Consider the following 57671-nt stretch of genomic DNA (forward strand, 5'->3'; position numbering starts at 1 on the left):
TTCGGAAAAACGTTAAAAATTGAACGAGGAGTGGTAAAAGTGGCGAACGAACAAAATGCTTCCAAGAAAACTTTGCCCGCCCAGCACCAGAACAGGCAGCCCGGCACAGAAACGGAAATGAACCCGCAGCCGGAAAATGTGAAAGACAACTACAAAGGAAGCGGCAAACTGGATGGAAAAGTTGCGCTCATTACCGGCGGGGATTCCGGCATCGGCAAATCTGTCGCCATTTATTTTGCAAAAGAGGGCGCGCATGTCGCCATTTGCTATCTGAATGAAAATGAGGATGCAAAGCAAACAAAAGAACTGGTGGAAAAAGAGGGGCGCCAATGCCTGATCATCCCGGGCGATATCGGGGAGGAACAGCATTGCCGGGACGCAGTGGAAAAAGTGGCCGGCACATTCGGCCGGCTTGATATCCTGGTGAACAATGCGGCCGAACAGCACCCGCAAAAAAGCATTCTGGATATTTCGGAAGAACAGCTTGTGAAAACATTCCGGACCAATATTTTTTCGCAATTTTTCATGGTGAAAGCCGCACTGCCGCATTTAAAGGAAGGCAGCTCCATTATTAACACGACTTCGATTACGGCCTATCAAGGCAGCCCGCAGCTGCTTGATTATTCTGCGACAAAGGGCGCCATTGCAGCATTCATACGCTCTTTGTCACAGGCGCTCGTATCAAAAGGCATCCGCGTGAACGGCGTGGCCCCGGGGCCGATCTGGACGCCGCTAATCCCGTCAACCTTTACGGCAGACCAGGTTGAAAAATTCGGTTCCGACGTCCCGATGAAACGCCCCGGTCAACCGTCCGAACTGGCACCTGCCTATGTCTATCTTGCGTCCGACGACTCAAGCTATGTGACCGGGCAAGTCATTCACGTAAACGGCGGCACCGTGATCAACGGCTGACGCGCACACCGGAAAGGCACATTCCTTTCCGGTTTTCTTTTTGCTTAAAAAAGGCGCGCACGATACCGGCGTACATTTCCCCGGACCAAAGTTTCTTGATGCAAAACAGTGAACATTTTTACGGGCTAAAATCTCTAGCTCCGGACCCTTTTCTTTCTGCTTATAAAGGTATGAAAACCCCTCCCCTTGTCAAAAACAAATAAGGAAATGATGCTCGGGAAGGAGGGCCGCAAATGGACGGACAGTTCAGATTAAAAATCATGGAATGCCAGTCCCGCGCTTTTTTAACCGGTTCAATCGAGAAGCTGAATGAAGAATGGGTATTTTTTGATGATATATCTGATGAGGCATCGATGCTCGAGGAATTTGTAGGCAAAAAAATCGAAATCTTCCATTCCGGGCGTTGGAAAAAAGGCGTATTAACAGAAGATGAAACCATCATATCGGACGGAGAAATGCTTCTTCTTGAAGAAAAAGCAAGCTTGCGGATTCCGAAGCCGGTCAATTTTTCGCTTGAGATGCTCTTCGGAGAGTGGGAGGACGGCCTGTTTCACCGCTTCGTCTCTTTCTTAAACGGGGCAGGCTTTTCTATTTATGATTGCATCTATTGTCATAACGTATTGTCCTTCCTCGTCAACCGGGAGAAAAAAGAAGGCGTGAATTTCATGCTGTTTGATAACGGGGAGGCTATTTTATCCGTCCACCACCATTTCCGGCTGGGCAAACAAGCGGACGAGTGGTTCGAGTGCACATGGAGTGACGGAAGGCGGATGCTTTTGAAAAAAATGTAAAAAGGAAGGCAAGCCGGCCCTTGCCTCCCTTCTCCATTTCTATCCTGAAAAACTACACCGGCACCGCATAGGCATCAATAAAAAGGATGCCATCCCATCGGCAGGCGCAGCCCAAGATACAGGACGGCGGCGAAAAAGATGATCAGCAAAACCCAGAGAATTCCGGTACTTTTTCTTTTAGAAAGCCGCAGCGTAATCATTTCCATCATCCCGATCACGAGAATCCCGCCAAGCAGTTTAAGGCCGTACAGGGCAGGATCGAGGCGCTGGTTATGGAAAAAGAGCAGCGCACCTGTGACGATGACGAGTATGTAAAACAGCCTTAAAACCATCTGGACCGTTTTAAATGCCTTTTCTTTTCCTGCGCGATGGAGGAACAAGGCCAAAATAAACAAAAGGATCGCAATGACCCATGTTGTGACATGCGCATCTGTCCGGGTTAACATCGTTCGATCTTCTCCTTTGCTTCTTTATCTGTCTTATACCCATCTTACTTTATTTGATGGTGTTTCGCAAAGTTCCCACCTTTTCAACCGTAATTTCAACCTCATCACCCGGATTCAAGAAACGCGGCGGATGAAACCCGTTGCCGACGCCGGCTGGGGTGCCCGTTGCAATGATATCCCCGGGTAAAAGCGTCATCCCTTTCGACAATTCGGATATAATCTCCTCAACCGGGAAAATGAAGCGGGATGTATTGGACTGTTGGCGGACTTCCCCGTTTACTTTTGTCACGATATCAAGCGCATTCGGATTTTCGATTTCGGAACGATCGACAATCCACGGACCAACCGGGCAGGATCCGTCCAGACTTTTCCCGATAAAATATTGCTTATGCTTCCGTTGAAGATCCCTCGCTGTGATATCGTTTAAAATGGTATACCCGAACACATGGGAAAGGGCATTTTCTTTTGCAATCTGCTTCCCTTCCTTCCCGATCACGACGGCCAACTCCCCTTCGTAATCCAACTCGCGGGTAACCGTCCGGTGTGAATCAACCGGTGCTTCATGTGCATTGACAGTTGTTGTCGCTTTTGTAAACACGATAATATGTTCAGGAATATCTTCCGCGCTCCCCATTTCAATCGCATGTTCCCGGTAATTTTTGCCGACACACAGCATGTTTCTCACCGGATTCGGAATCGGGGGAAGGCAGGAAACCTCGTGAAGCGGAACGAGCGCGCCTTCAAGGGTTGCTTCCGGTTTTTTCAATGCTTCCCGGACACGGCCGGTAAACACCTCGCCCGCCCGGATGCCTTCAAGCAAAGATGGCGGAAAACCATTATCCAAAGCCCGTAAATTTAAAATCGTTGTTTCATTATAAAGCACACCGTATTGGACCTGGTCTTGCCAAACAAAGCTCATGAATTTCATCGTATACACCTCATTCTTTTTTGTCATTTCGATAACTGAGTCGCCGCCAGCCCCATTCAAGCGGCCCGTAGCGGAAGCGGTGCAGCCAAATGTCGGAAACCAGCACTTGCATAAGAAAAAGCAAAACAACAAGCAATACCCCGCTTGAGACAGACAGCTTTCCGTAAAGCCCGAGACCGTAGGCGTAAAAGATCAAAGAGGCTAAACCAGACTGGCTGATGTAATTGGAAAGCGACATCCTCCCGGCCATTGCAACCGGCCTGAGAAAATCCGCCAGCCGGTGCTTCACACAGAGCTCAATGAGTGCAACATAAGCACCGCTTAAGATGACGCCGCCGATCGTCTCCCGGATGTACAGAAAAGGCAGGATGGGGGCGACAATAACCGGCAACAGTTTGCAAAACAGGCCAAAAGCAAAGCAGCAACAAAAAAACAGCAGCCATTTTTTTGCCGGAATCCTCCTCTTTGTAAGCCAGCCTTCCCTGCAAACGCCCGCTCCCGCCATTATCAGCGGAAAAACAGACAGAAAAGCATGCCATGTGCCGGAAGGGCCGTATACCGCATACCAATCCAGCCACCTTCTTTTCGTAATGTCGATAAAGCTCCCGTTTGCATACACCTGCAATGAAGCGGTGGCATTGCGCCAGTCGGTATACAAAAGTGAAGCGTCCGGCGACCGGATGGCCATCACCATCAGGTAAAAGCTTATGAGTAAATGCGGGATAAAAAAGAGCGCAGCCCCGCCAAACATCAAAACTTTTCCTCCCAGTTTCAGAAAAGGCAAAAGCATCATGCCAAAGACTGCATAAGCCGCTAAAATGTCCCCCGGCCAGATGAGCCATGCATGGGCAAGGCCGAGAACGAGCAAAACGGAAAGGCGCCGGAAAAGAAACTGATAAACCTCGACCCCTGCCCTTTCCGCCCGCTGTTTTTGCACCATCAGCCCATATCCGAAAAGAAACGCAAAAATGGGATAAAAACTGGACTGGAAAAATACCTCAATCCATGTCACGATTGCCCGATCCTCCGCTTTGAACCAGTCATACGGATTTATATAAAGATAAGGGGACAGAAAAGAAAGCATATTGACCATCAGAATGCCAAAAAGGGAAAATCCCCTCAGTATGTCAATTGCAGGATTCCGCCGTTTTTCACGGATTGGCGCCCATTCAGCCATTGCAACGCTCCTTTTTTGTTTTTGCCTGTTAGGCGGATAAATCACCCTTTTTTCGGTTGCTTCATACAATAAAATATGAAAAAGCCAATTGCCACTGACCAAGGAAGGATGTGCGCGCCATGCCCGGTTTTGTCGGCGCCGTCCAAATTATCAGCATCGGATCAAGCGGCGTCTTTAATGTCGGTGACGTATTCCTAATTCAGCCGGTTGCCAGTTCCAAAACGTTTGCCGGGGCGGGATCTTTTAATACCGGTGAAAACCTGTCCATTACAAACTACCAGTCCAATACCAACACGTATGATTTTGATGCCATTGACCAGGGAAACTATTTTAATTTGTAACGGGTGAAAACAGATGAATTTTTACGTGCAACAAAGCATCCACATCCGCATGATCAAGATCGGCGGCATTACCAATTCTTCCGTCTTCCAAATTGGCACGTCCGGCATCATCAAGCCGGCAGCTTATTTGTATAATACCGGAAATTTTTCCGAACCGGCTCCTACTGCCGCTGCAGACCAGCCTTACAATCCGAATGTTACAGTTCCCATGCAGTCCGGCGCTGCCGCTTCAAGTTCAAGATAGAAAGCACTGGCCCGGTTTTCCCGGCGTTGTGCCTGAACATGACCGGCATGTTCTTTCCGGCTTATGCGCCATTTCGGGCTTGAAGCACCACTTTGTTTCGGGCGTCATTCTAAAAGCCGCGGCCTTGATACATTCCTGGCTGCAGGATGCGCGGACCCGGTTTTCCCGGCGTCGTGTTTGAAGCCGGCATGTTCTTTCCGGACAGATGTAGGGTAGATCGCGTGTGCTGAAACCGGCATGTTCTTTCTTGACACATTTAGACGGCAGCGACTTCTGGTATGTACACGTGTACGGAACCTGCACGTCTTTCCGGAGCCTGCGCCAGGTTCAGCATTGACACTGCACGCCGATTTTTGCTTTAAGTTCAAGGCTGATTGTTTCGTTCCGATCCAAGCCGGCGGTCACTGCCGGGCTTTAAGCCAGAAGGGGGTTTTTGAATGCCAGACCTTTTTGCCGAATTCCGGCAGCTTTACCAATACTTTCAGCACCATGAAGCGAAGTTGGCGAAAATGGAAAAGACGCTTGCCTCCCTCATGGAGGAGATTGAGCAGCTGAAAGCAAGGCCGCCTGTCCGGGTTGACCGGATCGAATATGCATTTGACCAGCTGAAAATCGAAACACTGGATGGCACCTTGAATATCGGCATTAATCCGTCTGACCTGTCCAGTATAGAGGATGCAGCCATCCCCCAAACGCAGGGCATCCCCCATGCCAACAATGAACACCGTGCTGCTTTAAAACAGGCGCTTGCCGAAAAACTGATGGAATATTTGGAAAAAGAACTCCCAACAACGATCACCGACAATGAGCGGCAATTCAAAGTCCGCCTAAATCAAGAATATCATAATTTTATAAAAAATGACTTAAAAAACCAACTTCCGCAGCGCATTGATTATTATATCAACCAGCTCAATCCAACCGGGCCCGTTGAAGGCGAATGGTTTGACAAATTGCTTGGGCAAATCAAGGCGGATATGGCGCATGCCGTACAAGTTTTTATTTCCCATTTGCCGCCGCAAATGAACGGAGGTGCCAGCGATGGAACTGAACGTCACAAACCGTGAAATCTGTGTCGATTATGTCCAAATTATCGGGATTTCGAGTGCCTCGGTTTTCCTCATTGGCGATACGGAAACGATTCAGCAGGGAGCGGCCTTTGATACGCCGCCGGAATCCCTGATTATCAGCCCGTACGTGCCGTTTGTACCGAGGGGATAACAGGATGCAAAGAAACTCCTTTGTGGATACGCTCCGGGTCAAAACCGTCATATTTGGTTCGAACGTTATTGTTGGAGACTCCGAGCGGATCCAGATGTCTGCCACCGTCCTTGCGATCCAGCGCCAGCAGGAATTGTACTACGGATTTGAAGCGCCGTTTCAAACTTTTCCCATTTTCAGCCTGGCCGTTCCGATTCCGCCAGTAACAGAACAAATCCGGTTTCAAGTTTACCAAGAAAATCCGGTCATAAAAGTTTCGAATGTAGATATCATTGGGATGTCGACTTCAACCGTCATGCAAATCGGGAGCACTAAATCAATCGCCCTTGAATCAAGGGTCCACCATACCCGTCAGCTAGACCCGAATATTCTGAAGCTTGGCGGCCGTGTTCCCCCGCGCACCGTTGCCGTCAGCCAGGAAAGCAATGTTATGCCAGATTAATCCGGAAAGCAGGTGATCAAAATGCCGGCCATTGTAGGCCCCTTACAAATCTATAATGTTGGAAGCGGCATTGTCCATTTTGGAGACACGGCTGTCATCTCACCGAAAACAAGTTCGAAAACATCTACCGGCTCCGGTTCTCTTTCCACTTCCGCATTTGTCATTACAAACAACGCGCTCAGTGCAAACAATACGGCTAACGGCAGTGTTGTCGATCAGCCATCTGCAGGAAACCATTAGAAAGGCAAAGAGGGCAGGCAAATTTTCCGCTACCTCGCTGCCTTCAAAATGGAAAGATAAATTTTTTATGTGTTGCTATAGCTATGGCAAGAATGGGCTCCCTTAAAGGGGGCCCATTTATGATTGGATTTGGAGAAGATGCCCACCATCAAAGAAATACAAGTATTGCGCTTTTACCTTTTTCTTTAAAATGGTTTCCAGCGCCCTTGAATAAAGGGCCAGCTGGACTTCATAACGTTTGCGTAGGACAGGCTCTGCTTCTTCAAATCCGCCTTTAAACCTGCCGTGGATATTGTCTGTCTTAAAATCGAGCAATACGAGGCCGTCTTTTTCCTCTGCCACGCAATCAAATATGCCCTGAATAAGAACACGTTCTTCCGCAAGGGATGCATCCCGGTAAATTTCTGCTGCGGGAACGGACAAACTGAACGGCATTTCCCTCATCACTCGGCCTGCTGCCAGGATACGGCGGCCGATATCCGTTTCAAAAAAGCGGACAAGCTGTTCAGCCGCAATGGCATCCGCCTGTTCTTCCGTGAGCAGCTCCTGTTTCACCATCTCTTCAACCAGCGCCTCAACGGAAGCATAAGTCGGCGGCGCATCAAACGGAATATGCTGCATTACCATATGCATCGCTGTCCCGCGTTCAGCCGGCGTAATCGATTTTTCCTGCATAAAACGGGGACGGTCAAAGATATGTTTTTCCGCATTCGGAATAAACCGGGTGCCATTCGTTTCGTCATGCTCTTCATGCATCCGTTTCAATTCAGATACCGATTGTTTGGCACGCCGGAATGTTGCCGGCTCATTGCTGTACCGGAAGCTTAAGCGCCCGAAAACCTGTGCTTTATAAGCGGATTCCGCCGCAACCGGGAGGCCGGCTTTCACTTGATGCTGCCAGTCCGCTTCCCCAACTTGTTCCGGTTCCTGGATATCGGCAAACTGTTCTTTCGGCAAAACGGCGATCTGCCATTTGGACGGGTCATCCAGCACCACCCGGCCGTCACTCCCGAAAAGCACGGTTCCGTCCGCATGCCTGCTGAGCGAAGGAATGATCCAGTCCAAATAAGTGCCGGCCGCTGCGCGCACATGGTCTGGCAACAGCCAGCCTTCCTGTCGCTTCGTTTTCCCCCATTTTTCCAGGCGCTTGCCAAGATTTTTCACCGTTCCGACCAAATATAGTTTTTCTTTTGCCCTTGTGAGCGCGACATACAAGACGCGCATTTCTTCAGCCAGCATTTCCAGCTTTTTCTTTCTTTTAAAAGCAAGCTGCGGCAAAGACGGGTATGTGATCCGTTTTTCCGGATGAATATACTTTGCGGCGAACCCGAAATCTTTATCAAGAAGAAACGCCTGGTTGATATCGCGCATATTAAATTTCCTGTTGAGACCGGCCACGAACACGACCGGGAACTCGAGCCCTTTGCTTGCATGGATGGTCATCAGGCGGACGACATCTTCCTGTTCGCTCAATGCTCTCGCTGTTCCGAGGTCATCCCCGCGCTCCTGCATGCGTTCGATAAAGCGCAAAAACCGGAACAGCCCCCTGAAAGATGTTTCTTCATATTGCCGCGCCCGGTCATACAAAGCCCGCAAATTGGCCTGCCGCTGCTTTCCTCCGGGCAGTCCGCCGGCAAAGTCATAAAACTGCGTGTCCCGGTACAGCTGCCAAATGAGGGAGGACAAATCCCCCTGCCTTGCAACAGACCGCCACACCGACAATTTTTCCATGAATCTGGACACTTTCTCATGCGCTTCTTCTTCCTCAGGATCCGGCCGGTCTGCTATAAATTTTTTCACCGCTTCATAATACGGACCCCGCTTTTCATGGATGCGGATAAGGGCAAGCGCTTCTTCATCGAGCCCGACAATCGGAGAACGGAGCACGACTGCAAGCGGAATGTCCTGATACGGGTTGTCAATTACCTTTAATAAAGAAAGCATGATGGATACTTCCGTCGCGTCAAAATATCCAGTTGAAAGTTCGGTGTACAACGGGATGCCCGCCTGTTTCAATTCTTCCATTATGGTCGGCGCCCATGCCATGGAACGCATCAGGATAACGATATCTTTGTACCGGATCGGGCGGAATGTGCCGGTCTTCGGATTGTAAACCTGTTCTTCGTCGATCAGTTTTTTTATTTCACGGGCAAGGTAACGGGCTTCAAGCTGGGATTGTTCCAGTTCGGCCCGGTTCAGCGTTTCTTCATCCGAAATGTCTTCTTCAATCGCTTCATCGGCCTGGTCAATCAATGCCACTTTGACCGGATGATCCCTTTCCGGATAAGAGGCGCCTGCCACAAGTGCAGCCTGGCTGTCATATGCCATCTCGCCCACCTTTGGGCCCATGATTTGTTTAAAAATAAAATTCGTACCGTCGAGAATTTCTTTGCGGCTGCGGAAGTTTTTCGACAAGTCGATTCTGAGACCTGTATCCCGGCCTTCCGGATCAAAATCCCGGTACTTTTTTAAAAACAGGTTCGGTTCAGCAAGCCGGAACCGGTAGATGCTTTGTTTCACGTCTCCAACCATAAACCGGTTGCCGTCAAATCCCGCCCCTTTTGCCACAAGGTTCATAATCGTTTCCTGTACCATGTTGACATCCTGAAATTCATCAATCAGCACTTCTTTAAATTGCTGCTGGTAAGCTTTGGCCACTTCTGACGGGGTGAGGCTGCCATCTTCATTTTTTTCAGCAAGAATGTCCAGGCAAAAATGCTCCAAGTCCGAAAAATCAACGATCCCTTTTTCCGCTTTTACCGCGCCATAAGCCTCTGCAAATTTTTTGACGAGCGTTCTAAGTTCCGCAATCACCGGCCGCATTTCCTGCATGTCTTTCAGGAACGATGCCGGCTTCCTTGAGAAAAAGTCTTTTTTTAAACCTTCAAGTGTTTTCTTTGCAGATTTCCGCAAATCATCGGCTGCTTTGACGAGTTCCGCTTCATATGCATCCCCTTTGCACGTTTTGGCGCGTGTAAACTGCCATGCATTCATTTCTTCATAAAGCCCCTGCCAGGGACCGTGAATTGCCGCAAGCAATCTGTCTGTAATCTTCATGTCATTGAGATAATTTTCCACCCTCGGCGCAGGCCCGCCCGGCTCTAAGGCGAGTCCATACGCTTCCTCCAGCATGTCTTTTGCAGCCTGCAGCTGGAGGTGAATATCAGCTTTCACCGCTGCCATAAACGGCAGGCTGTCCACCTCTTCCACATCCCCGGCATCATACAGCTCGACCATTTTATCGAGCCATGCAGACGGATCCGGGTGGGAACGGGAAAAATCGTAAAGCTTCCGGATCAGATGCTGGAGCTCGTCATCACTGCGGTCGTTTGAGAATGTATCGACTGTGCGGTAAAACAGGTCATTTCCCGCTTTCGCATACTCCGTTTCAAAGAGGTCATCCAGCACTTCATCGCGCAGAAGTTCGGCTTCTGTATCATCGGCGATCCTGAATCCAGGGTCGATGTCAATCAAGTAATAATATTTTCGGATCACTTCAAGGCAGAAGGCGTGCAGCGTGGAAATCGGCGCTTTATTCAGCAGGCTCAGCTGTTTCCGCAAATGATGCGAATCCGGGCGGCTGCTGATCGCCTCCTCGATCGCCTTACCGATGCGGTGGCGCATTTCCGCAGCCGCAGCATTGGTAAAGGTGACAATAAGCAGCTCATCAATATCGAGCGGATCGTGTTCATCCAATATTTTTTGGATAATCCTTTCCACGAGCACGGTTGTTTTTCCTGACCCGGCAGCCGCCGCGACAAGAATGTCCTGCCCTTTTGCCATGACGGCTTTCCATTGGTCATCCGTCCAGACGGCATTCGTCGGTTTATCCGGAATGTCTGTTTTCATCTGTGCTGCGCTCCTTTCTCATTTTGGCGAGGATTTCTTCCGGTTTTTCCGAGTGAATAAGGCGGTAATTGTTTTCTTCCATTGACTGGTCAAACTGACAGACCGAACGGAACGGACAGAATGTGCACGCCGCCTGTTTGTTTATTTTATATGGCGCGATATCCGTTGTACCGGACAAGATCGCATTACCAGCCTCTGTGTAAATATTGCGCACATAGCTGCGGATCGCTTCAAAGTCTTCTTTGCTTGCCACTTCGGACCGGGCCGTTAATTGGCCGTCCTTTTTCAAACCTGCCGACACAATCGCACTGTTGCCGGATTCAAGCGACCGGTCCATCAATGTGATCACTTCCGGGCTGTCCAGCAATAGTCCTCGCATCCGGAAGTCTTTTAAAATTTCTTCTTCAATTTCTTCAGCCGACAACATTTTTTCCGCCGAAATCAGCGGGTCATGAAGATGGAAATACAAAACGCCTGCCGGAATCGTTTCTTCCCCTGTCAGCTGTTTCGAATACGTCATAATGAGATCCAGATAGGTGAGCATTTGCAAATCAAGGCCGTAATACACATTTGTCAAATCGAGCTTGTGCGCACTTGATTTGTAATCGATGATCCTGACGTACACACCGTTTTCACTTTCCGCCTTGTCGACGCGGTCAATCCGGCCCTGCAGCTCCATTTTCGCCCCGTTTTTCAATGTAAACGAAAGCGGTGGGAGCTCTTTTTTCGGCCCGAAAGCGAGTTCCATCGCGACCGGTTCAAAGCCGCTCCGTTTCGCATGGACGCTTAAAATATATGAAGCCCTTCCGACAACCTGTTCCAGTTTCCTTTTAATATATTGGTAGCGTTTTGAACTGAGCAGGATTTGATGCTGCAATTTCGGGGCAAGATCGTCCACAGCCGCTTTTGCGAGCTCCATGCTTTGCTGTTTTGTGATCTCTGACCACGGAATGCCTTCGCGCTGCAGGGTGTCGGAAATCCATTTCAATGCACCATGAAAAAGATCCCCGATATTCGGCGCATCAAGGCGGAACACATCCCGCTCCCGCAGCCTCAGCCCGTATGTCGAAAAATGGGAAAACGGGCAGGTGAAAAACTGCTCCATTCTCGATACGCTGGCAAGGATATGGTCGCCGTACAGTTCCCGGCTCGTTTTTTCGGAGAGCTTCCGGGCTTTGTTTTGGTAAAACAAACTGGAAAAAGCATGGGCCGCCCGATTTTTCCATTCCGGGTGCTCCATATAAAAGTTATACGTATCCCACCAGAAGTCGGCCATCGGATACCCTCTTTTTTTCAACTGCAGCTGCGAAGTGACAAAAGCAATGTCAGCCGCCGGATGGGAGATGTATGCAGCTTGCTGCTTCTCTTCCAGTTCCGCCGGGTCATTCACCCATAATCCGCCGCCGCGTGCCGGGAACATGTCCTCTATCCGGTTGATGAACGGGGACGGCAGCAATGCTTTCCCTTCTTCATCGGCAAGCGGAAAAGATAGTACCAGTTTTTCAGAAGGTGTCGTCAATGCCCGGTAAAAGATAAATTCTTCGTCGAGCAGGCGCCTTTTGCTGCCGGGCATAATTTCAAGCCCGGTAAGTCTTAAATATTCACGCTCTTCATCATTTAAAACGCCATCTTCGGAAATTTTCGCCGGCATGACCCCGTCATTGACCCCAATGATAAACGCCAGTTTGACATCAGACAGCCGGGACTGCTCCAGATTCGCCACGAGCACCTGGTCCAAAGCCGGAGGAACGATCGAAAATTTTAATGACTCAAGCCCGGTTTCCATAATGGCAGAGAATTTCCCAACATCAGCAGGTTCATCGCCAAGGATTTCAACATACTGATCCAAAACGCCCATGACTTCATCCCATGCCTGGTCGTGTTCCCTGGCAGCGACAAGATCCCCCGCTTCTTCCTTTTCAAGCCGGAGCGCTTCCAGTTTTTCCGGAATCTCCAATTCTTCGAGATAAAGATACAACGCTTCACAAAGCGCTTTTCCAGTGCGGGCGCGCTTCAAACGCCGCGACAGGCGCAAAATCGGCGCCGTGACGAGAAGCCTGAGTTCATTCAGTTCCTGTTCGATTTTTCTTTCCTCATCCGTTTGTGGCAGGTTTTCTAGTTCGAGGCCGCGGATCCGCCGGTATTCCCATCTTTTTCTACTCGTCCACCGTTCCCCCTGGATGCCGTAAGCCAGACAATAGTTTTCAAGCCGGTCCATTTTTTCACGCAGCATACGGGTATCTCCAGGCGGAAACAGCAATTCTGTTTTGATGGCACGGAAAACCGGTTCATAACGCCAGTTGCCGCGGATGATTTCCAAAGTCGAACGGATCAGTTCAATGAGCGGATGGTTCAGCATCGGCCGTTTTCTGTCGATAAAATACGGCACATCATAATCGTAAAAAACCGTTTCGATTAAATCCTGATAGGCCTCCCCGTTGCGAACAAGGAGAGCAATGTCACGATAGCGGCAGCTGCCTTCCATAACCGCTTCACGGATGGAACGGGCAACGCCTTCGATTTCTGCCCGCCGGTTGTTCGCCTGCCAGATTTCGATGCTGCTTTCCCCCGGAAAAGAAGGAAACGGGAGTTCTTCAAACCGGGACTGCAAAAAGCGCAAACTTTCATGCCGGAAACGGACCGGTTCATACAGCGCCACGTCTTCTTCCGTTTCAATTTGAAAGGCGCGCGCCAGTTCATAAATATGGGCATAGGCTTCTCCCGGCATCCGGAACAAGTATAAATCATCCGGCTGCATCCCGCGGAAAGCCCGGTCCGTTGTGAGCGCAACCGTCACGCGGCGACATTTTTTCAGGAGTTCCCCGATCACCAAGTATTCCTGCGGGTTAAAAGTATGGAAGCCGTCTATATAAATTTCCGCATCGTCCAGATAGCGGGATTTTTCAATGGCAGAAGCAAGCAGCCTTAAGTAATCTTCCGAATCAATGTATTTGCCTTCCAGCTTTTGTTCATATGCCTGATATACGCATTCCAAATCGTGCAGCTTGTCGGAAAGCACTCTTTCCCCGTCCGCTTCCTCGATTGACGCACGTTTTTCCTGAAGCTGTGCAGGTGAAACGCAAAATCGTTTGAATTCAGTCAGAATGCGTTCGACATTGTCAATAAAGCCGGTCTTATCCGCCGCCCGCGTGAAAACCGACAGTTCTTCTTTTTGGTCTTCCAAAATTTTCCGAATGAGCATATTTAACCCGCTGCTCGATACATGGGTACGGCTGATCCCGCCGACTTCCTGCAATATTTTCCAGGCAAGGCGCGTAAAACTGTACACCTGGGCGCGGATCATCCCGCCCAGTTCAGGGTCATGCGCAAGCCGTGTTTCCGATAAAAAAGTCATTTGCTCCGGAACAAGGTAAATGAGCGGTGCCCCGCCCGGATCGCCAAGCAGTTTCTGCCTGATTTCACGGTGGATGAAAGCTGTCTTTCCTGTCCCGGGGCGCCCGGTAATAAATCGAAGGGACAATTGGTTCACTTCCTTTTGATGAGCTCAGTGGCTCCATATCCGGAAACATGCCGGACAAGGAACATTTGTTCTTTTATTGTAACGGATATTTTTCTATGAATCAAGCTTTTTGCCAAAAAATATGCTTCCTGTTTTTTCTGCCGGGGGATGCCCGCTTCAGAGTCAAAGATTGCCTTTTCCTGCCCACAGAAAAGTCCTTCCCATTTGATCCGAAGGCTGCCTTTTCCCGCCCCCGGAAAAGTCCTTCCCACCAATCCGGATGCCCTCCCCATCCGGACGGGCCACGCAACCGCCATTGGAGCGCTCTCCCTGCTTCCGGCCGGTCGTATCATTTTTTCACATGCAAAAAAAAGCACTGCCTGTTCCGGGAAACGTCCCGCAAAATGCAGTGCTTTTACACCTCTTAATCCCCGTTAAACAAATTAAACAAGCCTTTTGCCATGCTGCCTTCATCCTTCGAACCACCGGCTGCCGGCATTGCAGCAAATACGCGGCTGGCCAGGCGGCTGAACGGCAGCGACTGCACCCAGACCGATCCCGGCCCGCGTAAAGTGGCAAAGAACAGGCCCTCTCCCCCAAACAGGGCTGTTTTGATCCCTTTGACAAATTCAATGTCATAATCGATCGTCCGTGACATGGCGACAAGGCAGCCTGTATCCACCTTTAATGTTTCGCCGGGTGCGAGCTCGCGTTTCTGGATCGTGCCGCCTGCATGAATAAAGGCAAGGCCGTCTCCCTCAAGCTTCTGCATAATAAATCCTTCCCCGCCGAAAAACCCTGTTCCAAGTTTCCGCTGAAATTCAACACCAACTGAAACCCCTTTTGCCGCTGCCAAAAATGCATCTTTCTGGCAAATGATTTTTCCCCCTTGTTCACTTAAATCCATCGGTACAATTTTGCCCGGATAAGGCGCTGCAAACGCTACGTGCTTTTTATCACGGCCTTCGTTCGTAAAGGCGGTCATAAAAAGACTTTCACCGGTGATCAGCCGTTTTCCTGCGGAGAACAGTTTTCCCATAATGCCGCCTTGGCTGCCCGATCCGTCGCCAAAAATCGTTTCCATCCGGATGCCGTCTTCCATCATCATCAAGCTGCCGGCCTCAGCGATGACGGTCTCCTGCGGGTCGAGTTCTACTTCAACAAACTGCATGTCGTCCCCGACCAGTTTAAAATCAATATCGTGGTTGTTCATTTCCCTACCTCCTCAAAATGCACTCCCCCCTGTATACGGACTTGCAGTTCGCAATGTTTCATTTTTATTTCCCGGGCAGGCGTTCGTTTTATTGGACGAAAAGGCAGGGGCCCCCTCCCTGCCAAGCTTAAATCCAATACAGCCCGCTGTCTTCCATCGCTCTGTACCCCTGCTGTTTCATGAATTGCATGCGGGAGCGCCGGATATTGAGTTCATAAGCAACCTGCAAAGCAGCTGCTTTATGGTACTGGTTAATAAACGAACCGTAGCTGATTGGCAATACGAGTGATTGATTGTTTGAAAAAATCACTTCAGTTTTTTTGCCTTCTGGGGTGTGGTCTTTAATATGCCCGGAGATCAGCCAAATACAGTCCGGCTGGCTGGGCGATTTTGTTGGAAAAATTATGGTAGCTGTATGAGGATCAACGAGGATCGGCGGCTTGTGCCGAACATGAATCAAGCTTTTTGTCGCATTTTTTCTTCCTTCGTAATCGCTTCCAAAGTATTGACAGCTTTTTTTCACGATACTCAGGGGAAGTTCCGGCACAAATCGTTCCCGATCCACTTCCAGTATTTTTGTCCCTTTTTCTCCTCCCTCCTGGCAAGGAATCAGCGCAATCGTATTTGGATGAATGTCCAATTCTCCATGTTGCATAAAGTATTCCCCCATTCTATTTTTCTCATAATTCACTTTCTATTATAGTACAAATTTCCTACATTTCTAGTCGTTTTTCTAAAAATATGCATTTTTTTCCTTATTTACCGTTTCAGAAAAATTCAATTTTTACATTGCTTTTTATTGAAATGCTCTGTATAATAAAAAAAAGCGGAAAAAGGTGATCATACATGGAAAACAAAAAATCTTTCTCTGACGTGCCGAAAGAAAGCCCGAAGTCCCGGATTCAGATGGAGAAATTTGTGGAACACATTTACACGGACATGTTGCTGAATGAGATCCTGCTGAACAAAAAAAGAGAAGCGTTGTTAAGAAAAATTGACCATGTACTTGATCTTCGCGATAAGGAGCAGTTCATGTATTTAACGAACGAACTGAAAAAAATCAACCTGCAATTTGGATAAATACAGGCCGTGCAAACAGGCCCGTCCCGTTTGCACGGCTTTTCTTTTGCATAAAAATGGCAAATGCAGGGCACGCCCAAAAGATTTTTGCCCGGAACAGGCCGTGCCTGCTGCACTTTCAGCATCCCTTATTCTTCCAGCATACGGATCCGCTCCAGCATTGTTGGATGGTCATAGCGAAATATTTTGACGAGAAGCGGCGGATTGACTTCGCTTAGACCCGCTTTTGTTAAAATTTGGAACGTTTCAACCCCGGACTTTTTATCATGCGTCATCTGTATGGCATAACGATCCGCCCGCATCTCCTGGTAGCGCGATGCCCAGTTGGTAAGCGGGCTTGACGCAAAGAGGAGAACCGAGGAAATGAGCAAAAATAAAGGCAGCGAGCTGATGCTGGAAATCCCGGACATCCACCGCCCGCTTTTTTTCCACCGCCCAACCGCATTCATCCACCTGGCAATCAGCCACAGCCCGATGAGCATCATCAAAATATAGCCCGCGATGCCGAAGTAGATATGTTTTTCTACATAATGCCCCATCTCGTGTGCCATCACGAATAAAATTTCTTTATCATCCATACGGTTGAGGGTCGTGTCCCAGAGTACGATTCTTGAGTTGGAACCGATGCCGGTGACATAAGCATTCAGGGCGTTTGTTTTTTCCGACATATTCACTTCGTACACATGATCAGCGGGAATATGTGCTTTTTCCGCAAGCGCCAGAATTTTCGCCTCCAGCGCCTTATCTTTTAACGGATAAAAATCGTTATACAGCGGGTCAATCACGACCGGCTGGATAAACATCATGAATACCGTAAAAGGAATGGAAAGCAGCCAGGCCGGGAGCCACCATTTCCGCCCGAATTTTTTCATTAGGGCGTACAACACTGCGACGACAGCAAACATGATGGCAAAGTTTACCCAGAAATCGGTCAGTTCATCTTTCATCCATCCTGCAAAATCTTGGGTGGAAATGCCGTACGCTTTTGAAAAACGATGGGACAAATAACCGAACGGAAAGGTAAACAAAAAGGATGCAAGCGAAAACCAAAAGAAATAAACCGCGGTTTGAATGAGGCGGATGCGTGAAACTGCCGCTGCCCATTGTTCAAACATTTTGGAAATGCCAAGCACAAGTACCAAAAAATAAAACAGCCATTCATACGGCACGGATAGGAAAAAAAGCAGATTCCTGATTTTTGCGTATGCTTCGCTTAAAAACAATTGGCGGCCGCTCATAAAAGTAGCGGGATCTGCGGCTGTCCCTTTATATTGGGCGGGAAGAGCAGCATCGGCGTAATAAAACAAATACCAGTACATCAAAAGGCCGAACAGGATGTATGCCGCAATCGCCCGCAGCGCCCACTTCATCTTCACTCCACATGCACTCCTTCCTTGTCCTCTTCTATATATGTAGCCAAGGAAAAAGGCATTTAGAACAGCCAATACGGCTTTGCCTTAAAACAGAAAAGAATAAAAGCTCAACACCGCAATCGCCCCGAGCACGACAATGATGACATTCGCGCCGATGAACGCGAGGAGGATGGCCGTTCCCGCGCCGATTACCCCGAACAGCGGATCTTTTTGGATCAAAAACACTTTTGGAAAAATCAAGGCGCCTAAAATGGCGTACGGAACATTTTTTAAAATGCCTTCCAAAAATGGCGGCAGCGTTTTGTTTTGCAAAAGGACGAGCGGCAGCATCCGCGGCAAAAACGTCACGATGCCCATGCCGATAATGACGAGGATAATGGTGCTCATTTTTCTTCCACCCGCTTTTTCCGTTTGTATGTTTCTGCTATTTCAACCAAAACAGCCGACAACAAAGTGGAGACGATGATGGACCAGCCTTCCTCCATGACGCCGTACCCGATAAAAATGCTGTTGAACGCTGCTGAAAGGGCGGCAAGGAAAAGGACTTTCACACTTTTTTTCAAAGACGGGACAAGGAGGCCAATAAACATCGCATATAAGGCAACCGTCATGCTTGCCTGCAAAAATTGCGGCAGGTTGGCTCCGATCACATACCCGATCCCGGAGCTCACGACCCAGCTGGCGTAAGCGATAAAAGTGACGCCAAATCCGTAGCCGAGCGGTATTTTTCCGTTCCGCATGGCGAGCACCGAGAAAGTTTCATCCGTAATGCCGAACGCAAACAATCCGCGTTTCCATTTGCTTGGTTCTTCCACTTTTTGGTTCAAGGCGGCAGTCATAAGAAAATGGCGGATGTTGACGACAAAGGTGGTCAGGATAATGACAAACGGGCTTGTGCCGGCAGCGATCAAACTTAAACCCATATACTGGCTGGCGCCGGCGTATACAATCAGGCTCATCAGCACAGTCTCTATCAATGTCAGGCCGGTTGTTTTAGACAACAGGCCGAATGTGAGCGCAATGGGAAAGTATCCGATCGCAATGCTTGCGCCTGCCTGCAGCCCGGGTTTGAAACTGCCTGTTTTTTCCTCCGCCATGGATGCTGCTTCCAACTTTTATCCCCCCAGCTTTGAAATGATGATCCAATATTCTTATATTTTCCTATTATACGCCTTGTCTGTTTTTCTAACAAGATGCCAAAAATCTGGCTTTTCGTTCAGAAGGGCACTGAAAAAGTGTTGTTTATCAAGAAAGATGCAATAAAAAAACGGCGGGACACGATGAATGGTGGTGTCCCGCCGTTTCTTTCGGGCTTTTTCGAGCGGTTTTCCGTTCCGCGGCGGATTTATTCTGATTGGCTTTGCATGCGTTTTTTGCCATTTACCGCCGATTTTTTAATCGTTTTCAGCAGTCCCTACTTCCATATTGCAATTTTTCCAGAAAACCGTGCGCCTTTGGCTTTTCCGTAGCCCAATTTTTTATGGCCGGGCCGATTGTTTTTGCAATTGTTCTTTTAAAGACCTGCGCAAAATTTTTCCGGTTGTGTTTTTCGGAAGCTCATCCAGAAATTCAATTTCTTTCGGGACTTTGTATTTGGCAAGCCGTTCTTTGCAATAATCGAGCAATGCCTGTTCCGTCAGATTTTTGTTTTTCGATACGACATATACTTTCACGACTTCCCCTTGATTGGGGTCAGGGATGCCCACTGCAGCTGCCTCCACGACATCCGGATGGTCGTAAAGCACTTCTTCTACTTCGCGCGGATACACATTAAAACCACCGACAATGACCATATCTTTCTTGCGGTCTACAATATAAAAGTAACCGTCTTCATCCATTCTCGCCATGTCCCCGGTATGCAGCCAGCCGTTCCGGATCGCAGCCGCCGTTTCTTCCGGCATTTTATAGTACCCTTTCATCACGTTCGGACCACGTACAACGAGTTCGCCCACTTCGCCGACAGGCACCTCATTTCCTAGCTCATCCACGACTTTATTTTCAACATGGACAATATTGGTGCCGATCGATCCCGGTTTGCGCGGGCGGTCAAGCGGATTGAAGCAGGTAACCGGGGAGGCTTCTGACAATCCGTATCCTTCCGAAATGAGCACATTGAATTTTTTTTCAAAGTTTTTCAGAAGCGCAACCGGCATCGAAGCGCCGCCGGATATGCACAGCCTGAGCGTGGCGAAGTCTTTCGGATCCCCGCCTTCATATTGGAACAAATAATTGTACATCGTCGGCACGCCGGCAAATATCGTTGCTTTGTAGCGGCTTGCCACCCGGAACACTTCTTTCGGGCTGAACTTCGGCAATATGAGCAGCGTTGCCCCGCTGATGAGCGGCGCATTCACAGCAACCGACAGGCAGAAAACGTGAAACATCGGCAAAGCCGTAATGACCCGGTCATCCGCGCTCATTTTCAAATAGGAGCCGATATCGCTCGCATTTGAATATAAATTTTTATGCGTAAGCATCGCCCCCTTTGGCTTTCCGGTCGTTCCGGACGTATACAAAATAACCGCCGTATCCCCTTCAGAAAGCGGCACTTCTTCGACGGACGGCGAACTTTCCGCCAGTATTTGTGAAAACGATTTCAATTTTGGGTGCGTATATTTTCCCGCTTTTGCCGGATCGGTTTCACAAATGATGTAATGCTCCACTTTCGGCAGCAGGGCATCGATCTTATCCACATATGGTACAAATAAATCAAGCGCCACGACTGCTTTCACATCGCCGTTATCCAATATGTAGCGAATTTCCTCCGGCGTGTAAATCGGGTTGACCGGTATCGTGGTCACGCCGGCCCGCATCGCCCCGTACAAGGCAATTATGAATTGCGGTGAATTGCCAAGCAGAAGGGCCATATGATCCCCTTTTTTGAGCCCGAGTTTTTTCAGCCCGTCCGCAAACTTTGAAACGGCCGTGTCAAGTTCCTTGTACGTAACAGGCTGATCCATAAAAATATAAGCTGTTTTGTCCGCGTTCATTTCCGCCGTCTTTTTTAAACTGGACGGTAAATTCAATTTCTCCCTCCCCTTTCTGAGTGAACAATCATTCATTCTACCCATTTATTATATAAAAACAATTAAAATATTTCAATACAAATTCCCGGATTGCCATTGGAACCCGGGAATTTGCGCGTTCTTAATAGATGAGGCTGATAAAATCTTCTTTCGTTATGTTGCCAAAATAATGCCGGATATCTATGCCTTCCAACGCTTTTTCAATACCGGCGCGCTCATAACGGCAGCCGGCCAGCTTTTCTTCTATATCCTTTACTTCCCCGATGCCGAAGAAATCGCCGTAAATTTTGCAGTTTTCGATGATCCCTTTGTTCACTTCAAGCCGTACATCGACCGTTCCCACCGGAAAACGCCGGGAATGCCGGAGATTGAATTTCGGCGATTTGCCATAGTTCCATTCCCATGTCTGGTACCGCTCTTTCGAAATTTGGCGGATTTTTTCCCAATCCTTTTCGGTCAGCTTATACTCCGGTATTTCCTTGCCACCGAAAATGCTTTCCAAAAGCAATTGCCTGAATGCCGACATGGAGATTGGATGGTCGAGAAATTCGGAGATGTTGGCGACGCGGCTCCTCACTGACTTGATCCCTTTTGATTCGATCTTTTCTTTTCTGACCTTTAAAGCCTGTGCAACTTTATCAAGTTCTGAATTGAGCATCAACGTGCCGTGGCTGAACATGCGCCCGTTTGTGGAAAACTGCGCGTTCCCCGAAATTTTCCGGTCGCCAACCTGAATGTCATTGCGCCCGCTCAATTCTGCGTTTACACCGAGTTTGCGCAATGCCTGCACAACCGGATCGGTAAATTTGCGGAAATTGCTGAAGGACTCGCCGTCATCTTTTGTGATGAAACTGAAATTGATGTTGCCGAGATCATGGTACACCGCGCCGCCGCCGGAGAGCCTGCGGACGACGATCACGCCGTTTTTATCCACGTAATCCGTATTGATTTCTTCGATTGTGTTTTGGTTGCGGCCGATAATAATCGACGGCTGGTTTATGTAAAAAAGTAAATAAGTTTCATTGATATCGAGATTTTTCAGGGCATACTCTTCGATGGCAAGGTTGATGCGCGGGTCGGTAATGCCCTGATTATCAATAAACAGCATAATGCCGCCTCCTTTATGCAAAATGTAAAGCAATCCCTTTCATTTTCATTATAGAACAAGGGATGCCCGTGGGCAATCTTTGATCTTTTCTCTATTTTCCTCAAAAATTCACCATTCTGCCATTGACATTCGAAAACTGTTATAATACAATTAAAAATACATTAAACAGTTATATAACAAGGAGTGGTGATGATGGTACAAAATATCTTGGATTTTTTCAAAAATCTGCCTGACAAATATTGCACAGAATGTGGCGAAAAAATCGATGAGCAGTCGGAATGCTACGGCAATACATGCCCGAACTGCCTGCACGTGAAAAGCCATGAATAGCAAAAAGGGCAGCGCAAGGCATGAAAAAACGCCTTCACGCTGCCCGGTTTTTTTAATTTACGGATAAATCGGTTTTAGGCATGACATGCATTTTCCGCGCTGTCACATGCACCTGGACCGTATATGTGCCGGGTTCTTTAATGACCGTTTTTGCGGTATAAATGCCGTGCTGGTCATGCTTCGCTTCCAGCATCGAGCTGTTTTTATCCGAATTTTCCTTCCAGATTTCAAACTTCACTTCGTCTGCATCGTCTACTTTTTCTTTCCCCTGTGTGACCACCGCCTTTAACGGGATGTTTGTGCCGGCGTCAGCCGTTTTGGGAACGATGAGCTGCACTTTTACCATTTTCGCCGGTTTTACAGCCGCCGTCTCTTGTTTTCCGCATCCGGCAAAGAGCGAGGCGGCCATCAGGAACAAGCCCGCCAGAATCCACTTTTTCACCACTTCACCCTCTTTTTTCTGTTTTTACCGTTTATACTGAAAATACATGTTATAATGATCATACAAAATAACGCTTACATCCGTAAAGGGGGGGCTGATTTGAAGAGAAAGATTGCACTTCTCGTGTTGTTCGTATTTTTGCTTCCGGCGCTTTCCTCCTGTGCGCCAAAGGGGGATCCGGTTGAACACTTTCAATTTACGGATCAGAACGGGAAATTTTTTAGCCTGAGCGATTTAAAGGGGAAAGTGTGGGTGGCCGACTTTATTTTTACGAGCTGTAAAACGGTGTGCCCCCCGATGACGATGCATATGAGCGAATTGCAGGAGAAAATCAAAAAAGCAGGTTACAAAGATGTGGAGCTTGTATCTTTCAGCATCGACCCCGAAGTGGATACGCCACAAAAGCTGAAACAATTTGCCAACCAATTTAACAGCGATTTTTCCATGTGGCATTTCCTTACCGGCTATTCGCAGAAAAAAATCGAAAAGTTTGCGATGAAAAATTTTAAAAACCCGGTCGCTAAATCGGACGGAAATGACCAGGTTGTGCACGGCACCAGTTTTTATGTCGTCAATAAAAACGGCGAGCTTATAAAAGACTTTGACGGGAGCGCGGACTTTGATGCTGACAAAATCATGAAAGAAATCGAAAGACTGCGATAATCAAAAACGCCGGCTGGTGGCCGGCGCTTTTGATTATTTATACTGTACATATACAACATGCGTTTGCAAGTATTCCTCAAGCCCGTGTTTGCCGTCTGCGCCGCCGACGCCCGATTTTCTCCACCCGGCGTGGAATCCCTGGATTGCTTCAAAGCTTTCGCGGTTTACATACGTTTCGCCAAATTTCAATTCATTGCTGGCGCGCATCATCGTATCCACATTGGAAGTGAAAATGGCGGAAGTCAGGCCGTATTGGCAGTCATTTGCCAGTTCAATCGCCTCATCAAGTGTTTTAAACGTCGCAATCGGGAGAACCGGCCCGAAAATTTCCTCGCGCATGATTTCCATTGTGTTATCGACATTGACAAGCACGGTCGGCTCATAATAGTAGCCTTTGTCCCTTTCGGCCGGTTTGCCGCCGGTTAATATTTTGGCGCCGCCTTCAACCGCCCTTTTCACCATCTGATCAACGCTTTCCAGTGCGCTTTTGCTGACAAGCGGACCCATATCCAGCCCTTCTTCGGCAAGCGGGTCACCGTATTTGACGGCCTGCATTGCTTTTACGATTTTCCCGATGAACTCGTCCGCCACGCGTTCATGCACATATACGCGTTCTGTGCAGTTGCAAACCTGCCCGGTATTGATCACACGCGATTCAACAACCGATTTGACGGCGAGATCGATATCGGCATCGTCCATCACAATCGTTGGGGCTTTCCCGCCTAATTCAAGCGAAACTTTTGTAATATTGTCCGCGGCTGCCCGCATCACGGCCGCTCCTGCACTGTAACTGCCGGTAAGGCTGACCATGCTGACTTTCGGGTTGCGGGCGCATGGGCTTTCTCGTTCCTCTGCAAAACAAATCCATCAGGAAACAAGCGAAAATCGAAGGAAAAATAAGATGAAAGGAGAAGGAAACGAATTCTTCAGGCGGCAGACACCAATTTGTTCTATTGTTCACATAGTTGTCCTTTTCCTTATGAACGGAAGAGCATTATAATAAGAGATTGAATAAAACTGGAATAGGGGAATTTGCGCTGCCGTTTTTTGTTGATCATCAGATGACCGGATAACCATTTAAACATTTTAATGAGATCGAGGTAATGAGCATGAAAAAAGGAATTTTGTACATTGTTTTGTCTGCTGTATTTTTCAGCACGATGGAAATTGCCATAAAAATGGTTGCCGGTACGTTTCATCCGATTCAATTAAACCTGCTTCGCTTTTTTATTGGCGCGGTTATTTTGTCGCCATTGGCGTTTCAGCATATGAAAAAATATCATTTTCACATGACAAAGGACCATTTTTTGTTTTTTGTTGTAACCGGCTTTTTATGTGTTGTGATCAGCATGACATTTTACCAATTGGCCATTGTTTATACGAAAGCTTCCACCGTTGCGATTTTGTTCAGTTGCAACCCGCTGTTTGTTATTCCGCTCGCCCATTTTCTTTTAAAAGAGCGTCTTTCGAAGCGGACGCTGGTTGCATTGGGCATCAGCTTGGTCGGCATTTTGTTTATCGTCAACCCGTTTGAAATCCAAAGTCCATTTGGCATCATTGTTGCGCTTCTTTCGGCGGTTACGTTTGCGCTTTACAGTGTTGTCGGCAGAAAAGGCAGCCAGCAGTTTAAATGTGATGGTGTCATTTTAACCTGTTTGAGCTTTTTTACCGGCAGCATTGAAATTCTTGCGCTTGTATTGATTTCGAAAATTGGATTTGTTGCGGGCTGGCTGCGTTCCATAGGCCTCAGCGTATTTGCAAATGTGCCCGTGTTCCGCGGAATTGCATGGCATACGCTGCCAAGCCTGATTTATATCGGCATTTTTGTCACCGGGCTCGGGTTTGCGTTTTACTTCCTTGCGATGGATGTAACGAGTGCATCAATGGCTTCGATGGTTTTCTTTATTAAGCCTGCACTGGCGCCGATTTTGGCGCTCATTTTTCTCAGAGAAGCGATTACGCCGGCTGTTACGGTCGGGATTATCCTGATCGTCGCAGGTTCGCTGATGACGTTGTTGCCGGCCGGAAGCAAACAGCCCGAACTCAGGGTCAGCCGGGCAAAAAACAGATAATCTTTTCATTAAAAAGGCACAAGTGTGATCCGCACTTGTGCCTTTTTTGTTTTACTGGTTCAGCTGTTCCGCCGGGGTTGCCGGTGAAACGGCTGGTTTTTCCCCGCCCCGGACGGTCCCGAACCGTTCTTTTTCAATTTCTTCCAGCGTTTTTCCTTGTGTAGACGGTGCGAGAGCGATTCCGATGATACAGTGGATGACAAGGAATACGATCATTACAATTCCCGCTACTTTAAAACTGAGCGTGTCCATAATGGTTGGAAGCAGAAAAGACCAGATGGCAATCCCGAACCGGACGAGAAAATAAATGAACCCTTGTGCGCCCGCGCGGTACCGGGTCGGAAACAGTTCGCTCGCCCACAAGCCGTAAAACGCCTGGGCACCAAATCCGGCAGCGCTTCCCCAGAGAATAACAAAGGCAAAAAGGGAGAACCAATTCATCCCTGTAAAAGTCAAAATAAGCCATGCGGCAATGCCCATCACCGCTCCTAAACCAAACAGGAAGCGCCGGCTGTAACGGTCACCCCGGTGATAACGGTGCCGATTAACAGCATCGGAAAGTTGACAGAAACCGCAATTAAAAACACACCAAGCATATACACCAACAAATCATACGTATAGATAAATTTTCTTCCGTACTTATCGGTCAAATACCCGCCGAACAGCGCCCCGATTGCCGCACCAAATGCGTTGGCGCTGAGGGCGCTTAACAATCCCACGGAAATGCTGTTTAAATGCAGATAAGCCTCCAGAGCGTCAAACTGCTGGCTGCAGCGATAATGGAACCCGCTTCAATGTAATTGGCCATGGCAACGGATATCGTCGCTTTCCAGCCGGTCGTGCTTTTGCTTCCTATTCTCGCCATTTCTTCTCCGCCTTTCTGTTATCAGTTTTATGAAGGATTTGATATCGTTTACAATATGAATTTCTGGTATTTAAAATTTTTTACAGCATGAAACGCGCCTGCAGCCTTGCGGACAAACAATCATAAGAAACTTGTATTGTTTTTTCCGCCTCCTCCCTTCCACACTTAAACATTTTATTTTTTAACCAGCTGGACAAAAAGGTCTTCTTGGTTGAACTTCAAATCCGGTTAGAAACCGCTTTCTTTTACTGGCGTGTGAAAAGCCTTCTTCACATTTCCTATACTAGCGAAGAAACATACATAAATCAACACAAAAAATTACTTTTTTATTTATTTTATTGTATTTTTGTTGGATTCTATTGTTTTCTTTTTTATATGGTCGGTTTTTGCTAAAATGGGCTTGTCAAAGAAATGGATACAGGACAGGAACGGGGTTAGGGACATGCTGGCTTTTGAACGGAGAGATAAAATTTTAAATACGCTGTACCGGGAGAAAAAAGTGTATGTTGCCAATTTGGCAAAGGAGTTTCAAGTAACGGAAGAAACGATCAGGCGGGATCTGGAGAAGCTTGAAAAAGAAGGGATTGTGACGCGGACATACGGGGGCGCTGTGCTCAATCTCCACACCAATGAAGATCTCCCCTACCAGACAAGATTCACCGTCAATATGGAAGCAAAGCAAAAGATTGCCGGCAAGCTGCAGCCGCTCATTTCAGATGGGAATACGGTTGTGGCAGATGCGAGCTCGACCGTATTGGAAGCGTTAAAAGAGCTGAACAGAACGAAAGAGGGTCTTGTCGTCTTAACCAATTCCGCCATCGCATTAAGCGAACTGGCCCAGTCAAACATCCGCCTCCTGTCAACAGGCGGGGTGCTGCGGAAACGTTCCAATTCACTGGTCGGTTCTGTTGCTGAGCATTCTGTGCGCCAATACAATGTCGATGTGGCGCTGTTCAGTTGCAAAGGCATTTCTATGGTGCGGGGGATCACCGACTCGAATGAAGCGGAAAGCCATATTAAAAAGGAAATGCTCAAACAGGCAAATAAAGCCATTCTGCTTGCTGATAAAAGTAAATTCGACAAAATTGCTTTTGTCCATTTTGCAGATTTTTCGGCTGTTGACTTTGTGGTCACAGATGAAAAACCGAGTGACGAATGGCTCCGTTTTTTCAAAGATCATCAGGTGGATATCGTTTACTGACAAACAGGGCGCCGCATGCGGCGCCCTGTTTGTGTTTTAACCGACAATTGTCATCAGCTGGTCACTGGCATCGACTTTTTTCCGGTCGGTTTCCAGCACCTCAAAATAATTATCCGAGTTCGTGATCACAACCGGAGAAGTTAAATCGTATCCGGCTGCTTCAATTTCAGGGATATCAAATTCGATTAACACTTCGCCTTTTTCAACCGGCTGGCCTTTTTTCACATGGACATGATAATATTTTCCTTCGAGCCGGACCGTATCAATGCCGATATGAATCAAAATTTGAATGCCGGTTGTGGACGTGATGCCGATCGCATGCCCGCTTGGGAACACCGCCGTTACCGTCCCGCTGACCGGCGCAAAAAGCTTGCCGACAGAAGGCTTAATGCCGACCCCTTTGCCGAGCATGCCGGAAGAAAATGCAGGATCATTGACTTGTTCAAGCGGAATCGTCTCCCCTGTAAACGGGCTGGCGATCATTTCCCTTTTCTGATACCGCACCGGTTCTTCCGTTGTCTTATGCGGGATGCCCCCGGCAATGGCCGGTTCTTTGTTTTTGTACCCGAATAAAACAACCATAACCGGCTCGCCGCCGCCCCGGGCATTAAAAATGGATGCCGCCGTGTCCATCATCTGATGAAACAATTGATCCTCAAGGCCGGATGTTTCGGCCGCATCCAGGCGTCTGGTTGATCTGCCCGGCTGCATGGCCGGGTTTTCAAAGCCGGATGTTTCTTCCCGATCCCCGCTTTCCATCCGGCCAATACGCATATATTTTAACATGTCATTGTGCACTTCCCCGGCATTTATCCCTGTCACAATATGAAAATACCCGCCGGAAACAGCGGCTGAGACCACCCCGTCAAGCTCCTCTGCCGCCGCTTTTTTTACCTGCCCGGGGTCTTTTAATTTAAAGTGAAGCCTTGTTGAACAGTGGAAAACCGCTTGAATATTTTCCTCGCCTCCCGAAAGCTGCACCAGTTTCCTGGCCAATCGTTCGTAGCCCACCTCTCTCACCCTTTCCTTTACACCATCCTTAATCTTATTATAAGCCCCTGCAGAAAGCGCTTTTATATCCGTTCATGACAAGTTTGTGAAAGTTTTATCATTGTTTTAGGAAAAAGGTTTGCCTTTGTGATCGCTTCACATGGAAAAACGGTGGAAACCTGCCTTTTACAGCAATTTCCGGCAAGCCGCTTGAGATGCAAAGACCGGCATGCAGCTCTGTTTACAAATACAGCCATAAAAAAAACAGCAGGACCGGCCAAAATGGCTTCGTCCTGCCGCTTTCACAGCAAATCTCTTATGCTTCCATCGGAGAGGCTGCCCCCTCCTTTTCTACCATCTTATGAAGGCGTCTAAATTTCACAACAAAGTAGAGAAGGGAAAGAAAGATAAACGCCGCAAAAAAGGCCGAAAGCTTATCGGCATTTTGCCACATGAAACTGAAATCACCGCTTGAAATCACCGCTTTAAACATTTGCAGCGAATATGTCATCGGCATCAGGTCATGGACAGCCTGAAGCGGCTTTGGAATCAATTCGAGCGGGAAGGTGCCTGCGCTTGTCGTCAGTTGCAAAATCAAAATGATGACCGCAATGTACCTGCCCGGGTTCGCGAATGCCGCAACCAAAAATTGGATGATCGCCATATAAGTCAGGCTCGTCACAATGGTTGCAATGATAAACAGCGGCACACTTTGCACATGCAATTTCAGCAGATCAAGCAGAATGAAATCTGCCAAAAGCGATTGTAAGATGCCGATCAGTGCCATGACGCCGAATTTTCCAAGAAACCAGGTTACCCCGTTTTTCGGCATGATTGCCGGGTCTTTTACATTGTAGATAATTGTCAGCAATAATCCGCCGACAAAAAGCCCGAGCGATAAGAAATACGGAGCAAGTCCGGTACCATAGTTCGGCACTTTTGTCACAGCATCATGGTTCAGCCGGACCGGGCTGCTCATCATATTATAAGTGGCGTCGGTCGGATTGATGGCCCCGGCCTGGTCAGCCGCTTTGCCAAGTTTATTGCTCAGTTTATCTGCGCCGGCATTTAATTGGCCCGTGCCGGAAACAAGGCTGCCCGCACCGTTGTTCAACTGCTTGCTTCCGCTTTGCAACTGGCCTGCGCCATTTAATAATTGGGACGTGCCTTTTACGAGCACGCTTGAGCCGTTCGCAAGTGATTGTGTACCGTTCGTCAATTCATTTGAACCTTCTGCCAGTTTTCCGGTCCCTTCTGCAAGCGCGCTTGAACCTTCTGCCAGTTGTTTCGTTCCGTTTACGAGCTGGCCTGAACCGCCGGAAAGCTGCCCGAGCCCGGATGCAACCGCCGTTGCCCCGGATTCGAGGCTGTTTGCGCCGGATGCAGCTTGTTGCAGTTTATCATTAAAAATGGTTGCATTTTTGACGAATGCATTTTGGCCGCTTGCAAGTTGCTGTGCGCCTTCATTCAAACTATTGGCGCCTTTGGCGAGTTCGCCAATCCCGCTGCCTACTTTTCCAAGCCCTTTGTTCAGATCAGAAAAGTATGGAGCAATCGCCTGTTGAATCTGGCTTTGCAAAGCGGCTTGCGAAGATGCAGACCCGCTGGTTAACGAGGCCGAAAGCTGCTTTTTGACCTCGTCTTGGAATGCTTTTTGGAATTCCTGTTTCTTTTCATTTGTATAATTACTCAAGACTTTGTCGGAAACCGTCTGATACGTTTTAGCTGGCAGCACTTGTTCTAACTGGCTGAGCAGGTGTTCTGCCTGGTCCTTTTGCTGTTTAAACATGCTACCGCTCATCGCATCGATTTGCGGCTGAAGGCTGGTAAGCCTGGTCTCCATGTTTTCCTTCATGTTTTTCTCCATCTGGGTTGCAATGCCCGCTGCAAGCTTTTCAGGCAGCTGTTGTTGCAGCTCTTTCACGCCGCTCGTTAACGCCGGAAGCTGGCTGTTTACCCCATTTAAGCCGTTACTTAATTTGGCGCTCCCGTCTGCCACCTTGCCGGCTCCCGTTTGAAGCTGTTTCGACGCATCAAGCAACTGGCCGCTTGCCGAGGCAAGCTGGTTCATACCCGAGGCCAGCGTTTTTGAACCGTTTGCTACCTTATCCGCACCCGATTTTGCCTCCGACAGCCCGTTTGAAAAAGTAACCGAGCTTGCCGCCAATTGGGCCAAATGGTTTTTCAAGGAAACGGCGCCGCTGTCAGCCTGGGCGATCCCTTCGCCGAGCGTGCGTGAACCGTTATACAGTTTCAAAGCGCCCTTGTTTAAATCAGCCGCCCCGTTATGGACCCGGCCGATGCCGTCGTTCAGGGCGGTAGCGCCGGTCAACAAATTTTCCGTTCCTTTTCTTAAGACAACAGCGCCGTCTTTTAGTTTGCCGCTTCCTTTGGCAAGGCTTTTTGCCCCGTTTCCGGCAGACCGGTAGCCGTTTGCCATTTCTTTCACTTTGCCGAATACTTCTTCCGCATACGTTTTTGTCACCTGTTCCGCAACGCTCGATTTTATTTTTGTCATTGCAGATTCTTCAATTTTGGAAGAAGTATAGTTCATTGCCTGGTTTTGAATATAGTTCAGCTGCAATTTTTGTGGGTTTTTATCCAGTAAAGTGGTTGCGTTTTTAGAGAAATCTTCAGGGATCTCTATAATCATATAATATTGGTTATCTTTCAGTTTTTTCTCCGCCGTTTGCTGATCGACAAAGTGAAAATCAAAGCTGTCCTTTTCTTTTAAATTTTTGACGAGCTTATCCCCGAGGGCGAGATGTTCCCCCTCCATTTGTGCCCCTTTGTCTTCATTTACAACGGCAACCGGCAATTTTTCGAGATGCCCGTACGGATCCCAAAAAGACCAGATAAACATGCCGGCATATAAAATTGGCACAAGAATAATGGCTGCCGTTTCAATCAGCTTTTTCGGCGAACGTAAAATACTCCGTATTTCCGCGAACCATAAATTGTCCATCTAAAATACCTCCTTTTCCAGCCGAAAAATCAGTTCTGCAGCCCTTTTAACAAATACAGTTCAAACGCCTCCGCAATTTCTTCCTTTGACAGAGAATCATGGTGTTTTTCCCAGTCAAAAATAATGGCGGCATACAGTTTAAACATGATAAAAGCGGTCAACTCCGGATTGCACGGTTTGATTTTCCCCGCCTGTATCGCCCGTTCCAGCATTCCTTTCAGGTAGTCAATGATCTTCTCTTCAATTTTCTCGACCATGTCATTGACGGCCGGCGTTCCCATTTCTTTCTGCTCTTCGAATAATTTAAGCGTCAGCTGATGGGTTTTGCGGAATTCAAGAATGCTGAACAGGGCGGAATGCAGATTGGCATAAAAAGAAGCTTCCGGATCCATTGACGCTTCCGCCACCTGCTCCATTTCATCAATCAGGCGGGCAATGATTTCATGGAATAATTCTTCTTTATTGCGAAAAAAATTGTAAATGGTCCCCTTTCCGACGTTGACCATTTTGGCGATCAAATCCATTGTTGTCGCTTTATAACCATACTGGGCAAAAGATTTTGTAGCAGCGTTTAATATTTGCAGCCTGCGGTCCGTTTCCAAGCTTTCCACCTCCCGTTAGAACGAGTGACTGATTTGGTTTTTTGGTCATTTTCGTACAAAAAGTAATATACCACGTTTCCTCCTGAACATCAAGTATTTGTTATCCGGGAACCATGATGCTTCCGGCCAAGTCTCTGCAGTGCTTTTCATTGGCGCATTTTTCATTCGTTTCTTCAAGTAAAAGCATTCCTTCGTTGGGAATGATCTCCCGCCGCTGCGCCATACTTGCATGGCAACGCGCCGGAAAAGATTTTACACATCCCTCATTTCCGTTTCCGTGACAATAAAAACGGCAGGTGCCAGCCGAATGCACCATGCCGCTTTCTTCATCACCTATTAAAATTCAGCCCGAAGCCGGAAGTACCGGAGCATCTCGCCAACCGCCGCCCTTCCCTGGGAGATGCAGTCCGGCACGCCGACCCCGTTAAACGAGCTGCCGGCAAAAGAAATGCCCGGCAATTCATGTTTGGCTGCCGCTAAAATCTTATCCATTCTTTCTTTATGGCCTACCGTATATTGCGGCATTGCATATTTCCAGCGGGAAACAACCGTAAACTCCGGTTCTGCTGTAATTTCCATGATTTTATTCAAATCTTCCAGCACGATTTTCTGGATCCTGTCATCTGCGAGATCGACGACCGCGGCTTCCGCCGACCGGCCGATATAACAACGCAGCAACGCTTTTCCTTCCGGTGCGGTGTGCGGCCATTTTTTATGCGTCCACGTGCAGGCTGTAATTGTATAATCACTGTTTCTCGTCACCACAAAGCCTGTCCCGTCAATGTCTTTTTTTACCGCGCTCTCCGGAAACGCCATCGATACGGTTGCGACGGACGTGGATGGCACCTTTTCGAGCGGCGCAAAAAAAGCATACTTTGAAAAAATATGGGGGAGCGAAAAATGGGGGAGGGCTGAAATAATATAATCCGCTTTCATGTGGGTTCCATTTGTCAATGTGATCCTGTAATCCCCGCCGCCCGCGCTTTTTTCAATCGCGTCCACCGTCACACCCTTCATGACTGCCTCAGCGCCGATTTTTTCCTCAAGTGCTTCAACGAGCGTTTCAAGGCCGTTTTGAAAGGTTAAAAAAGCCCCCTTTTTCCGGGTAGGCCTGGAGTCTTGCGCAAATTCCGCTGCTACTTTTTTCATGCCGAGGATCAGGCTGCGGTGCTTTTGGACAGCCTCGAAAAATTGAGGCTGCGTTGCCAGCACGCTCAGCTCGTCGACATCCCCGGCATATACCCCGAACAATAATGGTTCAACAAGGTTTTCCAGCACTTCTTCACCGAGCCGGTAGCGGACAAAATCCCCGACTGACTGGTCTTCACCGGTATTTTTCCGGGGCAGGATCAAATCGCAGAGCGCCCGGATTTTGCCGGTAACGGAAAACAAAGGAGAAGCAAAAAAAGGCGCTAATCTTGTCGGAATGCCCATCACAGACCCTCTTGGCACCGGATAGAGCTGTTGGTTTAATAAAATATAAGATTTGCCTGTCGCATTGGATACGAGGGAAGGCGAAAGCCCGAGATCTTCTGCCAGATGCAAAGCGCTTTGCTTTCTTGCCAGAAAAGAATCCGGCCCGCGTTCAATGACAAATCCGGCACGCCTGACCGTCTGGATTTTGCCGCCAAGCCGGCGCCCTTTTTCCAACAATATCACATCAAGCGGCAGCTGTTGGTCCTCAACAAGGCGCCGCAAATAATAAGCAGCTGTCAAGCCGGTGATTCCGCCGCCAAGTACAGCTACTTTTTTTCTGTTTCCGGCCATGGTCAGCACCTTCTTTGGCAATAATGTCATGTTTTATGGAAATACGTTAAAAATCTCCGGCGGCTGCCTATTCTTGCGGCAGTAAACCGAATTTTGTTTTTTTCAAAACGGCCTCAGCCAGCGCATCAATAAAAGCCGGGTTGTCATTCGGCATTTCCGGGCGATAATACGATGCGCCGACTGCATCGCAAACTGCCTTGCACTCATAATCATTATCATATAAAACTTCCAGATGTTCCGCAACGAACCCGACCGGAGCATAAATGAAAGCCTTATAATGATGTTTTTCATACAGCGTTCTTGTAAGGTCCTGCACATCGGGGCCGAGCCACGGATCCGGCGTATTGCCTGCACTTTGCCAGCCGACTGCATACGCCTGGACGCCCGCTGCCTCCGCAATCAGATCAGCTGTTTCCCGGATTTGTTCCGGATACGGGTCGCCGTACTGCAAAATTTTTTCCGGGAGGCTGTGGGCCGATACAATCAGGCAGGAAGACGCACGTTCTTCTTCACTCATTGTAGCATACGTTTTCTGAAGTTGCTGTGCCCAAAAATCGACAAATTTCGGTTCATCATACCAGCTTTCGACCGATTGGATGGCGGGCCCACCCAGTTTTGCCGCTGCTTCTTTCGCCCTTTCGTTGTACGATTTCACGCTAAAAGCCGAGTAATGTGGCGCAAGCACGATCGATACCGCTTCTTCAATACCGTCATCATGCATTTGTTTGACGGCATCTTCAATAAAAGGTTCAATATGTTTTAAGCCGATATAAGCTTTAAATTCCGCTCCGTCCGTCCGTTCATTCAGCCTCGCTTCAAGCGCATATGTCTGGTTTTCTGTTATTTTGGCAAGCGGGGACAGACCTCCGATTGCTTTATACCGGCGTTTCAAATCTTCCAGCATCTCATCCTGGGGCCTTCTCCCGTGCCGGATATGGGTATAGTAACGCTCAATATCTTCTTCTTTATACGGCGTGCCGTACGCCATGACAAGCAGTCCGATTTTTTTCTTTTCCATTATGCTTCCTCCTGTTGTTTTCTTTCGCTGTATTCATGAATAAACGTTGTCAGCCTTTTTAATGTTTCCGGACGGACATCAGGGGTGACGCCGTGCCCGAGGTTAAAGATGTAACCCGGCTGCGCCATGCCTTCGTCCAGTATGGCGGCCGCCTTTTCTTGAATAACTTCCCACGGGGACAAGAGCACGGCGGGGTCAAGATTCCCCTGGATTGCTTTTGTCACGCCGAGCGCGCGCGCTTTTTGGATTGGCAGCCGCCAGTCGAGGCCAACCACATCAATTGGCAGGCTGTTCCATTCTAGCGCCAGATGCCCGGCCCCGACACCGAACAGGATGAACGGGGCATTTTCTGTTCGCAATGCGGTAAATATCCGTTCCATTACAGGTTTTATATAATTGCGGTAATCCGCTGCATTTAAAGCGCCCACCCATGAATCGAATATTTGAATGGCGCTGGCACCGGCTTTGATTTGTGCTTTTACATACACGATGATCATGTCCGCCAGTTTTTCCATCAGCGCAAACCACGCTTTTGGTTCTGTATACATAAACGCTTTTGTTTTTCTATAATCTTTTGAAGGCCCGCCTTCAATCATATAACTGGCCAGAGTAAAAGGCGCGCCGGAAAATCCGATCAACGGAACCGCCAATTGTTCCTCCGTTAACAGCCGGATCGTCTCCAGCACATAGGGAACATCTTCTTCCGGATGCAACTCCCCCAATTTTTCCACATCTTTTAACGAAGAAATCGAGTTATGTATGACAGGGCCTGCTCCTTTGAGGATTTCAACTTCCACACCGAGGGCGGGGAGCGGCGTCATGATATCTTTATAAAGAATGGCGGCATCCACATCGTAATGCTCTACCGGCAGCCTTGTCACATATGCGCACAGTTCCGGCTGATGCGTGATGTCGAACAGAGAATATTTTTCTTTCAGTTTCCGGTATTCAGGCTGGGATCTGCCGGCCTGCCGCATATACCAGACGGGGACGCGGCCTGTCTGTTCTCCCCTGGCCGCTTTTAAAAGGGAATCGTTTAGGATTTTTTTCTTCAAATGTTATCCTCCTCACGCCACACAGTCACCATTTATTTTATAATAATTCTTTTCAAATAAAAACTATTTTATCCTGAAAGGGTAATATCTTTTTTTACTATAATCGTTTTAAAAAGCATTGTGCAGCCAGCTCTTTCAACTGTCACAAATTTGCCGTATTTTGCTTTTCCTTAGGGTTGTACGCGAAATACAGGCTATGTCCGATTTTTACCCGGTTTTTTCATTATTATTCCATTTTGTGCCGCTTCCTTCCCCCATCGCCTCTCCGGCACAGACAGAAAAGATGAAAAGGCGTGAGCCGCTTCCTATTTCTATTCGCTTTCGGCCGCCGTCTTTATTTTGCAAAACTTTACAAATTGAACAGCGGAAAGATATAGGTTAAACTGGAAGTAGAGAGGGGTGATAGAAATGAATGTCTACGTCACAACGGGTACTTATGATTTTCTCTTAAAAATAAAGGAAAAATATCCCGATGAAAAGATGGTGCTGTTGCAAAACCCGGAACATGCCCTGTTGCTGCACGAAACGGAGGGGAAAACCGTTTTTGCCTCGCCACGCCGTTATCAGCTAGCTGCCTCCAACGGGAATTTGGAAGACGGCATATTCTTCATTTTTACCCATCTTCCGATTCCGGATGAAGGAAAACCGGTTTACGAATTCCACTTCAAAAAAAACACCCCGGCCATAGAGAATAAGCCCGGTTTTGCAGCATACCGGCTCCTCCGCCCGGTAAAAGGGGATACGTATATCGCCATTACCGGCTGGAAAGACAAAGAAAGTTTCGAAAGATGGAAGCGTTCCATTGACTATTTGCTTATCCATAGCCTGGATCTGGATGAAATCGGCACAAACAAAAGCACATACGATGCCCCTGCTTTTACAAAAGAATATGTCATCCCGCAAGATGAAGAGGAAGGATAAACAGATCCCGGCCGCCTGCTTAGGCAGCCGGGATCTGTTATTGTTACCATTCGGATTTACGCAGATAATATTGCCATAAGCACTCTGATCGTGACAGTCACCCATTTATTGCCCCCGCCATATGCTGCATCAAGAAGGGGGCAATGGAAATGGGCATTGATCTGACTGCCATTCACTTTGTATATTTGATGTTTATTTTTTTCATTATCCTGATGATGGTACTGAAAAAGGATACGTCCCTTGTATGTATTGCCGGCATTTTCATCATTGCATGGATTGCAACGGGATCGTTCACTGCGTCTGTCAGCGGTATTTTTACAAGCTTTGTATTTGCGATCAAAGAATTGCTGCCCATCATTCTTGTCATTTCCATTATCGTCTCAATGAGCAGGAGCATGCTTGATACCGGGATCAATGATGTGATGGTGGCCCCGTTCGCAAAGCTGATAAAAGGGCCGAATCTCGCTTTTTGGATCATCGGCTTTTTAATGCTGTTTATCTCCACTTTCTTTTGGCCTTCCCCTGCTGTCGCACTGATGGGGGCTGTGCTTTTGCCGGTTGCACTCCGGGTCGGGCTGCCGGCGATCGGTGTAGCTGTCGCAATGAACTTGTTCGGGCACGGGATCGCCCTCTCCGGCGACTATGTCATCCAGGGGGCGCCGAAACTGACAGCTGACGGTGCCGGCATTCCCGTATCGTCCGTAATAGAAGCAAGCGTGCCACTCGTCATCGTGATGGGCGTGGTGACGACCGTTACCGCTTTTCTGCTGCTTAAACGCGATATGAAAAAAGGCTTGCTTGCTGCCGGGGAGAACCCGGCCGGCCGCACCGCACCGCCTGATGCAAAAGTCCCCAGGCTCAAGCCGGTATACAAAAAACTTTTTGCTCTTTTCATTCCTGTTTTTTTCATCCTTGACATCGTTGCCATGGTTCTTTTTCATTTGCAGGGGGATGCGGCAACCGCACTCGTTGGCGGCACCTCAATCATGATCCTGCTTCTCATTACAATGGCCGGTTCCCATAAAAACGGCCTTGAAAAAGTAACAAAATATTTGATAGACGGTCTGCAGTTCGGTTTCCAGGTGTTCGGCCCCGTCATTCCGATTGCCGCGTTTTTCTATCTTGGCGGCGACGGTTTCCATACGATGATCCATGCCGATCTGCCGGACGCTTCCCAAGGAATTGTGAATGATCTTGGCAGCGCCCTGGCATCGGTTATGCCGGTCTCAAAAGAAATCGGCGCACTGACAACAGCCGGAGTTGGCGTCATTACCGGTCTTGACGGATCGGGGTTTTCCGGCATTTCACTCGCCGGCTCAATTGCAGCACTGTTTGCCCATGCGATTGGTTCGGGAGCCGCCACCCTGACCGCACTCGGGCAAATTGCCGCAATTTTCGTTGGCGGGGGAACAATCATTCCGTGGGCATTAATTCCAGCTGCCGCTATTTGCAATGTCGACCCGTTTGAACTGGCAAGACGCAATGTAATCCCTGTCATCACCGGTCTCATTGTGACAACCATTGTCGCGATGTTTCTAATCTGACCCATGTCCATGTCCAGGCAGACCGGAAACGGGACGGCTGAAGCTGCGATCTCCCCATTCGCACAGGCCAACAGCGGCCCGTTTTGACACGGTGCGGTAAATGATGTAGTAAGGCGTCAACAGCGGCAGCCTGCATCTGCAGGTGCCGCTTCTTTTTGCTGTTACCGCGATAAAGCAGCAGACTTTTTCACAATTATGGTATAATAGTAAAAATAACTGGTTGGGGGAATCGCAGATGACAGTGTTGGAAAAAATACATAAAAAACTGGACGGTTTGTACCCGGAAATGGTGGAGACAAGAAGATATCTCCATATGCACCCGGAATTGTCCTTTAAAGAAGTGGAAACAGCCCGCTATATCGCTGATTTTTACAAAAACCTCGGCATCCGGCCGCGCGAACATGTCGGCGGAAACGGTGTCGTCGCCCGTGTAAAAGGCGCAAAGCCAGGGAAAACCATCGCGCTCCGAGCCGATTTTGATGCGCTGCCGATCCAGGAGGAAAATGATGTGCCCTATCAATCACAGGTGCCGGGTGTGATGCACGCATGCGGACACGACGGGCATACGGCGACACTGCTGATGCTCGCCAAAGCGATACATGAATTGAAAGATGAATTGGAAGGCGAGTATGTTTTCATCCATCAACATGCCGAAGAATACGCGCCAGGCGGGGCAAAAGCCATGATCGAAGATGGCTGCCTCGAAGGCGTGGATGCCATTTTCGGCACACACTTATGGGCAACGGTCCCGGTTGGACATATCCAATACCGGAGAGGGCCGTTTATGGCGGCTGCCGACCGGTTTGAAGTGACGATCCAAGGCCATGGCGGGCACGGCGCCCAGCCCCATCTTTCGAAAGACGCGGTCGTAGTCGGGGCGCAACTTGTCACGAATCTTCAGCAAGTCATCAGCCGCCGGATTAATCCGATCCGGTCCGCGGTTTTAACGGTCGGGTCCTTTTCATCCGGCGATGCTTTCAATATCATTGCCGATACGGCGAAAATCACGGGCACGGTCCGGACATTTGACGAAGATGTGCGGGACAGGGTGGAAAAAGAAATCGAAAGGATCATCCAAGGCACATGCCTGGCGGCGGACTGCACATATGATTATCACTATTTCCGCGGATATCCGCCGGTTGTGAACCATGAGGCTGAAACAGCATTTTTGGCCGACTGCGCAAAAGAAATCGAAGGTGTCACCAATGTGGAAGAAGTCGACCCGTCAATGATCGGGGAAGATTTTGCCTATTATTTACAGCATGTAAAAGGCGTCTTTTTCTTTACAGGGGCGGACCCGGAAAAAGCCGACCCGGCCTATCCGCATCACCATCCGCGCTTTGACATCCATGAAAAAGCGATGCTTATTGCCGCCAAAACTTTGGGTGCAGCAGCCATCCGGTACCAGAACGTCTGAAAATGCTCAAGCATCAACGTTGCCGGCCTGGTTTTATTTTCCCCGGCAATCCGGGCGTTTTGAAAAACCGCTGCAGGCGTGGGGTTCCGTTTTTTCAGCAAAAGCCTGCAATCTCTAAAGACAAGGGGTGGCTTTTTGGCCAGTGGCTGAAAACGCCATAGACGGACGCATTCAAATGGGACGGTTGGACATGAAAAACGGCACAGGCTCTCCAGCTTGTGCCGTTTTTCATGTTTACGGGCAGGCTGCCACCTGCGCAACTGAACCGCCGCTTACAAGGAGAGCCTGTGCCATTTTTTAAGTTTACGCCGGCGTTACTGGCGCCGAATTTTTCCGGGGACATACCAGGCGACAAGCAGCCAGGAAAATACAGCGCCTGCTACAAGGACGAGAAGACCGTTCATCCACAAGCCGTTCAATGCGGCCGCCGCTGCAAAAATGACCGTCTGCACATACAGGCAGACTGCAAGCAGCCGGATAAAAGACGTTTCTTTCAACTTGCGGGGCACCGGATAGAGGCGTAGCCAGATTTTTAAATCGTGGGAGCCGATCATCGGAATCATTTGGAAAGCTGTCAAATAAATAAACACGACGGCAAGAACGAGCGCGAGCACCCGTTCATGGCTGAAAAACAGCAGCACGGCCCCGATTGCGGTCAGCCGGACAAAAAGCCCGAAATACTGGCTTGTCCTGAGGAACGTGCGGGCAAACAAGTATTGATACGTATGTTCCTGGCCATATCGGATGCCAGCGAGGAGCGGATCGAGCCATTTGCGCCGTTTGACCTGCCTTTTTAGTTCCGGCACATCAGCAAACAGATTTGCAAACCGGTAAAAACCCATTAGCCGCCTTTCTTCGCGTTCAATGAGCGCATCCCATCTGAGTGTCCGTTTTTGGGCGAGCCGGTAAAAATACAGAAACAAGCCGAGCATAACGACAGCCAGAATGACCACAAGAAAGAGGTTTGCCTCATTGACAACGAGAAACACAAACGCGGCGCTTAATGCAAACCGGATGATCCAGTCGAAAACAGGGGCATACGGCTCCGGCAGTTTATACACGTTCCAGCTCAAAAGCAGGTTCCACATTTTTAACACGAGCAGCAGGATCAGCAGACCAAAAAAACGGCCGAATCCGTGCCCCGTAACAGCCGCATACATCGGCATCAAAGCGGCAAGCACAAACAGAAGCAGATAAGCCTGAATGCTGAAGGAAAACAGGATCGCTTTTTTAAAAAACGGGCGCATCCGCATTTCCATCGGGATAAGAAACACCCGGTCCGCTTCTTTTAACAGCGTGTACACCGGGCTCGCCGCCAGAAACAACCCGAGCAAAAGGCCCATTACAAGGGCAACGGGAAAATCTGGACTGAGATGCTTCACCCAGCGGCTGTAATAAAAAGCGGCGGCACCGAGCCCGAAAATCAGCACAAACAGCAAATGGTCATTAAAAATATACCGTGTATAGCGCCTTAGGTTTTGTAAGTAGGAAGCAAATCTTTCTTTCCAAAGGCGGTCAATTTCGTTCATCGTCATCTTCCTTTGTCAATTGGATATACAAATCATCCAATGTTGCGCCGGGCATCGAAAATTGCTGCTGCAGCTCTTCTAATGTTCCTTTCGCACGGATCCGCCCGTTATGCAAAATGATGAATCCGTCGCAATACCGTTCTGCCGTTGCAAGAATGTGGGTGGACATCAGGATGCCCGCCCCCTTTTTCTTCATCGTGCCCATCAAATCCAGCAGTGACTGGATGCCGAGCGGGTCGAGGCCGAGAAAAGGCTCGTCAATAATGTACAGGCTCGGCTGGACTAAAAAGGCGCACATAATCATCACCTTTTGCTTCATGCCTTTTGAAAAATTGGCCGGAAACCAGCCGAGCTTTTTATGCAGGCGGAATTCCTTTAATAAAGGCGCGGTTCTGTCCGCATAGGTTTTTTCATCGATGCCATATGCCATTGCCGCCAGTTTTAAATGTTCTTCCAGCGTCAGTTCCTCATATAAAATCGGGGTTTCCGGTATGTACGAAAACTGCTTCCGATAAGCGTCCGGATCCGCGTTTAAGTTTTTGCCGTTGATCGTGATCCGCCCTTTTTTCGGTTCCATTAACCCGATAATATGCCGGATGGTCGTACTTTTTCCGGCGCCGTTTAAGCCGATCAGCCCGATCAGCTGCCCCGCTTCTACTGTAAATGAAACATCTTGAATCACAGGTTTTTTCGTATATCCACCTGTTAAGGACGCCACTTCCAATAATGTCATCTAAAGAACCCCTTTATGTCAAAAGTTCTGATCTGTACCCTTTATTGTACCATGAAAGCGTTCGTGACTGAATGCCAACTGCGCGCCTGAAAAATTTTTGCAATGCGCATGTATAGATTCCAACCATTTGCCCATCCTATACTTGCAGGGGAAAAACAAGCAATCGGGGTGGTTGTCAAAGACCAGTAACGATGCTTTACATTAGCCATAACCGACTTCCAGGCACCCTTTTCATGAGGTGCTGGCGGTGAATCTGTTTAAAGGTGATGCACTTTAAACGTTACCCAATAAGGGGATGATCGCGTTGGAAAAAGTTGAGGAAGCCCATTATCAACCATATCATTCGTAAATGAAGTGTTGATCAAAGGTGCTTTTCGGCTAGTTGAAAAACCCTGCAGAGCGGGGCGGAAACGCAGATTTCCGCCCCGTTTCCTTTTCTTTCGCCTTTTCATCCGTTATAATGAAATCAAAAAAATGGAAAGGTTGATCAAAATGTGTATTTTTTGCAAGATTATAAACGGTGAAATCCCGAGTGCAAAAGTGTACGAAAATGAGCATGTATACGCTTTTCTTGACATCAGCCAGGTGACAAAGGGCCATACCCTGATTGTCCCGAAAATACATAAAGAGAATGTCTACGAACTGACGCCGGAGATTGCCCGCAATTTCTTTGAATCCGTCCCTGTCGTAGCCAATGCATTGAAAGCGGCATTCCAGCCTGTGGGGCTCAATGTGTTGAACAATAATGGCGAGATTGCCGGCCAGTCTGTATTCCATTATCATATGCACCTGATCCCGCGATATGGAAAAGGAGACGGCTTCGGGGCAGTCTGGAAAACACATGAAAAAGATTACAGCCAGGAGGACCTCCAGCAAATCGCCACGGAGATTTCCAAAAAAATATAAGTTGCACCGGGTAGTGCCACTGAATAAGCCCACTTTTGCGTTTTTGCAGCCGGGTTCGCGCTTATTTTTTTCAGCGGCCATTTGGGCTGCCATTTTTTGTTGCGCCCAATTTGATCAAAACATGCGTCACTTTTTCCGGCTGCATGCTATAATAAGGTTAATCTTTCGCCGCCGGCCATGAGGGTACGTCGGGAAAGCACCAGATGAGATGAGAATAGGAGAGTGGAGACAGATGAAGACAAAATCACTTGTCAGCTTGGCGTTGCTTGTTGGGATCGGCACGGTATTACACACGGTGATTCCGGGCTTCGTGTTCGGGATGAAACCGGATATGATGCTTACTATGATGTTTATCGGCATTATTTTGTTCAGGGAGAAAAAATACGTACTGTTGCTTGGTGTGCTGACCGGCATCATTTCCGGCCTGACCACCAGTTTCCCGGGCGGTTTTTTCCCGAACATCATCGATAAATGCATCACTTCTTTTGCTTTTTACGGTTTGCTTCTCGCTTCCGGAAAACTGGCAAAAAAGCTGCCGGCACTGATTGTATTCACGGCCATCGGCACACTGATTTCAGGCATCATTTTCTTAGGATCCGCGTTCTTTATTGCCGGGTTGCCGGGGCCTTTTGCCATTTTGTTTGGCACCGTCGTTTTGCCGGCAACCGTGCTCAATGCAGTTGCGATGTTTATTCTTTTTCCGATCATCTCAACCGTTGCAAAGCGCACAAATGCCGCCCACAGCATGCAAGCGTGAAAATGGCCGCCGGGTTTCCGGCGGTTTTTTTTCGCTTGCACAGCCTAAAATAAATGAAACAGAGCGGCGAGAAGCAGGAAAACCATTCCGGCCGTTCCGAAAAATGCAATCCTTTTTCTTATGACTTTCCGCGGCGGATAAATTCTTCTTTTCTGGTACAGCAGCATGTGCCGGACCATCGCGGCAAACAGGACAACGCCGGCCATTAAAAAGCAGAAAGCAACACGCCCCAACGAACTCCCCCTCTTTTCTGCCTGGACTATTACATCATATGCCCTGATGCGGATTAACATGTACCAGACGCGGGTAAAGAACAAACAGAGGCACGCGCCGAACCCGCTCTTTTGTCCTTCATACCGCTTATGAAGGACAATTCTGCGGTGCGGGGGCCGGGTTTTGTCTTTCATCGGGCTGATGAAAGACAGTTGGATGCATGCCGCCCGCTCTTTTGTCCTTCATACCGCCTGTGAAGGACAATTCCACGGCACGGGGGCCAGGTTTTGTCTTTCATCGGGCTGATGAAAGACAGTTGGATGCGTGGCGTCCGCTCTTTTGTCCTTCATACCGCCCGTGAAGGACAATCCGCGGTCAAGCTTGGAATATCGCTTTGGACGAGCCCGGCAAAAAAGAAAGAGAACTTTGCAAAAGACTGGCAAATTCTATATCATGAGGATAAAAGACCATTCCAGGAGGTGCATTCCATGAACAAATCCAGTTTATTTTACGGATTACTGGTTGGAGCAACAGCAGGCGCTGTTTCCGTCCTTTTCACCACACCCGCTTCCGGAAAAAGAATACGGGAAGCCATCAAAAATAATTCCGGTGATTTCATTGAATCGGCCAAAAGGATCGCCGAAAATGTAAAAGACTTAAAAGCATCCGTCGAAGATTTTTCAAGAGAAGGCAAAAAAGTCGCCACGAACGTAATGGAAGAAATCCAACACTGTATCGAAGAATGGCAAAAAAGCATTGAGCCAAACAAAGACGCCCTGCAAAATGAAATCAAAGAAATCCGGAAAACGATTGAAAACATGGAACAACAAATGGAGAAAAAATCTTCCTGACTTTTCGCTGTCCGGAAAGCAACAACCGCTTTCCGGGCTTTTTCTTTGCTATTCTTTTCAAAAAAATTTAGTAAATTGTTTTTTATTACTTTTTATTTTACTGGCATAATGATAATATATAGGGTAAGGGGTGATGGGAAAAATATGACGGAACAAATGTTGACGACCAATGAGTATCTTCTATTTTGCAAAAGGGTCACGCAATTGTCGAAAGCGCTCTGGAAAACGATTGAAAAAGACTGGCAGCAATGGATTAAGCCTTTCGATCTGAACATCAATGAACATCATATTTTATGGATTGCCTATCATTTAAAGGGCGCATCGATTTCGGACGTGGCAAAATTCGGGGTGATGCACGTATCAACAGCTTTTAATTTTTCGAAAAAGCTTGAGGAGCGCGGCTTGCTCGAATTCTCGAAAAAGGAAAACGACAAGCGGAACACGTATATTCAATTAACCAATAAAGGAAGAGAGATTTTTTTAAAGTCATTGGAAGCGTTTAACCCGAAAAAAAGCACCGTCGTACAAGGCACGATGCCGCTTTACGATCTTTACGGCAAATTTCCGGATATGATGGAACTGGCTGCGATCGTACGCCAGATTTATGGTCAGGATTTTATGGACATTGTAGAAAATTCCATTTTCAATGGGGAGCTGGATGATGTCATTGAAACGGAACTGTTGGGAAAACCTTCGCTGAACCGCTTCTGACCCGTTTCGGGCAGCTACAAATTCCGTTTCAATGCCTTCATTAAGTCAGGATACAGCCCTTGTTGCAAACAGGCGGCAATCACTTCCGCCGGCTGCAGTTTTTCATGCAGGGATTCCTTAAACTTTTGAAAAAGCGGATAAAAATATACAAATTTGTCCGCCTTCTGTTCTTTCAGCTCATCGCTCAAACGATCGCACAACGCATAAAATTGTTCAATATCCTGTTTTGAAAGCTGTTTTTCCATAATCAGCCTGAAAAACGGATATTGGCTGGTCCCGATCATTTTTAAAAGCAATGTTTGATAAAATTCCAGTCTTTCCAGCTTTTGTTCAATCGATTCCATTCAGTTCCCTCGTTTATATGTTTTTATGATTCTGCTGAGAACAGCGCGACCCCGGTCATGGGATGCTTCAGTTTTAGATAGGGGCGTGTTTTCCGGCAAGGCCCATTGTCCGCCCGGCCTTTAAAAACTTCCCCGCGGCATTCGCCACGAGCGGTGCAAGGCAGTGCCTGTTAAAAATGAATAATCGTTCATCCACCTTGCATGGAAAAGACCAGCGTGCATTACACATTTGCCATCCGAAAGACAGGCGGAACGTTACGAATCCAGATTCTAAACCGGCGCGCTCCGCCTTTATTTTACTGCAAATTTTCGGGAGGGGGGCCGGCCGGCATGTATGTGCTTGTTTTTTTTACAGTTACGCTTTCTTTATATTATACTTTATCAACGTATTGACAAGCCATCTATGTACAAAAAAAGAAATACCGGAAGAACACCGGCCGGGAATTTTTCGGACGATCAACATCCTCATGACCATTTTACTGTTTTCCTCCTACCTTGGCACTCAATAACAACACAACAAGAAAGGCCGGCAGCTGCCGACCCCAAATTTTACCAAGCCCAGGATGCACCAATAATGATCAATAAAATGAACAACACAACCAGCAAGGCAAAGCCGCCTCCGTAAGCTGCTCCTCCGCTCATTCCATCCACCTCCTCTTGTTTCATCAGTATATTATTCATCCACCCCTGTATTGGTTAAGGCACCCGTCTATTTGCCGGCCTAAATTTCACAAATTCACAATGGAACCCCATGCAATATCATATGCAGCAAACATCCATCCTGCCTTCTACAAACGCCTGCCCCATATGAAAAGAAGATTGGCATGGTGTGAAAATTCCATAAGAAACCCGGCAATCCCTTTCTTTTCTCTTTCAATTTATGTTATAGTAGTGGTTGTAAATCTCTCTTGCAAGACAAAATGAATAGGAGTTGTTCTTGAATGAAGAAATGGGTACTATCCCTTGTTTTGGCAGGCAGCATGTTCGGACTTGCAGCATGCGGCAACAGCGGCAATAGCGCCGTCGTGAAGACGAACGCCGGAAATGTTACCAAAGACGAGTTATATAATGCAATGAAGGATAAATATGGTTCAACTGTGCTCCAGCAGCTTACCATTGAAAAAGTCCTTTCCAAAAAATACACTGTCAAAAAGAGCGAAATTGACAAACAAGTAAACGATACAAAAAAACAATTGGGCAGCTCATTTAATACAGCGCTGCAGCAATACGGTTATGCAAATGAAAAAGATTTCCGCAACAGTGTGAAAATCGGACTGCTTGAACAAAAAGCGGCAGAGGCAACCATACATCCAACGGAAAAGCAGTTAAAAAATTATTATAACAATGACATAAAACCGAAAATCAAAGCGCGCCACATTCTTGTTTCCAGCAAGTCGAAAGCGGAAGATATCAAGAAACAACTGGATAAAGGCGCCGACTTTGCAACGCTGGCCAAAAAGTATTCAACCGATACCGCAACTGCTTCTAAAGGCGGAGACCTCGGCTGGTTCGGTGCAGGCGAAATGGACAGCGATTTTGAAAATGCTGCTTATAAACTGAAAGTCAATGAAATCAGCGGCCCTGTTAAGACTTCTTACGGCTACCATATTATTCAGCTGACCGGCGAAAAACAGAAAAAACCGTACAGCGAAATGAAAAAAGACGTCGTCAAACAATATAAAGAATCAAAAGTGACAACAGAAAAAATCCAGTCCGTTTTGAAGAAAGAATTAAAAGCGGCTGACATAAAAGTAAAAGATGAAGATTTGAAAACAACTTTTGACACCCTGCTTGGGACTTCATCAAGCAAATAATGCCGCAAAAAACCGCCCTTCCGGTTAGGGGCGGTTTTTTTACGGCCGTTATGCTTCATGGGCTTTTTCAGCTTCACCGCTGCGCAATTCTTTTTCTTTATGCATCCTTTCAATAAAAACTTCCCCTTCTTTTTCAATCCATTCCTGTTCCTGTTCGTGTTCTTCCCGGGCTGTTTTCACCGCCATAAACGCACATATGACAATGCCTGCCACAACAAAATAAATCCAGATTGGGAAATCCATGTTTTCCCCTCCTTTTCGGTTTGTCCCTGCTATAATGTATGGCAGAATCCATTAAAAAATGCCTTTCATTTTGAAAGGCATTTTAAAAGTTTTTCACCAGACGGGCGCTTTCCAAACGTTTGCGTTTCTATGAATCTCACTGATGAAACGTTGGTTTGTAAAAAGAACGGTTATCAAGTGCATAAATCCGGTCCGAGAACTCGCCCGGTTTGACATTGCGGAGCGCACGGTCAAGCATATTCATTTTCGCATCAATATTATCAATATAGTGGAGAATTTCCGCCTCTTTAATCATCGGGGGCTTGGCACTTCCCCATTCCGCTTTCCCGTGGTGGGAGATCACCATATGTTCCAGCACCATGACTTCTTCCCCGTGGATTCCGAGTTCCTCCGCTGCTTTTGCAATTTCTGTGACCATAATCGAGATATGGCCGAGCAAATTCCCTTCAGCCGTATAAGTTGTTGAGATCGGGCCGGACAGTTCTTGCACCTTTCCCAAATCATGCAAAATGACACCGGCATACAACAAATCCCGGTCGAGTGAAGGATAAAGGCCCGCGATTGCCTTGGCAAGGTCGAGCATGGAGACAACATGGTACGCCAGCCCCGATACGAATTCGTGATGGTTTTTCGTTGCAGCTGGATAGACAAGGAACCGCTTCTGGTATTTTTTCAGCAGATGCCGGGTCAGCCTCTGGATATTTGGATTTTTCATATCAAAAATGTACTGGGTGATTTTCCCCATCATTTCTTCCTGCGATAACGGGGCCGTTTCGATAAAATCGGAAATCCGGACACCGTCCCCCGGTTGTGCCGGATGGATCTGGCGGATTTTCAGCTGCAGCCGCCCGCGGTAATTTAAAATGTCCCCAGTTACTTTTACAATCGTCTCCGGTTTATATGTTTGTTCGTCCTGTTCGGTCGCATCCCAGAGTTTTGCTTCGATATCCCCGGTCCGGTCCTGCAAAATCAATGTTAAAAAAGGTTTGCCGTTGCTCGCAATTCCTTTTGTTGCGTGTTTGATGAGCAAAAACGCGTCAAACTGTTCGCCCACCTCATAGTAGAGTAGCCCTTTTGCCATAATAATCCTCCGATCTAACCCCTGATTGATTTGTCTTAAAGTATACCATAATCCGGCCGGAATCCGCTTTTGATCTAAACCGGCTTTGCTTGTGCGTTTCACCGCCGTGTTGAAATTAGGCAAAAGACGACTACGGCCAGGACAAACTGGTTTACTGCTTGTGCGTTTCACCACCGTGTCGAAATACAGACATTCGGCCCGCCCCTCTTATTTACGGCTGAATACGGCTGATGTTTCCAGAACCTGTCAGCTCTTGACCGTGTATAGCCCCCAAGGTTTTCACCTCATGGCCTTTAAAAAACCGGAGCATCGGCTGCTGGCATGTAAAAAGCAGCACCTGCCTCGATTCGCTCACCTGGTCGAGCAAGCGGGCCATTTTCTCTGTCCGGTAAATATCAAAATTAACAAAACCGTCATCAATGACAACCGGTGACGGGAATTCTCCGCCGAGCGCCTCCGCAAGGGAAAAACGCAAAGCAATATACAGCTGTTCCGCCGTTGCCTGGCTCAGCTCATTTGCAGCAAACAGCACATCATCACGCCGTTTAACGTAAAAACGGCCATCCTCCCCGCCCATATGGAGGGAGACATACGATCCGTTTGTTAAAGATTGCAAATACGCTTCGGCTTTATTCAGGACTTGCGGAAAGCGGGTTTCCCGGAGCCGCTTCATCATGCCGGAAAGCAAACGTTTCGCCGTGGCAAACCGTGCCCATTCGAAAGCTTCTTCCCGGAAATCTGAAAGCGCGCTGTAATATTCATGCAGTTTTTCGGTAAACGTCCCGCCTTTTTCCAGCCTGTCCAGTTCAAACCGGATTTCCGCCGCTTCTTTTCTCATACTGCGAAGCGCGTTCGCCTTTTCCGCAATTTTCTCTTCCAGCTTTTGCTTTTCCTGCTCAAATATGGATACATCTTCTATCCTTTCGAGCCGTTCTAGGTCTTCCCGGCTGATCCGTAAATCTATGATTTCGAGCTGACCGGTCAACTTTTCGTATTGCTGAAAAAGGCTACCGGCTTTCCGGAAATCTTCCTCATTCGCGGCACCGGCAAGGGCAAAAACTTTTTTAATCTCCTTATCTGTTGCTTCCGCTTCCGATTCAAGCAGCTGCAATTGTTCTTCCAGCTCGGCACATTTCTTTTCCCATTCCTGCAGGCGGATTTTTCTTTCCTGTTGTTCCGCACACGCCTGCTGCAACAGCAAGATACCCTCCTGGCGTAATGGCCAGTTGACGTGGAGCCGGGACCACAGGTTTTCCATCCTTTCTGCAAATGCCGACTGAGAGGCGGAAAGCTGCGCCAGTTTCTTTTCGATACGCGACCGCTCGCGCAATTTCCCGCTTAAGTCCGTCAAAAGTTGGAACGCATCGGGCAGCTGTCCGGGCCGGAAGCCATCACCCAATTGCAAAGTTTGCCTGAAATGGCTGATTTCTGCCAGCAGCTGTCTTTCTTCCGCTTCCAGACGCTGCTTCCGGTTTTGCATTTGCCGGCCGTTCTGTTCGCCTTCCTCAAGCTTCAGAATGAGCTGTTTCCAGTTTTCGCGCAGCTGTTTCTGCCGTTCATATTCATGCCAATCCGTGTCCCCGTCTTTCCAATTCCGCAGCTCTTTTTCCTCTTCCTCCAGTTCCTGTTCGAGCGCTCGGATTTCTTCTTCAAACGGGTTCCGCTTTCCCTTCAAAGCATGGTAGCCTGACACGATTGCACCAAGCACAAAAACGCCCAGAAACAGGTATTGCCCTGTGAGCAAACTCCACACGCCGGCCATCAGAAACAATAATGCAAGGCCAAAAAACAGGACCGGGGGCTTCCGGGCCTCATCCGCCATTTTTTTCAGGCGGGAAAGCTGCTGTTTCCCGCGCCTGATATCGGCTTCAAGCAATGATTTTTTTTCCTTTTCCTGCCGCTTTGCCGATAAATCGCGAAAAGCCTCTTCGGATACGAGCTCTTTTTCCAAAAGTGCGCATTGCTGCTCAACAGCATTCATCCGAGCCCGCAAGTCCTCAAGCTGTGCCTGTAAAGCATCGTTGCGGGAACGGTGATGGTCATACGCCTTGATAAGGGTGCTGAGCCTTTCTTTTGCCGCAATGCTTAAGTCAAGCTGCGGTACTTTTTCAACTTGCGATGCCGTAAGATGCAGCATGCCCGATAATTCGGAGATTTGGCTGTCTAGGATTTCGCGTTCAGATTGAAGGCGCTCTGCTTCCGCCTGCCACCCGCGGTATTGCGGCCAGTCATCGAGCAGCTTTTTAATCTCCCCTTCATGCCGGACGAAAAGCGGATCCGGCTGCTCTCCTTCCATTTTTTCCACCAGTACCTGTTTTTGTTTTTTAACGGCTGACAGGCGCCCGGTAGAAGCGCGCCATTCCGACATCAGCGCGTCGAGGCGCCGGATTCCGTCAGCGGGAAAGCGGACGGGACCGATTTCCGCCAGCTGCAGTTTGATATGCTTTCTTTCTGCATAAAGCGGCCAAAGGCTTGTGAGATGTTCATACTGCTGAACCGTTCCCCTTAAGGCTTCCAGCTCCGCCTCCGCTTCTTCCTGTGCTGCTTCAATCGTTGCCAGCCGGGCTTTCCATTCGCCATAACGGCCGTTTTCCGCTTTCAGGTGATTCAGTTCTTTTTCCATGGCCTGCAGTTTCCGGAGTTGCACGTTCAAGACCGGCTTCCGCCCGTTCGGTTTAAAACGCGCCTCCATTTCCTTTTCGAGTTCCCGTTCCGCCGAAAGCAGCGCATCCGTCCCGATTGTCCCTGCAGCAAATAAATAGCGGCTAAAATCATCGCCTGTTAATTTGCGGATTTCCTGGAGGCTTTGCAGATTAAAAGAATAAATGGACTGGAACATTTGCCGGTTCAGCCCGTTTAAAACTTGTGCAAGTACCTCTTCGCCGCCTGTTCTGCCATCTGCAAAAGTGACGGACACTTCTCCGGCTGCTCTTCCTTTTATCCGTTCCACCGTTATTTTTCCGTCTTTTTCTGTTTCGAGGACAAGCCTCCCGCCGTACACCGGTGAAAATTTTGGCTCATAGTGCTGCCCGTTTTGCTGTCTTGAAGGAAACCCGAATAAAACGGCTTCGATAAAAGCCATGAAGGTTGATTTGCCGGCTTCGTTTTCCCCGTAAATGACCTGCAGATCCGAAAGATTTTCCATATGAAAATCAACAAGCCGGCCAAAACCGTAAATATGGACCTCCCGTATTTTCATCGTTTCCCCCTGCCTTTCAACTTCTCAAAAACAGCCGCTTCCGCTTCCAACAGAAGCCGCTGCTTTTCATCTCCGTCCAAGTCCAGGTAGCGGCCCGCAACCATATGGCTGTACAACGGGGAGACCGCTTCATCTACTGTGGTTTCTTCCAATTGTGCCAGCGTTTTCTTCATTTCCTGCAAAATAAAGCCGTCATCCCGTGCGGAGACAAAGGCATCTTCAGGCAGTGTGATGCGGTGTACCCAGACAAAATTGCGGTCTGCTTCTTCGCCTTCCTGTAGCACTTCCATCAGTTCGCCGTTTTTCACTTTTCCAAGCGCTTCATCATCGAGCAGATCCGGATCTTTTATATCCAATTGCAAAAATACGCCCTGTGCCTCTTTCCTTTCTTCTTCAAGGGCATTGCGGCAAACTGTGTACAGACGATTAAAATCATTTGCGCCTTTTACGGAAACGGTACGTTTTTCCCATAAAATGTCCGCCGTCTCATAGAATGCGGTATGCGTACCAAGCGGATCCATTTCGGTAACCATACAGCCTTTCGGACCCGTTTCTTTCCGGTTTCTCCCCTGAATATTCCCGGGATAAATGATATAGGGATGCGTATGTAAAATCTGCTGCTTGTGGATATGGCCAAGCGCCCAGTAATCCATCCCTTTTTCCAGCAAATCCTGCAAGGCAAAAGGCGCATAAGGCTGGTGCATTTTCGTCCCGCCTTCAAGGTAACCGTGCAACATGCCGATGTGAAAATCAGCATCTCCTGTTTTCCTGTATTCATCCGTTTTGTTCTCCAGCACGTGCCGCTTCGGGTAACTGAACCCGTACACATGGACTTTCGACCCGTTTTTAGCTGTAAAAGATTTGGCTTCAACACGCTCGGAAAATATCCGGACATTTGCGGGCATGTCCAATTTTGTCCATGACCCGCTTAGATGGTCGTGATTGCCATGCAGCACAAATACGGAAATGCCAGCCTCTTGGAGCCGCTCAAACTGCTTCTTCAGCCTCACCTGGGCTTTCAGGCTGCGGTCTTCCCCGTCGTATAAATCCCCGCATATCAGCAGGAAATCCGCTTCTTTTTCAATTGTAAGGTCACATAGATTTTTAAATGCCCGGAAAGTGCTCTCCTTTACCCGTTCAAACAGCGCCGGCGGAAGCTTGCGGAGCCCCGCAAACGGACTGTCAAGGTGCAGGTCGGCCGCATGGACAAAGCGAATCCTTTTCAACGACATCCCTCTTTCGTAAAAAAATAACCGGCATTTTTCCATTTTTTGTGAAATCCAACCTGTTCGTAATCAAACGCATTTCATAGAATATATGTTCTATCTTCATTATAAAAGGTTTGGCACGTTCAGGCAACAAAAAAATGGCTGAACATGCCAAACCTTTTTAATTGTATTGCCGGTATACGTATGGATCTTTCGGCTCGCTGCTTTTATGGTAACTTGTTACTTTTAAATACGGGATATTCTCTTTAAACGGCGTATAGTACGTCGTATCCAGTTTTCCTTCAACCTCAATCCATGTATTTTCTTTCACGTTTGCCATATTGTCCGGAAAATCAACGAGCATCCCGTATACGCCGGCATCGGCAATGCAGTGGATAATGCCGAACCGGAGCACAAACAGCTGATTCGCTTTAATATCATCCGTCCGGTAGACAAACCCTTTAATTGCCACTTTTTTGCCGATAAAATTCCCCGGATAATTATAAATCGTTTCAAGCCCGTGGAAATAATGGTCATCATCGAGGACGATGCTTTGCAATTTACTGTACTTTTTCAAATCCGAACTTTCCATTTCTGTATACTGGTCCTTATCATAGTAAAGGCTGGAATTCGGCCGTAAAATCTGGTGATTGGCATATTGGTCCTTGTCATTGTCAATCATCGAAAAGTGGAAGCCCTTTGCTTTGACAACGGTGGAATTCAAGGTGGCCACCGGAAGAAAAATGCCCGTTACAACCGGGATTAAAATCATACCGTACGTAAACATTTTTTTGTACCATGTATTTTCATCCGTTTCATGCGAATGGCCGTGGTAGGCGGCGTGATGATGGTCATGCACCTCGTTTCCCGCCCTGACCCATTTCACGAGCTGGTACAAACATAAAAAACCCATCGCAAAAATCATGGAAAACGACAAATACGCATACTTCATATTAATATATTTGCTAATATCTCCTGTCGCGTGCAGCTTCATAAAAAAATACGCGAAGCCGAACAAAACGATAAATCGCAACATTTTAAACACCTTCTATATCAAGAATGCACCCGTAAACACAAAAACGATAATCAGCCCGATCATCGAAAAGACAAATTTTCTTTTAAAGGAATGCATCATCATGAGCAGATTTTTTATATCCACCATCGCGCCAAATACTAAAAACGCAAGGATGGCCGACGTCCCGAACATCCCGTTGAAAGACGAAGCAATGAAGGCATCCGCCTCGGAACAGATCGACATAATAAAAGCAAGCAGCATCATAATTAGAATCGCCGCCATTTTTGTCTGCCCGAGCGACAGCAGCGTGCTCGTCCGGAAGAAGGTCTGCATTGCGGCAGAAATCAGGCCGCCAAACACGAGAAACTTCCCGACGGAAAAAAACTCATCAATCGCATGGTCGATCGTACCGGTGATTTTTTGCAGAAAATTCGGTTTATCATGTGCTTCGTGGTCATGCCCGTGGTGGTGCAATTTGGCCTCCACAAATTCGCGAAGCTGGTTTTCGGAAAAAAAATATGAAATCGCAATCGCGGTTAAAACAGCAGTAAAAATCGCCAGTCCGCAGCGAAGCAGTGCCATTTTCCAGGAATCGCCAAACGCGACAAACGTAGAAAAAATGACAACCGGGTTGATAATCGGCCCCGTCAGCATAAAAGCGATGGCGGCAGAAAGCGGGACATTTTTCCGGACAAGCCTTTCCGTAATCGGGACAATGCCGCATTCACAGGCTGGAAAAAGCGCGCCCATCCCGGTGCCGAACGCAATGGATAAAAAGCGGTTTTTCGGCATAACTTTTGCAATCATTTCCTCAGTGACAAACATCTGGATCACCGCTGAAATGAACACACCCAGCACAATAAAAGGCAACGCCTCGATGATAATGCTGATAAAAATGGTATTCATTTGCAATAAGGACTGGACCATAACGGCATATCGCACTCCTTTTTCTATCACACTCACAAAAAACTCTCCCAATAAGGATACTATAAGTCTTCATTGGCGTAAATGAAGAAAACCAGGAAATGGCGGGTAAGCAGGGAAACGATGGAAAAAAATGATTTCCAATTTGATGAAATCGATGCGATTCTATTACTTTTCGGATCGGACTGTGTTATGATAGTGTCAAATGAACTAGTATTGAGAACGTGAAGGGAATGAAGCAATTGCCGGTATCTATATTTGACTTTGGGTTGGTTGTTTCTGCCGGAGCTTTTGTTGCGCTGCTTAAGATCATTATGATCGATATCATTTTATCGGGCGACAATGCGGTTGTGATCGCCATGGCAACCCGGAAACTGCAGCGCGAACAACAAAACAAAGCGATTTTCTGGGGGACAGCCGGTGCGGTGATTTTAAGAATTCTGCTGGCAATGGCAATCGTTGCTTTGCTGAAAATTCCTTATGTAAATGTCATTGGCGGGCTTTTGCTTCTATGGATCGCATATAAAGTGCTCGGCGGCGGAGATGAAAATGTCCACGTCAGAGCAAAAAATGGGCTGCTGGTTTCGATTGGTACGATTATTATGGCTGATGCGATTATGAGCCTTGACAATGTAGTGGCGCTGGCCGGTGCTTCAAACGGACATATCGGCATGATTGCGCTCGGCGTTGCCATCAGTATTCCGGTCATGATCTTCGGTTCAAAGATGATTGTAAAAGCGATGAACCGTTACAGCTGGATTGCCTATGTCGGGTCCGCCATCCTCGCCTGGACGGCAGCAGAAATGCTCTTTAAAGATGAACAAATCCTGAAATGGTTGAATATATCACACGGGCCGGTAACATATACGATCGGCGGCATTCTTACGGTTTTGGTGTTGTTCCTTGGCTGGCTTTCGAACCGTAGGGCGGCGGTAAAGCAGGTTAAGCAAGTAAAACGGGATATAAAAAAGGACGTAAAGCAGGATGTGCAGCAGCGTGTCCATATCCATTAATGGCAAGCGCATGCGCCGTTCCCATTAAATGAACCCGGGCTAGGTTGGCCCGGGTTCTTTTTAGCGGTGGAACAAAATCAGTTTTCCTTCAGGGGATACGCAACGGTGCGTTTTCTCATCGACGCCTTTTTCTTTTAAAAGCGCCTCCCCTTTTTTCTTCGCTTCCGTATCATCCTGTGCTTCAAAACCTTCATCGAGAATCTTTTCTCCTGTCGGTTCAAAGGCAGTCAGTTTATAGTCGCGCATGTTTTCACTCCCCTTTGAATTGCGGCGCCCGCTTCTCTACAAAAGCGCGGATGCCTTCCTTGTGGTCTTTCGTCTGGCGCATTTTCCACTGTGCATGTTTTTCCAGTTCCAATGATTTATTGAAATCAGGGCGGTTCAGTTCCGTATAGATTTTTTTCGTTTTGATCATCGCGAGGACCGGTTTTTTCTGCCATTCTGTAATTTTTTGGTCAACGGCAAGCGCAAGATCGGGCACCGCTTCATCGATAATGCCCGTTTCGGCTGCCTCTTCAGCGGACATGACTTTTCCTTCCCAAATCACTTTTTTCGCCTTTTCCTGGCCGATCCGGCGCTGCAGCAAATAGTGGCCGCCACCGTCCGGCACAAGGCCGATCCCGATGAAGTTCATCGCGATTTTACTGTCCAAATCACTGATAATGGTATCACAGGCTAGGGCAAGGCTTAAGCCCAATCCTGCAGCAGCCCCATTAATCGCCGCAATGGTGAGTTTCGGCATGCCCACAAGAATGGAAACGGCTTCATTTATTTGGTTCATAAAAGAGGTGAACCCTTTCTCTTCCTCCATCGCCAGCATGGCTTTAATGTCCCCGCCTGCGGAGAATGCTTTGCCGTTTCCGGACAAGACGAGAATGTGAATGTCATCCTTCATCGCAATCGCTTTCAACGTGTCCGCCAGTTCCTTAATCATCTCCAAGTTCAGCGCATTCATTGCGTCCGGGCGGTTGAAATACAAATAGGCTGCCCCGTCTTTTTCCTCCACTTTGATCGTCTCATATGTTGAAATCACCGAGATCCCTCTCCCTTTGTTTTATTCTTCCTATTACTAGGATAGCGAAATATTCGGCAATTTCCAATACAAAATGACAGCTTTTTTAAAAATTCATCAAAAAAAAGAGGCTGCCGCCTAAAGCAAACAGCCCCTTCCATCCTTATTTCAGCAGTTTCATTTTTTTCAAAAAGTCGATCGGCTGCTGTTTCCGGAAATGCTCTTTTACCATATAAGACACCCCGTTTTCATTGTTAGAACGGGTCACCCAGTCTGACGCGTTTTTGACAGCGGGATGCGCATTTCCCATCGCAACGCCGAGCCCAGCCCACTCGACAAGCGGGAGATCATCAAGGCCCGAACCGATTACGACCACTTCCTCACGACGGATGTTCATCCGGTCGCATACATATAAAAG

Annotated in this window: 55 protein-coding genes and 2 pseudogenes (1 of these 57 running past the window's edge); 22 read left to right on the forward strand and 35 right to left on the reverse strand. The window is 47.9% G+C overall.

The window, feature by feature from the left end; translation table 11 throughout:
• Positions 1 to 39 precede the first annotated feature (39 nt).
• Together P9687_RS09095 and P9687_RS09100 are read left to right on the forward strand one after the other, a co-directional pair.
• Positions 40 to 912, forward strand: a complete 873-nt coding sequence (locus P9687_RS09095) for an SDR family oxidoreductase (RefSeq protein WP_035189366.1) — start codon at positions 40 to 42, stop codon at positions 910 to 912.
• 233 nt (positions 913 to 1145) lie between these two features.
• Entirely contained in the window at positions 1146 to 1703 is a 558-nt protein-coding gene (locus P9687_RS09100) for a DUF2777 domain-containing protein (RefSeq protein WP_061565407.1), read from the forward strand.
• A 74-nt stretch (positions 1704 to 1777) separates the two neighbouring features.
• Here P9687_RS09100 and P9687_RS09105 read toward each other — a convergent pair whose 3' ends face one another.
• From P9687_RS09105 to P9687_RS09115, 3 genes are read right to left on the reverse strand one after another with little or no spacing between them, the layout of a single operon-like run.
• The gene (locus P9687_RS09105) at positions 1778 to 2149 is read right to left on the reverse strand and encodes a YisL family protein (protein ID WP_014095756.1); all 372 of its coding nucleotides are present in this window, start codon (positions 2147 to 2149) and stop codon (positions 1778 to 1780) included.
• A 49-nt stretch (positions 2150 to 2198) separates the two neighbouring features.
• The gene (locus P9687_RS09110; protein WP_061565406.1) at positions 2199 to 3077 is read right to left on the reverse strand and encodes a fumarylacetoacetate hydrolase family protein; all 879 of its coding nucleotides are present in this window, start codon (positions 3075 to 3077) and stop codon (positions 2199 to 2201) included.
• A gap of 10 nt (positions 3078 to 3087) precedes the next feature.
• Positions 3088 to 4254 carry a DUF418 domain-containing protein gene (locus tag P9687_RS09115; protein WP_014095758.1) on the reverse strand — a complete coding sequence of 389 codons (1167 nt, stop codon included), beginning with the start codon at positions 4252 to 4254 and terminating at the stop codon, positions 3088 to 3090.
• Positions 4255 to 4373: 119 nt separating this feature from the next.
• Between P9687_RS09115 and P9687_RS09120 the strand changes: the two genes are divergently transcribed.
• The 6 genes from P9687_RS09120 (at position 4374) to P9687_RS09145 (ending at position 6739) form a co-directional block, all read left to right on the forward strand.
• Entirely contained in the window at positions 4374 to 4595 is a 222-nt protein-coding gene (locus P9687_RS09120; protein ID WP_013858760.1) for a spore germination protein, read from the forward strand.
• Positions 4596 to 4608: 13 nt separating this feature from the next.
• Positions 4609 to 4839, forward strand: coding sequence for a spore germination protein GerPB (locus tag P9687_RS09125; protein WP_061086515.1), 231 nt, complete (start codon positions 4609 to 4611; stop codon positions 4837 to 4839).
• Positions 4840 to 5276: 437 nt separating this feature from the next.
• Positions 5277 to 5903 carry a spore germination protein GerPC gene (locus P9687_RS09130; RefSeq protein ID WP_017550200.1) on the forward strand — a complete coding sequence of 209 codons (627 nt, stop codon included), beginning with the start codon at positions 5277 to 5279 and terminating at the stop codon, positions 5901 to 5903.
• The gene (locus P9687_RS09135) at positions 5878 to 6057 is read left to right on the forward strand and encodes a hypothetical protein (RefSeq protein ID WP_014095760.1); all 180 of its coding nucleotides are present in this window, start codon (positions 5878 to 5880) and stop codon (positions 6055 to 6057) included. Before P9687_RS09130 ends, P9687_RS09135 begins: the two co-directional genes overlap by 26 nt.
• Positions 6058 to 6061: 4 nt before the next feature.
• Positions 6062 to 6499: a spore germination protein GerPE gene (locus tag P9687_RS09140; protein ID WP_035189370.1), complete on the forward strand. Its 438-nt coding sequence runs from the start codon at positions 6062 to 6064 to the stop codon at positions 6497 to 6499.
• 21 nt (positions 6500 to 6520) lie between these two features.
• Positions 6521 to 6739, forward strand: a complete 219-nt coding sequence (locus P9687_RS09145) for a spore germination protein (RefSeq protein WP_013858756.1) — start codon at positions 6521 to 6523, stop codon at positions 6737 to 6739.
• A gap of 117 nt (positions 6740 to 6856) precedes the next feature.
• Here the strand turns inward: P9687_RS09145 and addA are convergent, their stop codons facing one another.
• From addA to P9687_RS09165, 4 genes are all read right to left on the reverse strand, one after another.
• Positions 6857 to 10588: a helicase-exonuclease AddAB subunit AddA gene (gene addA, locus P9687_RS09150; protein WP_328228551.1), complete on the reverse strand. Its 3732-nt coding sequence runs from the start codon at positions 10586 to 10588 to the stop codon at positions 6857 to 6859.
• Positions 10566 to 14069 (reverse strand): helicase-exonuclease AddAB subunit AddB, encoded by a 3504-nt coding sequence (gene addB / locus P9687_RS09155; protein WP_061565405.1) that lies wholly within the window; start codon positions 14067 to 14069, stop codon positions 10566 to 10568. Before addB ends, addA begins: the two co-directional genes overlap by 23 nt.
• 403 nt (positions 14070 to 14472) lie before the next feature.
• The gene (locus tag P9687_RS09160; protein WP_014095764.1) at positions 14473 to 15261 is read right to left on the reverse strand and encodes a TIGR00266 family protein; all 789 of its coding nucleotides are present in this window, start codon (positions 15259 to 15261) and stop codon (positions 14473 to 14475) included.
• Between the two features lie 127 nt (positions 15262 to 15388).
• Positions 15389 to 15916: a competence protein ComK gene (locus P9687_RS09165; protein WP_046720962.1), complete on the reverse strand. Its 528-nt coding sequence runs from the start codon at positions 15914 to 15916 to the stop codon at positions 15389 to 15391.
• Between the two features lie 191 nt (positions 15917 to 16107).
• Here P9687_RS09165 and P9687_RS09170 point away from each other — a divergent pair, with 191 nt between their 5' ends.
• Complete coding sequence (locus tag P9687_RS09170) at positions 16108 to 16341, forward strand: IDEAL domain-containing protein (RefSeq protein WP_014095766.1); 234 nt, start codon at positions 16108 to 16110, stop codon at positions 16339 to 16341.
• Between the two features lie 128 nt (positions 16342 to 16469).
• Here the strand turns inward: P9687_RS09170 and P9687_RS09175 are convergent, their stop codons facing one another.
• From P9687_RS09175 to P9687_RS09195, 5 genes are all read right to left on the reverse strand, one after another.
• Positions 16470 to 17717, reverse strand: a complete 1248-nt coding sequence (locus P9687_RS09175) for a M48 family metallopeptidase (protein WP_017550207.1) — start codon at positions 17715 to 17717, stop codon at positions 16470 to 16472.
• 81 nt (positions 17718 to 17798) lie between these two features.
• Positions 17799 to 18101, reverse strand: a complete 303-nt coding sequence (locus P9687_RS09180; protein WP_061565404.1) for an AzlD domain-containing protein — start codon at positions 18099 to 18101, stop codon at positions 17799 to 17801.
• Entirely contained in the window at positions 18098 to 18811 is a 714-nt protein-coding gene (locus tag P9687_RS09185; RefSeq protein ID WP_061565409.1) for an AzlC family ABC transporter permease, read from the reverse strand. The genes P9687_RS09180 and P9687_RS09185 overlap by 4 nt, the downstream gene beginning before the upstream one ends.
• A 381-nt stretch (positions 18812 to 19192) precedes the next feature.
• On the reverse strand, positions 19193 to 20740 hold the full coding sequence (locus tag P9687_RS09190; RefSeq protein WP_014095770.1) for a fatty acid--CoA ligase family protein: 1548 nt from the start codon (positions 20738 to 20740) through the stop codon (positions 19193 to 19195).
• Between the two features lie 121 nt (positions 20741 to 20861).
• Positions 20862 to 21848: a lipoate--protein ligase gene (locus P9687_RS09195; protein ID WP_017550211.1), complete on the reverse strand. Its 987-nt coding sequence runs from the start codon at positions 21846 to 21848 to the stop codon at positions 20862 to 20864.
• 192 nt (positions 21849 to 22040) lie between these two features.
• Here P9687_RS09195 and yhfH point away from each other — a divergent pair, with 192 nt between their 5' ends.
• Positions 22041 to 22178 carry a protein YhfH gene (gene yhfH / locus P9687_RS09200; RefSeq protein WP_014095772.1) on the forward strand — a complete coding sequence of 46 codons (138 nt, stop codon included), beginning with the start codon at positions 22041 to 22043 and terminating at the stop codon, positions 22176 to 22178.
• Positions 22179 to 22230: 52 nt separating this feature from the next.
• Here yhfH and P9687_RS09205 read toward each other — a convergent pair whose 3' ends face one another.
• Positions 22231 to 22620 (reverse strand): FixH family protein, encoded by a 390-nt coding sequence (locus P9687_RS09205; RefSeq protein WP_061565400.1) that lies wholly within the window; start codon positions 22618 to 22620, stop codon positions 22231 to 22233.
• Between the two features lie 99 nt (positions 22621 to 22719).
• Between P9687_RS09205 and P9687_RS09210 the strand changes: the two genes are divergently transcribed.
• Positions 22720 to 23283, forward strand: coding sequence for an SCO family protein (locus P9687_RS09210; protein WP_013858742.1), 564 nt, complete (start codon positions 22720 to 22722; stop codon positions 23281 to 23283).
• A 33-nt stretch (positions 23284 to 23316) separates the two neighbouring features.
• Here P9687_RS09210 and P9687_RS09215 read toward each other — a convergent pair.
• Positions 23317 to 24114 (reverse strand): annotated as a pseudogene (locus tag P9687_RS09215) (aldehyde dehydrogenase family protein); the annotation flags it as partial.
• Positions 24115 to 24386: 272 nt separating this feature from the next.
• Between P9687_RS09215 and P9687_RS09220 the strand changes: the two are divergent.
• A complete protein-coding gene (locus P9687_RS09220; protein ID WP_081111660.1) occupies positions 24387 to 25355 on the forward strand; it encodes a DMT family transporter in 969 nt (322 codons plus the stop codon).
• Between the two features lie 51 nt (positions 25356 to 25406).
• Here P9687_RS09220 and P9687_RS09225 read toward each other — a convergent pair.
• A pseudogene (locus P9687_RS09225) lies at positions 25407 to 26220 on the reverse strand (MFS transporter).
• Positions 26221 to 26662: 442 nt separating this feature from the next.
• Here P9687_RS09225 and P9687_RS09230 point away from each other — a divergent pair.
• Positions 26663 to 27421 (forward strand): DeoR/GlpR family DNA-binding transcription regulator, encoded by a 759-nt coding sequence (locus P9687_RS09230; RefSeq protein WP_168985942.1) that lies wholly within the window; start codon positions 26663 to 26665, stop codon positions 27419 to 27421.
• A 36-nt stretch (positions 27422 to 27457) separates the two neighbouring features.
• On the opposite strand, the gene P9687_RS09235 is transcribed toward P9687_RS09230, so the two are convergent.
• The 6 genes from P9687_RS09235 to hemE form a co-directional block, all read right to left on the reverse strand.
• Entirely contained in the window at positions 27458 to 28432 is a 975-nt protein-coding gene (locus P9687_RS09235; protein ID WP_328228550.1) for a glucose PTS transporter subunit IIA, read from the reverse strand.
• A 295-nt stretch (positions 28433 to 28727) separates the two neighbouring features.
• Positions 28728 to 31376, reverse strand: a complete 2649-nt coding sequence (locus tag P9687_RS09240) for a YhgE/Pip domain-containing protein (RefSeq protein ID WP_168985940.1) — start codon at positions 31374 to 31376, stop codon at positions 28728 to 28730.
• Positions 31377 to 31405: 29 nt separating this feature from the next.
• Positions 31406 to 31978, reverse strand: a complete 573-nt coding sequence (locus P9687_RS09245) for a TetR/AcrR family transcriptional regulator (RefSeq protein ID WP_168985939.1) — start codon at positions 31976 to 31978, stop codon at positions 31406 to 31408.
• Positions 31979 to 32314: 336 nt separating this feature from the next.
• Positions 32315 to 33745: a protoporphyrinogen oxidase gene (hemY, locus tag P9687_RS09250; RefSeq protein WP_168985938.1), complete on the reverse strand. Its 1431-nt coding sequence runs from the start codon at positions 33743 to 33745 to the stop codon at positions 32315 to 32317.
• A gap of 67 nt (positions 33746 to 33812) precedes the next feature.
• Positions 33813 to 34763, reverse strand: a complete 951-nt coding sequence (hemH, locus tag P9687_RS09255; RefSeq protein ID WP_014095784.1) for a ferrochelatase — start codon at positions 34761 to 34763, stop codon at positions 33813 to 33815.
• Positions 34763 to 35818 (reverse strand): uroporphyrinogen decarboxylase, encoded by a 1056-nt coding sequence (gene hemE, locus P9687_RS09260; protein WP_017550222.1) that lies wholly within the window; start codon positions 35816 to 35818, stop codon positions 34763 to 34765. The genes hemH and hemE overlap by 1 nt, the downstream gene beginning before the upstream one ends.
• Positions 35819 to 36226: 408 nt before the next feature.
• Here hemE and P9687_RS09265 point away from each other — a divergent pair, with 408 nt between their 5' ends.
• The 3 genes from P9687_RS09265 to P9687_RS09275 all read left to right on the forward strand — a co-directional run bounded on the left by P9687_RS09265 (position 36227) and on the right by P9687_RS09275 (position 39700).
• Complete coding sequence (locus P9687_RS09265) at positions 36227 to 36739, forward strand: antibiotic biosynthesis monooxygenase family protein (protein WP_035182096.1); 513 nt, start codon at positions 36227 to 36229, stop codon at positions 36737 to 36739.
• Positions 36740 to 36888: 149 nt separating this feature from the next.
• Positions 36889 to 38283: a hypothetical protein gene (locus tag P9687_RS09270; protein ID WP_035182099.1), complete on the forward strand. Its 1395-nt coding sequence runs from the start codon at positions 36889 to 36891 to the stop codon at positions 38281 to 38283.
• A 235-nt stretch (positions 38284 to 38518) separates the two neighbouring features.
• Complete coding sequence (locus tag P9687_RS09275) at positions 38519 to 39700, forward strand: M20 metallopeptidase family protein (protein WP_017550224.1); 1182 nt, start codon at positions 38519 to 38521, stop codon at positions 39698 to 39700.
• Between the two features lie 314 nt (positions 39701 to 40014).
• On the opposite strand, the gene P9687_RS09280 is transcribed toward P9687_RS09275, so the two are convergent.
• Together P9687_RS09280 and P9687_RS09285 are read right to left on the reverse strand one after the other, a co-directional pair.
• Positions 40015 to 41229 carry an ABC transporter permease gene (locus tag P9687_RS09280; RefSeq protein ID WP_168985937.1) on the reverse strand — a complete coding sequence of 405 codons (1215 nt, stop codon included), beginning with the start codon at positions 41227 to 41229 and terminating at the stop codon, positions 40015 to 40017.
• A complete protein-coding gene (locus P9687_RS09285; RefSeq protein WP_026683727.1) occupies positions 41216 to 41962 on the reverse strand; it encodes an ABC transporter ATP-binding protein in 747 nt (248 codons plus the stop codon). Before P9687_RS09285 ends, P9687_RS09280 begins: the two co-directional genes overlap by 14 nt.
• A 492-nt stretch (positions 41963 to 42454) precedes the next feature.
• On the opposite strand from P9687_RS09285, the gene P9687_RS09290 reads away from it, so the two are divergent.
• Complete coding sequence (locus P9687_RS09290) at positions 42455 to 42868, forward strand: HIT family protein (RefSeq protein ID WP_168985944.1); 414 nt, start codon at positions 42455 to 42457, stop codon at positions 42866 to 42868.
• Between the two features lie 232 nt (positions 42869 to 43100).
• Positions 43101 to 43625 (forward strand): tryptophan transporter, encoded by a 525-nt coding sequence (locus P9687_RS09295; protein ID WP_014095792.1) that lies wholly within the window; start codon positions 43101 to 43103, stop codon positions 43623 to 43625.
• Between the two features lie 44 nt (positions 43626 to 43669).
• On the opposite strand, the gene P9687_RS09300 is transcribed toward P9687_RS09295, so the two are convergent.
• Entirely contained in the window at positions 43670 to 43858 is a 189-nt protein-coding gene (locus P9687_RS09300) for a hypothetical protein (RefSeq protein WP_026683724.1), read from the reverse strand.
• Positions 43859 to 44326: 468 nt separating this feature from the next.
• Between P9687_RS09300 and P9687_RS09305 the strand changes: the two genes are divergently transcribed.
• Together P9687_RS09305 and P9687_RS09310 are read left to right on the forward strand one after the other, a co-directional pair.
• Positions 44327 to 44689, forward strand: coding sequence for a YtxH domain-containing protein (locus P9687_RS09305; RefSeq protein WP_168985936.1), 363 nt, complete (start codon positions 44327 to 44329; stop codon positions 44687 to 44689).
• Positions 44690 to 44833: 144 nt separating this feature from the next.
• Positions 44834 to 45400, forward strand: coding sequence for an HTH-type transcriptional regulator Hpr (locus P9687_RS09310; protein ID WP_014095794.1), 567 nt, complete (start codon positions 44834 to 44836; stop codon positions 45398 to 45400).
• 14 nt (positions 45401 to 45414) lie between these two features.
• Here P9687_RS09310 and P9687_RS09315 read toward each other — a convergent pair whose 3' ends face one another.
• Together P9687_RS09315 and P9687_RS09320 are read right to left on the reverse strand one after the other, a co-directional pair.
• Positions 45415 to 45744 (reverse strand): YhaI family protein, encoded by a 330-nt coding sequence (locus tag P9687_RS09315; RefSeq protein ID WP_014095795.1) that lies wholly within the window; start codon positions 45742 to 45744, stop codon positions 45415 to 45417.
• A gap of 549 nt (positions 45745 to 46293) precedes the next feature.
• Positions 46294 to 46386 carry a YjcZ family sporulation protein gene (locus tag P9687_RS09320; protein WP_017550228.1) on the reverse strand — a complete coding sequence of 31 codons (93 nt, stop codon included), beginning with the start codon at positions 46384 to 46386 and terminating at the stop codon, positions 46294 to 46296.
• Between the two features lie 299 nt (positions 46387 to 46685).
• On the opposite strand from P9687_RS09320, the gene P9687_RS09325 reads away from it, so the two are divergent.
• Complete coding sequence (locus tag P9687_RS09325) at positions 46686 to 47558, forward strand: peptidylprolyl isomerase (protein WP_061086837.1); 873 nt, start codon at positions 46686 to 46688, stop codon at positions 47556 to 47558.
• Positions 47559 to 47606: 48 nt separating this feature from the next.
• Here the strand turns inward: P9687_RS09325 and P9687_RS09330 are convergent, their stop codons facing one another.
• From P9687_RS09330 to P9687_RS09355, 6 genes are all read right to left on the reverse strand, one after another.
• On the reverse strand, positions 47607 to 47801 hold the full coding sequence (locus P9687_RS09330) for a sporulation YhaL family protein (protein ID WP_013858718.1): 195 nt from the start codon (positions 47799 to 47801) through the stop codon (positions 47607 to 47609).
• A gap of 136 nt (positions 47802 to 47937) precedes the next feature.
• The gene (yhaM, locus tag P9687_RS09335) at positions 47938 to 48882 is read right to left on the reverse strand and encodes a 3'-5' exoribonuclease YhaM (protein WP_014095797.1); all 945 of its coding nucleotides are present in this window, start codon (positions 48880 to 48882) and stop codon (positions 47938 to 47940) included.
• Positions 48883 to 49093: 211 nt separating this feature from the next.
• Entirely contained in the window at positions 49094 to 52081 is a 2988-nt protein-coding gene (locus tag P9687_RS09340) for an ATP-binding protein (RefSeq protein WP_046720964.1), read from the reverse strand.
• Positions 52078 to 53313 carry a metallophosphoesterase family protein gene (locus tag P9687_RS09345; protein ID WP_225620974.1) on the reverse strand — a complete coding sequence of 412 codons (1236 nt, stop codon included), beginning with the start codon at positions 53311 to 53313 and terminating at the stop codon, positions 52078 to 52080. Before P9687_RS09345 ends, P9687_RS09340 begins: the two co-directional genes overlap by 4 nt.
• A gap of 157 nt (positions 53314 to 53470) precedes the next feature.
• Complete coding sequence (locus P9687_RS09350) at positions 53471 to 54325, reverse strand: TIGR03943 family putative permease subunit (RefSeq protein ID WP_046720965.1); 855 nt, start codon at positions 54323 to 54325, stop codon at positions 53471 to 53473.
• A 12-nt stretch (positions 54326 to 54337) separates the two neighbouring features.
• Entirely contained in the window at positions 54338 to 55231 is an 894-nt protein-coding gene (locus tag P9687_RS09355; RefSeq protein ID WP_179234808.1) for a permease, read from the reverse strand.
• Positions 55232 to 55461: 230 nt separating this feature from the next.
• On the opposite strand from P9687_RS09355, the gene P9687_RS09360 reads away from it, so the two are divergent.
• The gene (locus P9687_RS09360) at positions 55462 to 56241 is read left to right on the forward strand and encodes a TerC family protein (RefSeq protein ID WP_035189400.1); all 780 of its coding nucleotides are present in this window, start codon (positions 55462 to 55464) and stop codon (positions 56239 to 56241) included.
• Between the two features lie 60 nt (positions 56242 to 56301).
• Here P9687_RS09360 and P9687_RS09365 read toward each other — a convergent pair whose 3' ends face one another.
• The 3 genes from P9687_RS09365 to P9687_RS09375 all read right to left on the reverse strand — a co-directional run.
• Positions 56302 to 56487: a YhzD family protein gene (locus P9687_RS09365; protein WP_014095804.1), complete on the reverse strand. Its 186-nt coding sequence runs from the start codon at positions 56485 to 56487 to the stop codon at positions 56302 to 56304.
• A gap of 4 nt (positions 56488 to 56491) precedes the next feature.
• Positions 56492 to 57274 carry an enoyl-CoA hydratase gene (locus tag P9687_RS09370; protein ID WP_046720966.1) on the reverse strand — a complete coding sequence of 261 codons (783 nt, stop codon included), beginning with the start codon at positions 57272 to 57274 and terminating at the stop codon, positions 56492 to 56494.
• A gap of 142 nt (positions 57275 to 57416) precedes the next feature.
• Positions 57417 to 57671 carry the 3' end of a Cof-type HAD-IIB family hydrolase gene (locus P9687_RS09375; protein WP_026684713.1) on the reverse strand. The gene runs 612 nt beyond the window's last position, so the window shows 255 of its 867 coding nt (coding positions 613-867); its start codon lies off the right edge, out of view — the gene reads right to left on this strand; its stop codon occupies positions 57417 to 57419.

This window comes from Weizmannia sp. CD-2023, assembly GCF_036225245.1.
Taxonomy (GTDB): domain Bacteria; phylum Bacillota; class Bacilli; order Bacillales; family Bacillaceae_C; genus Weizmannia; species Weizmannia faecalis.

Excerpts from the sequence above, each read along its gene's own strand:
- P9687_RS09100 (WP_061565407.1), top strand. The coding sequence starts at position 1,146 with ATGGACGGACAGTTCAGATTAAAAATCATGGAATGCCAGTCCCGCGCT.
- P9687_RS09105 (WP_014095756.1), bottom strand. The coding sequence starts at position 2,149 with ATGTTAACCCGGACAGATGCGCATGTCACAACATGGGTCATTGCGATC.
- P9687_RS09110 (WP_061565406.1), bottom strand. The coding sequence starts at position 3,077 with ATGAAATTCATGAGCTTTGTTTGGCAAGACCAGGTCCAATACGGTGTG.
- P9687_RS09115 (WP_014095758.1), bottom strand. The coding sequence starts at position 4,254 with ATGGCTGAATGGGCGCCAATCCGTGAAAAACGGCGGAATCCTGCAATT.
- P9687_RS09120 (WP_013858760.1), top strand. The coding sequence starts at position 4,374 with ATGCCCGGTTTTGTCGGCGCCGTCCAAATTATCAGCATCGGATCAAGC.
- P9687_RS09125 (WP_061086515.1), top strand. The coding sequence starts at position 4,609 with ATGAATTTTTACGTGCAACAAAGCATCCACATCCGCATGATCAAGATC.
- P9687_RS09130 (WP_017550200.1), top strand. The coding sequence starts at position 5,277 with ATGCCAGACCTTTTTGCCGAATTCCGGCAGCTTTACCAATACTTTCAG.
- P9687_RS09135 (WP_014095760.1), top strand. The coding sequence starts at position 5,878 with ATGGAACTGAACGTCACAAACCGTGAAATCTGTGTCGATTATGTCCAA.
- P9687_RS09140 (WP_035189370.1), top strand. The coding sequence starts at position 6,062 with ATGCAAAGAAACTCCTTTGTGGATACGCTCCGGGTCAAAACCGTCATA.
- P9687_RS09145 (WP_013858756.1), top strand. The coding sequence starts at position 6,521 with ATGCCGGCCATTGTAGGCCCCTTACAAATCTATAATGTTGGAAGCGGC.
- addA (WP_328228551.1), bottom strand. The coding sequence starts at position 10,588 with ATGAAAACAGACATTCCGGATAAACCGACGAATGCCGTCTGGACGGAT.
- P9687_RS09160 (WP_014095764.1), bottom strand. The coding sequence starts at position 15,261 with ATGAACAACCACGATATTGATTTTAAACTGGTCGGGGACGACATGCAG.
- P9687_RS09165 (WP_046720962.1), bottom strand. The coding sequence starts at position 15,916 with ATGCAACATGGAGAATTGGACATTCATCCAAATACGATTGCGCTGATT.
- P9687_RS09170 (WP_014095766.1), top strand. The coding sequence starts at position 16,108 with ATGGAAAACAAAAAATCTTTCTCTGACGTGCCGAAAGAAAGCCCGAAG.
- P9687_RS09180 (WP_061565404.1), bottom strand. The coding sequence starts at position 18,101 with ATGAGCACCATTATCCTCGTCATTATCGGCATGGGCATCGTGACGTTT.
- P9687_RS09185 (WP_061565409.1), bottom strand. The coding sequence starts at position 18,811 with ATGGCGGAGGAAAAAACAGGCAGTTTCAAACCCGGGCTGCAGGCAGGC.
- P9687_RS09195 (WP_017550211.1), bottom strand. The coding sequence starts at position 21,848 with ATGCTGTTTATTGATAATCAGGGCATTACCGACCCGCGCATCAACCTT.
- yhfH (WP_014095772.1), top strand. The coding sequence starts at position 22,041 with ATGGTACAAAATATCTTGGATTTTTTCAAAAATCTGCCTGACAAATAT.
- P9687_RS09220 (WP_081111660.1), top strand. The coding sequence starts at position 24,387 with ATGAGCATGAAAAAAGGAATTTTGTACATTGTTTTGTCTGCTGTATTT.
- P9687_RS09230 (WP_168985942.1), top strand. The coding sequence starts at position 26,663 with ATGCTGGCTTTTGAACGGAGAGATAAAATTTTAAATACGCTGTACCGG.
- P9687_RS09240 (WP_168985940.1), bottom strand. The coding sequence starts at position 31,376 with ATGGACAATTTATGGTTCGCGGAAATACGGAGTATTTTACGTTCGCCG.
- hemY (WP_168985938.1), bottom strand. The coding sequence starts at position 33,745 with ATGGCCGGAAACAGAAAAAAAGTAGCTGTACTTGGCGGCGGAATCACC.
- hemH (WP_014095784.1), bottom strand. The coding sequence starts at position 34,763 with ATGGAAAAGAAAAAAATCGGACTGCTTGTCATGGCGTACGGCACGCCG.
- P9687_RS09265 (WP_035182096.1), top strand. The coding sequence starts at position 36,227 with ATGAATGTCTACGTCACAACGGGTACTTATGATTTTCTCTTAAAAATA.
- P9687_RS09270 (WP_035182099.1), top strand. The coding sequence starts at position 36,889 with ATGGGCATTGATCTGACTGCCATTCACTTTGTATATTTGATGTTTATT.
- P9687_RS09275 (WP_017550224.1), top strand. The coding sequence starts at position 38,519 with ATGACAGTGTTGGAAAAAATACATAAAAAACTGGACGGTTTGTACCCG.
- P9687_RS09280 (WP_168985937.1), bottom strand. The coding sequence starts at position 41,229 with ATGAACGAAATTGACCGCCTTTGGAAAGAAAGATTTGCTTCCTACTTA.
- P9687_RS09285 (WP_026683727.1), bottom strand. The coding sequence starts at position 41,962 with ATGACATTATTGGAAGTGGCGTCCTTAACAGGTGGATATACGAAAAAA.
- P9687_RS09290 (WP_168985944.1), top strand. The coding sequence starts at position 42,455 with ATGTGTATTTTTTGCAAGATTATAAACGGTGAAATCCCGAGTGCAAAA.
- P9687_RS09295 (WP_014095792.1), top strand. The coding sequence starts at position 43,101 with ATGAAGACAAAATCACTTGTCAGCTTGGCGTTGCTTGTTGGGATCGGC.
- P9687_RS09305 (WP_168985936.1), top strand. The coding sequence starts at position 44,327 with ATGAACAAATCCAGTTTATTTTACGGATTACTGGTTGGAGCAACAGCA.
- P9687_RS09310 (WP_014095794.1), top strand. The coding sequence starts at position 44,834 with ATGACGGAACAAATGTTGACGACCAATGAGTATCTTCTATTTTGCAAA.
- P9687_RS09315 (WP_014095795.1), bottom strand. The coding sequence starts at position 45,744 with ATGGAATCGATTGAACAAAAGCTGGAAAGACTGGAATTTTATCAAACA.
- P9687_RS09320 (WP_017550228.1), bottom strand. The coding sequence starts at position 46,386 with ATGAGCGGAGGAGCAGCTTACGGAGGCGGCTTTGCCTTGCTGGTTGTG.
- P9687_RS09325 (WP_061086837.1), top strand. The coding sequence starts at position 46,686 with ATGAAGAAATGGGTACTATCCCTTGTTTTGGCAGGCAGCATGTTCGGA.
- P9687_RS09330 (WP_013858718.1), bottom strand. The coding sequence starts at position 47,801 with ATGGATTTCCCAATCTGGATTTATTTTGTTGTGGCAGGCATTGTCATA.
- yhaM (WP_014095797.1), bottom strand. The coding sequence starts at position 48,882 with ATGGCAAAAGGGCTACTCTACTATGAGGTGGGCGAACAGTTTGACGCG.
- P9687_RS09340 (WP_046720964.1), bottom strand. The coding sequence starts at position 52,081 with ATGAAAATACGGGAGGTCCATATTTACGGTTTTGGCCGGCTTGTTGAT.
- P9687_RS09345 (WP_225620974.1), bottom strand. The coding sequence starts at position 53,313 with ATGTCGTTGAAAAGGATTCGCTTTGTCCATGCGGCCGACCTGCACCTT.
- P9687_RS09350 (WP_046720965.1), bottom strand. The coding sequence starts at position 54,325 with ATGTTGCGATTTATCGTTTTGTTCGGCTTCGCGTATTTTTTTATGAAG.
- P9687_RS09355 (WP_179234808.1), bottom strand. The coding sequence starts at position 55,231 with ATGGTCCAGTCCTTATTGCAAATGAATACCATTTTTATCAGCATTATC.
- P9687_RS09360 (WP_035189400.1), top strand. The coding sequence starts at position 55,462 with ATGAAGCAATTGCCGGTATCTATATTTGACTTTGGGTTGGTTGTTTCT.
- P9687_RS09365 (WP_014095804.1), bottom strand. The coding sequence starts at position 56,487 with ATGCGCGACTATAAACTGACTGCCTTTGAACCGACAGGAGAAAAGATT.